This is a genomic window from Neobacillus sp. K501 (genome assembly GCF_053749995.1).
Genome location: NZ_JBSLYA010000012.1, coordinates 57,672 through 101,711 on the forward strand (window position 1 = coordinate 57,672; position 44,040 = coordinate 101,711).

The window sequence follows — 44,040 nt, forward strand, 5'->3', positions numbered from 1 at the left end:
TATATAAAATTTTATATTATTTTGATTATTTAGTTTTGTAATACTTTCCAGAAAACTAGGTAGTTACTACATGATTGGCGTCCGGTTATGTTGGATTTTAAATCTACTTATATCAGAATACATTGTAAGCGATAGGTCCTCTGTCCTTCACCAGACACCTTTTCACAAACTAATTTCCTAGTTATATTTGTCGAAATATTATGACTTTTATAAGAGATAGCTTTCGACATTTATTTTCAAGAACTTGTAATAAAATTTAATCCTACGACTCGAAATACTAGATTAATAAAGGGGAGGAACCAAAACAAAATGAAGAAAAAACTGGCTGTCCTATCTATTTGCTCTGCTCTATCATTTTCACTACTTATCGGGGCTCAACCAAACAAAACGAAAGCAGCACCCGAACTGGAACATTATGTAGTAGCCTATAAAGGAAAACTGCCATCCAATTTTTCTGAAAGAATCCAAAAATCAGGAGGAAAAGTAGAGAGAATCATAGAGGAAATCGGCATTGTTGAGGTAGCATCCTCTGATCCTGCTTTCCTTACAAATGTAAAGAAAGATACAAGCATACAAACTGCAGGTAAAGAACTGGAGGCATACCTAGAAACCGATCCAGATAATAAAGTCAATTTCACACCTGGAACTCCGAATGGAGAGAAAGTTACTTTGGATGCAAATGCAGCCAGTTATTGGGATAAACAATGGGACATGCAGCGTTTGACTAACGATGGAGAATCCTATGAATTAAATGAAGGAAATGAAGATACGGTTGTTGCCGTTATTGATACCGGTATTGACTTTAGCCATCCAGATTTGAAGGATAATGCGGATTTAAAAGGTTCCAAAACTTTCGTTCCTGGAACAACAGATGCTTGGGACCAAAACGGCCATGGTACACATGTTGCTGGTTCCATCGCTGCTAATGGTGTGGTTAAGGGTGTTGGGCCAGAATTAACGGTTAGAGCTTACCGTGTTTTTGGAGCAACCGGGGGAGCTCAGCAATCTTGGATTACCGATGCGATTGTAGCTGCAGCAAATGACGGCGTTGAGGTTATAAATATGTCCATTGGAGGCTGGCGCTGGATGGCTCATAACTTAGAAGAAAAAGGTGATTCCGCTTCTATGGTTGCCTATCACCGTGCTGTTCAATATGCGATTCAAAAAGGCGTTACTGTCGTTGTTTCTTCTGGTAACGACTCAAAAGACCTAAACAATTTACACGATATGCAAGCATACTGGAAGGATAATTATGGAATCGATATTAAAGGTCCTTCTCGTGTCGTTCCAGCACAAATTCCTGGAGTCATTACTGTTTCATCATCTAATGAATGGTCAACAGATGGGATCGCATTCTACTCAAACTACGGGAATGCGATTGATGTTGCTGGTCCTGGCGGTGATAATGGTCCATTATACGACAGCCTGTATCGTCAAGATCCGAAGGGCGACTATTTAAATAAACGAGATTTTACCTATCGTACATTATCTACTTATCCTTCCTACCCTGTTGGAGGCGGTAACAATGCAACAACTCAGTTCAGTGACGGAAAATGGCATGGCTATTCTTATTTACACGGAACTTCCATGGCTGCACCGAAAGTTGCCGGCGTAGCCGGGGTCATCAAGGCTGCACACCCTGAATACTCACCTTCCCAAGTAGCAGCTGCTATCAGACAAAGCGCTATCGATTTCGGCAAAGTTGGAGTCGACCCACTATACGGAGCTGGAGAAGCCAATATTTATAACTTCTTAGCAAAGGAAAACTCCAAATAGAAAGTTGAGGACCACTGAGTAAAATCTCAGTGGTCTTTTACAATATCTGTGTTATAATATTTCCCGGCATAAGTGGAACTGATCGTTATACTTGATGCGGGTGGGAGAGGGAGCAACGCGAAAGTGTGATCAAAATATGAGAGGAGTTTTCAAACTTAAGCAGCACAAAACAAATTTGAAAAAGGAGGTTATTGCAGGGTTCACATCGTTTTTTTCCATTGTCTATATTATTGCCGTCAATGCAAAAATACTTGAGGATGCAGGGATACCGCTAGAAGCAGGAATTATTGCAACCGTACTATCATCGCTCATTGGCTGTTTATTGGTTGCGTTTATCGCAAACGTCCCACTAATTATCGTTCCAGGAATGGGAATCAATGCCTTATTTACCTATACGATTGTAGGGACGCTTGGGCTGAATTATATGGAAGCCTTAGCAGCTGTAGTACTGTCAGGGATCATCTTTATTATTGTAGCCTTTACCAAGTTATCCGCTATTATCTCAAAAGCGATTCCAACATCGTTAAAGGAATCAATATCGGTTGGAATTGGTTTATTTATCGCCTTTATTGGCTTACAAAAGAGCGGAATTGTCGTTGGAAATCCATCGAATTTTGTGGGGCTCGGTGACTTATCAGCTCCGATGGTTCTGGCATCGATTATTAACCTCATTATCACGTTATTTTTGTTTTTAAAGAAAGTTCCAGGGAATTTTTTAATCAGTATTATTGTTGGAACACTGGTTTCTTATTTCTTCGGAATTGTTCATTTTTCGGCAATGGACACGAGTTTTATTTCCTTTACGGACTACAAAAATGTTTTTCTAAGTTCCGATTTTGGAAAATTAGCTGCCTTTCCGTTTTGGACAGCCGTCTTTTCATTGGTATTAGTCCTCGTTTTTGAAAATATCGGTCTCGTGCATTCCCAAGTGGATGGGATGCTACAAGCACCTGAAAAGAACAAAAAATCCTTAAAAGCCATCTCGATTTCTACCATGGTTTGTGGATTCTTAGGTACTAGTCCATCTGTTTCAACGGTTGAAACAGCGGCTGGGATTACGGCAGGCGGAAAAACGGGGTTAACCTCTGTAGTAACAGGCTTATTGATTTTGTCATCACTTTTCTTCATGCCTTTTATTAAACTCGTACCGGATGCAGCCATCGCACCTATCCTGATTATTATCGGTGGCTTGATGCTGTCCAATATTGTAAATATTGACTTTACGGATTTTACCGAGGCATTCCCGGCATTTCTTGTGATCATTATGATTCCATTAACCTACAGTATTGTCGATGGAATTGCCTTCGGATTTATCGCTTATCCGCTGGTTAAGCTTTTTACAAACAAACAGAAACAATTATCACTATCCATCTTTATTATATCTTTCTTGTTCTTAACCAACTTCCTGCTTCATTTTGTTGGGTAGAACGCAAAAAGGGGTAAAGCATCCTAGGTTATAACAATAGACGGACAAATTCCGCTTAATTTGTTATTTCGATATAAAAAACTTGAAATAGACGGAGTTTTTCCACCTATTTACTCAAAAAAACTGAAAATGGGAGATTTTTCTTTGCATAATCGGAAAATCTCCCCTTATTGCTCATTACTAGAATAACGGCGATACCTCATCTTTTTAATATTTTGTATCGGATGTTATTTATTCACTTTTAACTAGAAGAAAATCCTCTATTCGTTTCGCGGCTAATGCTAGTCTTTCAGCGGATTGGACGATCGCCATTCGTACATAGCCTTCCCCTTGCTTTCCGAAAGCATCTCCAGGGACGACAGCCACTCCTGCTTTTTCAATTAATTGCAAAGCAAATTGCCTTGAGGTCCACCCGGAGGGAATTTTAGCCCAGACAAACATCGTGGCTGGTGATTTTGCTACTTTCCATCCACTCTTTTCAAGCCCAGTAATGAATACATCCCTGCGATTCTCGTATTCTATGACTTGCTCTTGGAGCACACGGTAATCAGAAGTCAAAGCAGAGACGGCTGCCATTTGAATCGGGTAAAATACGCCATAATCAATATTAGACTTAAAGGTTGCTAATATCCTTAATGCCTCTTTGTTCCCAACAGCATAACCAATCCGGCAGCCAGCCATATTAAAGGTTTTGGAAAGTGAATTGAATTCAATCCCGACCTCTTTCGCCCCTTTAACGGCCATAAAACTAATCTGTGGGTTTTGGTCAAAAATAAGTTCCGAATAGGCAAAATCATGAACGACGAGAATATTATGTTTCTGTGCAAACCCAACAACTTCTTCAAAAAATTCTTTACTTGCTAAAGCTGTGACTGGATTTCCCGGATAACTAATAATCATCATTTTTGTTCTATGTAAAACATTTTCTGGAATTTCATTTAATTTTGGTAAATAATTATTTTCCTCTAATAATGGCACTGGATAAATCAGTCCGCCTGCAATCATAACACTTTGTTCATAGATTGGGTAACCAGGATCAGGGACAAGGACATACTCGCCTGGATCAATCATAGCTGTTGCCAGATGGGATAGACCATCTTGGGAACCCATTAGCTGCAATACCTCATTTTCAGAATTTAGATCAACATCATAGCGATGTTTATAAAAATATCCTACTGCTTCGTTAAACTCCGCTATCCCCTTCAACGTATAGCCATATTTCGTTGTATCTTTACTATATCTAATTAAAGCATCGACAACTTGGGACGGCGGTGGTAAATCTGGACTGCCTACACTTAAATCGATTACATCCATCCCCTTCTTTATAGCCGACCGTTTTTTCTCTGCCAACTCGGTAAAAATACTCGTTGCCATTTGTTGTGTTTTTTTTGAAGCAACAATCTTCATCTGCAATCCCCCACAATTTCTTGATTTAACTCCTTTAATATTATCACATTTTCAAAAATAAGAATTTTCTAACTGTTAATTCAAAAAAAGAAGGACCACTGAGTTTTTTCCATCTCAGTGGTCCTTCTCTAAATATATTAATTTCTATCCAACAAAGCTGCTCCCGCAATACCTGGATGGGTCATTTCATAAGGGTCTAAGATCAGATTCAGTTCCTCTTCTGTTAATACATCGTATTGCAAACAAAGATCGCGGACTGGTCGGCCGCTTAAAATCGCCTCTCTGGCAATACGCGCTGCAACTTCATAGCCAATATGAGGATTTACCGCGGTAATCAAACCAGCACTCTTTTCCACATATTCTTTTAGTCGCTCTTCATTCGCTTTTATTCCTTTTAAACAATGCTCAGTAAACGTACGGAAAGCATTATTCATAATGCTTATCGATTGAAGAAGATTAAAGACGAGAACCGGCTCCATGACATTCAATTCCAGTTGACCTGCTTCAGATGCAAGACAGATCGTATGGTCATTGCCAATGACCTGGAATGCTACTTGGTTAATCAGTTCCGGCAATACAGGGTTTACTTTCCCTGGCATAATCGATGAACCTGGCTGTCTTGCAGGTAAGGTGATTTCAGCCAAACCAGCTCTTGGGCCTGAAGCCATTAACCGTAAGTCATTCGCAATTTTTGACATATTCATCATACAAACCTTCAATGCTGCTGAAACTTCTGTATAGGCATCCGTGTTTTGTGTAGCATCAACAAGATGGTCTGCACCTGTCAACGGAAGTCCGCTGATGTCTTTAAGATGCTTTACCACATTTTCAATATAACGTGGATCCGCATGTAATCCCGTACCAACAGCCGTTGCTCCCATGTTCACTTCATATAAATGCTGGCGTGATTGTTTAATCCGCTTTATGTCACGTTCAATCGCCCGGCTGTACGCTTCAAATTCCTGTCCGAGGCGAATCGGTACAGCATCCTGAAGATGAGTCCGGCCCATTTTAATCACATGGTTAAACTCCTGCGACTTTTGCTTAAAAACAGAATGCATGTCATCCATGGTTACTAATAATTTTTCCAAGAGCTTTAACACAGAAATATGAATCGCCGTTGGAAAGGCATCATTCGTGGATTGTGACATATTGACATGGGTATTCGGACTGCATTGGAAATAGTCCCCTTTCTCTTTCCCCATCAATTCAATCGCACGATTGGCAATGACTTCGTTGATATTCATGTTAATTGAAGTACCTGCTCCACCTTGGATTGGGTCAACAATAATCTGATCATGCAACTTGCCTTCAATCAGTTCATCTGCTGCCTTAACAATGTATTCGCCGATACCCTCATAAAGATATTTCGTGTCCATATTCGCAAGCGCAGCTGCTTTTTTTACGACAGCCATCGCCTTAATTAATTCTTCATGAATTCGATACCCGGTGATCGGGAAGTTTTCAACCGCACGGAGTGTTTGCACTCCGTAATAAGCATCAGCAGGAACTTCCTTTGATCCAAGAAAATCTTTTTCTGTTCGCATTTTGATCGTCATCATAGTATTCGTCTCCCCTTTTAAAAACTAATCAGCTCTATCAATCTATTTCTACTGATTTTCGCGATAAATCCCCGGCTAATGGCGCTTCGATGATTGCCTTCACCTGATCTAGAGACTCAGTTTGTCCCAGCGCCCACATTAATTTAGCCACGATTGCTTCTGTGTTCATATCCCCTGATAAAATCACCTGATGCTCCGCTACCTTACGTCCAACTTCATATAACAGCAGGTCTTCGCCTTCTTCTAAACATTGCGTCGTGATTACGACCGCCACTCCATTTTCTGTAAGCTCTTTCACTTTTGGAAGCAAATTCCTTCCTTCAAAGGGTAATCCACCATTCCCAAAGCTTTCTATAATAATTCCCTTATATAAATCTTTTAAGCAATCAAAAATCTCCGGCTTCGTACCCGGATATAATTTCATCAGAAATACATCCGTACATAAATTCGTATTCAATGAAACTGGGCTTGTATGGGGTTCAGGTTTCCAATGGTATTTCACTTCATCTTTATTGACATGAGCGACATATGGATGGTTTATACTCTCAAAAGCATCATAGCTTTTTGTCCGCATTTTTACCGCTCTTGTTCCAAGAATCACCCGTCCATCAAAAACAACGAATACCCCGCCAATATCCTCACAGGCAAACCGAAGTGCATCCCCTACATTTTTCTTGGCGTCTGTCTTTTTGAAGCTGATTGGAACTTGTGATCCTGTCAACACCACTGGTTTTCCCAGACCTTGAAGCATATAGGAAAGCGCAGAGGATGTATACGCTAACGTATCGGTTCCATGTGTAATCACAAAGCCGTCGTAATCATGATAATGGGTATAGACGGAATCAGCAATGATTTTCCACTGTTCCGGCTGTAAATTCGTACTATCTATATTCATTAAGATTTTACCGTCAATTTTTAGATCAGAAGATGATTCTGGCAAGTAATCTAGCAATTCTTCCACCGATAATCCTGGAACAAGCCCTTCATCTTTCTCAACTGATGCAATCGTTCCACCTGTAGCAAGAAATAATATTTTCTTCATAAGCAACATCTCCATTGCAAGAAATCTTTCGCGAAACGCGTATTTATACTTGTAATTATAGACCTAAACAATAAATAATCAAGATATTGTTCTCGATTCGCGTACATTATTATATTCTAGTTTTTCTTACTATGTTATACTAGTTCCAATAAATGAAAATGGAGTTTGAGAGTATGCTGGAACATTTAACAGAACTACGGAAGAAGCGAAAGTGGTCTTTACAGGATACAGCCGATCAACTCGGAATCGCGAAAAGCACCTATGCTGGGTATGAGTCTGGGTACCGTGAACCCTCGCTTCAATCCTTAGCGCAAATAGCAGATTTATTTGAGACATCTGTAGATTACTTATTAGGTAGAACCAACGAGGTACAGGATTCCTTAGAATTAACAAATCTCGTAAAAAAAGATACTCACAAACTATCAATTGACGGAGAGCCCTTGTCATCCGATGAAATCGTCGACTTTGTCGCGTTTATGAAAATGAAAAGAGAATTGAAGAAGCAAAGTAACATAAAAAAGGCATGAGCCGGTATATGCCAAGTTCATGCCAGAAAGCTAGCTATTATAATATGAAGGGTTAAAGTTGTTTACTTTTCAACTTGATCTGAAGCATGCAGCAAATAGTAAATTAGCGCCGTTTGCTGTTTCTTAGTAAATCCGGTTGATTCATCAACCCAAAATTCGTGGCCTTGCCCAGAAATATGTGCACTTTTAACCTCTGGAGTGGACAAATTCGCTTTGACAACCTGCTTGCGTAAATCGGAATCAATTAAAGCCTGTAAGCTGTTTTGCGGATCAGCCTTTACTCCCTTATGTAAGGTATTGGTGACTCCTAACTCATGCTTGTTCCCAATCGCTACTCCCCCATCATGTAAATAAGGGGCACTTTGTGTTAGTCCATATAAACTGGGAACTTTATATCCTCCTGTCGAATCTCCATGCGCCCAAGCTAACTCTAACATCTTTTTCTGTTCTGAAGTCAGTTTAATCTTAACTATTTCCGGATTTTCGGGTATCGGCACGGTAGTCCCTTCTTTAAACATTTTGGGTTTTGAGAAAAATAACTCTGTTTTTTTAAATGCCCCTGCCCTCGAAGGTTCCGTTTTTATTTTATTCACATCAATGACTTGATTATTTGTCAGAAACTCTCCGGCATGACAGGAAATACAGCCGGCTCTTTCAAAAACCGATCTTCCTTCCTCCATCAATGACATATCTATTTTTCCATCAGATGATACAGGATTTAGTGAATTCATATAGGCGGACATAGCATTAATTTGCTCCCATACCTTGTAGCCTGAAGCACCCGGCAGCATTCCGACACTAGAAAGGAATGATATCTTTGGAAAAGTGGCTGACTTTACCAGCCTAATGATTCCTGGAGCACCTGGAGTTGGATCTACCTTTGCAAAAAACTTCGAAGGTTTTAAACTACTTTTGGAATCATATCGATATTTTTTGTTGGCTGCATTCTGCAAAATCGTCCCCAAATACAATTCCTTATTAATATCCAAAACAGGCTCGCTAATTTCCGTTTGAGAAATAGTATCCATATTTTGCGAATGGGCATTATTTATCGCTGCACTTAGTCCCTTAAAAGGACCAATCTGTCCTTGCCCGCTCCAGCCATAAGGAAAATCTCCCCGTGTGAAGGCATCGGGAATTTGGACAGGATTGTTTTTAAAATCAATCGTAGTATCATTACTGCCACGGGGCCATTTTACCACTTCCGAGTCAACAAATTCTTCAAGCCTTTGCTTATCTGGCAAGGAAATGTATTGATTGTTTTCCGTGCCTTTTTCGATATAATCTTTGATATTCTTTAGCTCCGTGTGTGTAAAATAGGCTGACGTATTGGAAGCCATCGCAAGTATCAAACCTATATTTAAATCTGAGTTCGGAACTCCTGCCATCACTACTCCCTGCTCATTAACAGAGGCATGGCAAGCCGCACAACTAATTCCAACATTTGTCCGTCCCTGATCATAAACAAATTTCATTCCAATTGGAAAATAAGAACCTTTTGCTACATCAAGTCCTGTATCAATAAGATCCCCTTTTTTTATCGTTACTTTACCTACTTGAAAAGATTCTGCGGCCTTAACCTGTAAATTGGAGGTTCCCTTCCCTCCCAATTTAACAAGAGCCTTTGTGAAATTCCCTAAAGTTAACGGTCCATTAAAAAGACCCATTATATCCGTAAAGAAAATTTCATTGCCAAAGGTTTCTTCAAAGAACATTTCTTTACCAAGCTTGATTTGTTTATCTGTCCCTGCTTCATCTGAAGATGCTGACAGTTTGATTTGACCTACTGTCAATGATCCATTTACTATTTTTTCATTCGGTGGTGTGTAAGCATATTCAAATGTCATAAACCAAACTAAACCGATACCTAATACGGTGATTAACACCGCAATAGCCCATTTCTTCACGATAACTTCTCCGATATGATTCAATAACGTTAGTTTGCTATTAAGGAGGAAGAATATGTAACACTTCTAGGACATCCCCATTGTATCTGATTGAAAAGAAAAATGAGGTATTCGAAAAAATCGCAGCTCCAAATTACTTAAGCTGGACCGCTTAATTTGACTATTGGGTACACGAATTAAAGACAGCGAAACGATTAGCTTATCGAATGTTTTCAAAAAAACTTTGAGAGGGTCTTTTTTTGAACCACTGATGGTTACAGAAACTGATTACATCGGCCAGGCATTTTGTAAAAAATCATTAAAGGTTTGGATATTCGGTTCTTCCGATCGAACCTTTAGATTGATAGCAGACGTTACGATAGGCTCTGAAACTTGCTGGAGGATGGTGACCGAACCATCATTTATTTCATTCCTAATCACATTTGCACCTAATATCGCATACCCATTTCCGTTTAACACCGCCCGCTTAATCATCTCATCACTTCCGCCAATTATAATCGTAGAATGCGGCTGCAGTCCGCTTTTCTTGAAAAATTGATCAATAATATTACTAAAACTGCAATTGTCATCGTATGAAATAAAGGCAGATTCGTTTAAAAGTTCCGCAAAACTTTTTCCCTTGCTGATGTCTGATGAAGCCACCAAAAAGGTTTGTTCTTCCTCTAAAAAGGTTTTTCTTATATCACTCTCATTGCAATCACCAGCAATGATGGCGATGTCTGCCACATAATCCCTTACACTTTGGGTTGCATGGACACTATTCAGTGGAAGTAGACTTACCCGAACGTTCGGGTACATTTCCATATATGTTTTTACGATCGGTGAAAGGTGCTGTTTACAATAATAGTCAGAGGCCGAAATCGTAAGTACCCCCGTTGGTCCACGTAATTCTTCCATATCTTTTTCGATTTCTTCAATCACGGAAAATAAATGGTCAACATGATCTCTTAGTTTTTTTCCGGCCATTGTTAACATCGTCTTTTTACCGACTCTCGTTAAAAGCGTATGGTTAAGTTCTTTTTCTAACGCCTGTATTTGTAACGTAATCGTCGGCTGCGAATATTGTAATCTTTTAGCTGCCTTCGTGATATTCAATTCCTCTGCCACCACTTGAAAGGTCTTTAAATTTCTTAGTTCCATCCCGTCACCGCTTTACTATGAAAATATTTTACGGTTTCTAATCCCTATTATTATTATAGCAATAATGAATTACCCACTTCCATTGTTCCTTTTTTTACCTCTAAAACTATAAAATTTTTTAATACATACACACTTAGGATTCAGTATCAAAGCTAGATAGAAAGTAACTTTTCCTATAGGTTATATTTCGCTAGAATGTAGTTTGGAAATAATATTACTCAATCTCCCCTTATTAACTATTAAATTTATTAATAGTTGCCATTTGACCGATCCTTTTAATTGTAGGAAAATTCACTCAATACTTAACATTTCAGAAATGGGGATTGGGTTATGATTGATTGGAAAACCATTAACGACGAAGGTTTATTAGCACCAACAATGGCCAAGGATTTTCCAAACCTGCCAGTCGTAAAAGCCGAAGGATGTTACTACATCGGCACCGAGGGCAGAAAGTATTTAGATTTCACTTCTGGGATCGCAACAGAAAATACTGGCCATCGCCATCCAAAGGTAATTGCCGCGATAAAAGATCAAGTCGACCACTTAGTTCATGGTCCTATCGGAATTATTAATTACGAGTCTATTAATTTGTTAGCAAAAAAATTGAAAGCGGTTTTACCAGCGCCATTAGATTGCTTTTTCTTTGGGAATAGCGGTGCCGAGGCGATTGAAGGAGCGGTTAAATTAGCAAGGCATGTGACGAAGCGCTCTTATGTTGTTTCTTTCCTTGGGGGATTCCATGGAAGAACGATGGGTGCCCTCAGTCTAACTACCTCAAAAAGTAAATACAGAAAAAATTTGCCGGTTGGAGCCAATATGACCTATCAATTGCCCTATGCGCAAATTACCGAAACGCCGGCAGGATTTAACCATGATGATTATTGGTCAGCTCAGGTTGAAAAAGACTTTGAAAGATTATTTAATCACCAAGTATCCCCGGATGAAGTAGCGGCGGTTATTCTCGAACCAATCCTTGGAGAAGGCGGTTATGTGATTCCACCAAAAGCATGGCTGCAAAAAATTCGCGAAATCTGTGACCGTCACGGAATCTTGCTAATCTTTGATGAAGTTCAAACCGGTTTTGGCCGTACAGGGGACTGGTTCGCAGCTAATCGATTTGGAGTGACGCCCGATATTATGGCGATTGCGAAGGGGATTGCCAGTGGATTACCGCTAAGTGCCACCGTTGCTTCACGAGAAATAATGGAACAATGGACCATCGGCAGCCATAGTACAACATTTGGCGGAAATCCTGTCGCCTGTGCCGCCGCCTGTGCAACCCTTGACGTTCTAAAAGACGAAGGAATGATCGAAAATGCTAGAAGCTTAGGAGACTATGCATTAAAAAAATTAATCGATCTTCAAGAAAAACACCCTGCGATTGGAAATGTTCGCGGAATCGGCTTGATGTTGGGAATTGAAATTGTCCATCCTGTAACAGGGGAACCGAATGGAGAAGGGTTAATGAAAATCCTCCACAAATGTCTGAATAAAGGAGTTATTTTCTATTTAAGTGGGAATAAAGGGGAAGTCATCCGCATGATGCCTCCGCTGAATATTGATAAGGAGAATTTGGATTACGGTATTTCCTTGCTCGAAGAAGCGGTTACTGAATACGAAAAGGAATCTAAACTGGGGGGTTTGTAGATGAATACACTTGATACGCTTGTCCTTTTGCTCTATTTTGGTGTATTGATGATCGTCGGGGTCATTGGAATCAAAAAAGCAAAGTCAGAGAAAGATTTTTTGCTTGCAGGAAGCAGATTAGGATATTTTAGCCATGTCGGTTGTTTAGCAGCGGTCATTATTGGCGGTGCGGCCACTATGGGTTCCACTACTTTAGGTTATGATGTAGGTATTTCCGGATTTTGGTTTGTATCGATGATGGGCTTTGGAATTGCCGCCCTTGGTTTATTCGTTGTTAATAAGATTGGCGGCTATGAGGTTTTTACGATTAGTCAGCTGCTGGGAAAACGCTTTGGTGAAGGAACACAGCTTATTAGTGCCATTGTTACATCCATTTATACCCTTATGATCGTGGTTACCCAAGTGATTGGGATGGGAAATGTGATTCACGTTTTACTAGGATGGTCCGTGATCCCTTCTATGTTTATTGGCGGTGGGATTGTCCTCTTTTATACGATTCTAGGCGGAATGTGGAGTATTACCTTAACGGATATTATTCAATTTGCCGTCATGACAATCGGTGTATTCTTTATTATGTTCCCTTATAGCATTGATAGTGTTGGTGGATTAACGGTTCTTTTTACTAGTATGCCAGAAACCCATATGAACCTGACAAACATTGGCTGGGACCGGATTTTTCAATACTTCTTACTCTACTTTTTTGGTTTAATTGTTTCTCAAGATATTTGGCAGCGGGTATTTACGGCAAAAAATCAAAAGGTCGCGAAAAGCAGTGCCGTTTCTGCTGGTATCTATAGTGTGTTTTATGCTTTGGCCCTAAGTATTGTTGGGATGTGTGCATTCATCCTGCTTCCAAACTTAGGAGACTCACAATCTGCTTTTACAAGTTTGGCATTGGAAATCTTGCCGCCAGGCTTGCTGGGCCTTGTGCTTGCAGCTGTTTGTTCAGCACTCATGTCCAATGCATCTGGTGCGATCTTTGCCTCGGCAACCTTAATCACTAACGATATAATCAAGGTACACTTTAAAAAAGGGATGAAGGATCAAGATGTCATCAAAACCTCTCGAATCGTCACTCTCGGATTAGGTGTGTTAGCGATCATTTTCTCGATTTGGATTAAAAACATTCTCGTTGCTCTAGATATGGCTTATGCAATTTTGTCAGGTGCCATTTTCGTCCCTCTCGTCATTGGTCTGTATTGGAAGCGGGTAAAGAGTCATGCTGCCTTCTATTCAATTATCGCCAGCACTCTCGTCATTTTTATCACGTTTATGATTTACGGAATTACCTCAACACTGCCAATCATCTATGGTTTAATTACAGGAGTCATTGTGATTGTAGCCTTAACTTTACTTACTCCTGCCCATAGTATTCAAATGAACGAGAACGACCTTAAGACGAGCAATCATAAATAAACTGTAAAAGAGGCAGCATAGCTGCCTCTTTTACAATTGACAAAATAGTATGACAAATAACAATCGACATAGTGTATAATTTTTGTTATAAAACATTCATCAAGTGATTATCTATGGGGAGATTGTACGTCATGTCTATAACAAAAAATGTTGCTCTCGTTAAAAATCAAAATTTCCTTATCGTTGCGATTGCGTTAGGTGTCATCTTAAACCCCTTAAATACTACGATGATTACGGTTGCCTTGCCAGAGATCAAAAATGAATTTTTACTTACCTCAAAAGAAATTTCTTGGTTAATCGCATCCTATTTTATCGTCAGTGCCATTTTCTTACCCCTGATTGGTAAACTAAGTGACCATTATGGAAGGAAAAAAATCTTTCTGTTCGGACTAGTATTGGTAGGTATTTCTTCCTTTACCGCTCCGTTATCACCGAATATGCCGTTTCTACTTGGGATGAGAGCGATCCAAGCAATCGGAACCTCCGCACTTTATCCTGCTGGTATTGGAATCGTTCGATCCTATTGCGAAAAAAATCAAAATCGTGTCATCGGCACCCTATCGGTATTCGCTACCACCTCGGCAGCATTTGGACCTACCATCAGTGGTCTATTAATTCAACAGGGCGGCTGGCATGTTATCTTTTATGTAAACTTTCCGATTATCATTATTTCTGCCATTTTAGCTGTCCTTTTTATTCCGACAGATGAGAAGAGTACAAGCAAAACCTTTCAATGGGATGGAATCGGAATTCTTTTGTTCAGTTTATTCATCTCTGTATGGATGTATTTTTTACAAACACTCGAAAGTGGTTTCAATGTATTGGCCTTAATCATTGCGTTAGCGTTCACTTTTTTCTTTTACTTCTTTGAAAAAAAGAAAAAAGAACCCTTTATCAATGTGATTTTTTTAAAGAAAAATCTCAACATTTCTTTCGTGTATATTCAATATATTTTAGCAACCGTGATCTTTTTTGCCCTACTTCTTTCAATGCCTAGTTATCTACAATCTGTGTTACAGCTTAGCTCCAAATTGACAGGTATCATGATGCTCTCGATTTCAATATTTGCAATTATCATTACACCACTTGCGACACGTTGGATTGAAAAATCAGGCTATCGGATCCCGTTACTAACAGGTGGAGTGATTGGAGTCGTCGGTGTTATCCTATTAATGGCGATCAATCATAACTCTCCACTTTACTGGATATTTTTTGTATTAGCTACCATCGGTTTGAGTAATGGGATTCTAAACATCGGTTTACAAACACTGCTTTATTCTTTTGTGTCTATGTCGGAAAGTGGGACAGCTTCAGGTCTCTTTATGACATCCCGATTCATGGGCAATATCCTTGCTTCGAGTATATTTGGTGTTATGTTTGCAACGGGAATCAACGATACCAATCACAATTGGCTGACTCTCATTTTAATTGTTGTAGCCGTCCTATTACTTCCAGGGATCCTGTTTATAACCAAAGGCAAACCCATGACTGACGCACCATAAAAGTCTTAACTCCCTTTCCAATAAGAAAGGGTTTCTATTTTTATGAAAAAGGGTAGTTTTTCTAAATACCTTATTTCTAGGATTACCTACCGTTTTATGGGAAAATCTATAAGAAGTAGAATTTTTTTGAAAGGTGTGAAGTGGATGGACTCACTATGGCTGGAGTATGCTTGGGCATTGTTAATTCTAATTGGCTTAGAAGGATTGTTATCAGCAGACAACGCCCTTGTCCTAGCAGTTATTGCCAAGCATTTACCCGAAGACCAGAAAAAAAGAGCGATTAATTACGGAATCATTATGGCGTTCGCGTTCCGATTTTTGGCACTGTTTGCTATTTCATTTATCGCTAACGTTTGGCAGATTCAGGCAATTGGTGCAGCTTACCTTCTTTACCTAGGTTTGAAGCACATCATTCAAGCACGATTTGGAAAAGACAATAAGAACATTCACAAGGACGATGAAAAGGAAGCCAAAGGGAAAGGTTTCTGGCCAACAGTAGGAAAAATTGCCTTAGCGGACCTCGCGTTTGCGATTGATTCCATTCTAGCTGCGGTTGCTCTTGCCCTCGGCCTTCCCGATTCACCGCTTGGGGATTTCGGCGGTATGGATGGAGGACAGTTTATTGTTGTTGTACTTGGAGGGATTGCGGGACTTATTTTGATTAAGTTTGCGGCTACCTGGTTTGTACAGCTTCTTTCAAAGCGCCCTGCATTGGAAACTACTGCTTATGCGATTGTGGCCTGGGTTGGTGTAAAACTGGCTGTTATTACCCTTGCCCATGAAGACATTGGTGTCTTAGATCACGATTTTCCACACGGAACAACTTGGACACTGATATTTTATGGGGTATTAGTCGCTATTGCCCTTATTGGTTGGTTTGCACCTAGAAATTTGCAAGAAGATACTAATAGGTAAAAAAGCAAAAAGGGGCATGAAAATCATCTTTCAACCAGCTTAAGATGTTTTATCGGTAATAAAAAGACTACATTCCAATAGCATGAAGGTAGTCTCTTTATACTAATTAGGATTTATGACACAGTTTAAAACGTTTATGCTCAAATATATTATTTTATGCTCGATTAATAAATTTTATGACCAGATTTTATAAAAATATGCCCCAATTAGTGTCATAAATGTGACAACCTCTTTATCACAGTATCACGTATCTATATAATCGTTACAGCTATACAAAAAAAAAAGAAAGGCATTCCGCCTTTCTTCAAATTTGATGTTTTCCATTCCAAGTCTTCACCAAACGCTTCGGTGCCGCACGTAAATAGGCTTCTTGAATGAGATCCTTCAATTCGTCCCAGTTCTCCTCAGCAGGATTTAGAATCGATACCCAGCCGTGCTGCCCAATATAAGGGGTTTTGTAAAAGTACTCCTTCTGCAGCAATAAAGCTTGTGTTTCGCGATCTGACTTGAACGACAAGCTGAATCCTTTCTCGCCTTCACCGGAAATCACAAATGATTTTCCATTTACTTTAAACGTATTGTGGCCGAAACCGTCGATAACTTCAACAGCCTCAGGCATTGCAAGACAAATCGTGCGCAACTTTTCAAGCATATCTGCTGTGCCTTGTAATTTCATATTTCTTTCACCTATCACGGAGCTTACTTCGCATTTTCATCAGGTTGATGAATCCCAAAAATATTGCCCTCAGTATCAATATAGTATCCTTGCCATGCCATACCAGGCAGAGCATACTTCGGCATGGCCACCTGGCCGCCAAACTCAAGTATTTTGGCTTCTGTGGAATCGTAATCTTCTACGCCCATTGTACAAGCAAATCCATTCAATGCCTGGTTTGGTTCTGGCGCAGCACCTTGCCGCTGCATTAAAGCACCATTGATTCCAAGTTCATTTTCATCACCGGTCACTGCTCCAAAATACGGCATACCCGCAAATTCACTCCAATCTTGAAATGACCATCCGAATACATCACCATAAAACTTCTTCGCTCGCTCCATATCACTTACATGAATTTCAAAATGAACTAATCTCCCCATAATAACCTCCTATAATAACAGAAAACTTTGTCATCTTTCCTCTCTATTATAGGATGATTATGGAAGCATATACAATTTTAGCAAAAAATTATATAACTATTACGATACGATGAAAATAAAAATAGCTCAATCCCATAATAGATTGAGCTATACTATAGATATGTTCAGAAATCCTTAATTTAAGATTCTAGCAGCACTAGAAAATCTAGAAGGATTGTAAGGTGCAATTTTTACCACATCACCGGTTTGCGGTGCATGGATATATTGTCCACCGCCAATGTAAATACCAACATGGTATGCAGGTGAACCATTGAATACTAAATCTCCAGGTTGAACTTGAGAAGGAGAGATTCTTGTACCAACATTTTGTTGAGATGATGATGTCCTTGGAAGGCTAATGCCAACAGAACGATAAACATAGGAAACAAATCCTGAACAATCAAATCCGCTAGGCGTTGAACCGCCCCAAACATAAGGTACACCTAAATATTGTTTTGCGTTGGCAATAACGGCAGCTGCAGTTGCTGAGTCAGTGATACTCGGCGCACTTGGTGCACTTGGTGCTGTGTTTGATGCTGACGGAGTGTTGCTAACAGCTACAGTTTGCTGCGCCCGTTGAGCTTCTTGCGCAGCAAACTGTTGGGCTAATTGTGCCTGACGTTCAGCCTCTTGTTGTGCTTGTAATTGATTTTCTTGACTTTGCAATGTATTTTGCGCATCAGCTAACGCAGTTTCAACTTGACTTTTATCTTCTTCAATTTGTTTTTGCTCAGCGGCTAATGCCACTTGGCTCGCTTTTAATTGGTTAACTTGGTTATGTAATTGTTCCTCAGCATTTTTTAATGCTTGTTCTTTTTCTTTTAAACCGTTTAGTAAGTCTGTGTCACTCTCAATAATTTTTGAGATGGCAGTAGCTCGGTTAAAGAATTCAGAAACGCTAGTAGAAGAAATAAGAAGCTCTGCATATGTAACTACCGATGTATTTCCCTTTAATTGAATACTTTTAAGACGCTCTGAATAGACCTCTTTATGATTAGCTAGGGAAATTTTAGCGTTTTCAATTTCAGCTTGAGTTTCGACAATTTTCCCTTGTTGCTGTGCAATTTCTTCGTTTAACTTTTGACTTTTCTCCATTGATACGCTAATTCGATTATCTAATTGTTGAATCTTACTTTCAAAGTCATTGATTTGTCCTTTTGTTGCATCTATTTGTCCTTGAGTCACTGGATCTGCAAATGCAGGTGTTACTTGAATCATTGTAGCTAGTACCGTAGCTGCTACTGTATATTTAATTAATTTTTTTATCATTCTATTATCTCCTCTAGTAATCTATCGTGGATTTTCAATTACTAATATATTCCTAGTTTATAATTCAAATGGACCAAAAACAATAAAATCGTCGGATTTGTAATGAAATTGTAATTTAATGTAGAAAAATATTTTAAAACATTCCATCCATTCCACTAGATGTAGAATTTTGACATACACTTCAAAACCGCTTTCCTAGACAGGACACACTAGCCTTTGTTACTATAAAATAGTTATCGATGGTAACTATTATTAAGGCGGTGTGTTTGTATCAAGACTTCTCAAAGATTTTTCCATCAACTTTTAATGCTGTACCGTCCATTTGAAAATAAGCTGGTTGTGCTACTTAGTGAGCACAATATTCAGCGAGCACAATGGACTATTATGTACTACCTGTTCAACTTTGGCACTGCCACCCTTGTTGAACTCTCCAATTATCAGAGCGTAGAAAAGCCGACCATCACCAGAACGATTAATCAATTAGAGGATTTTGGATTTGTCGAAAAAGTCCCAAGTAAAGACAAGCGTGAAAAAAGGATGCAGCTTACAGAACTGGGGAGAAAGGTCTATAACGAGGTTCGGGTAACCATCGATCAATATGAAGAGGGAATTTTAAAAGGGATACCCGAAACGGAGCAGCTTCAAGCAATCCAAATCATGTCTGAAATTCGCAATAATCTTATCAAATAAGGGGTAGACATCAATGAAACAAACAGCATCAAACAAATTATGGACGAAGGATTTTATCGTCGTTTCTTCCGTCAATTTTATCTTAACGCTCATTTTTTATTTATTAATGGTCACGATTGCGGTTTATGCAGTCGATGAATATCAGGCATCGACCAGCCAAGCTGGACTTGTAACAGGCATTTTCATTATTGGGACGCTTTTCGGACGTCTGTTCATTGGTCGGACCATCAACTCCATTGGCCGGAAACGAACATTGGTGATTGGGTTGATTCTTTTTACCTTGACGACCTCCTTATATTTTGTCCATTTAGGCATCGGTTTTCTTCTTCTTACCCGGTTTATCCATGGAGTTACCTTAGGAATGGCAAGTACGGCATCCGGAACCATTGTAGCTCAGATCATTCCGAAAGCAAGAAGAGGCGAAGGGATTGGCTACTTTAGCATGAGTTCTACACTATCAACAGCCATTGGACCATTCATCGGGCTATATATGAGTCAGCATACCACTTTCCAAATGATCTTTAGCTTTTGCCTCGTTTTAGGCATTATTTGTTTCATTACAGGATTATTTGTCTATGTTCCTAAATTGGAGTACACCGCCTCAATTGAGGATACAAAAAGCTTCAAGCTTTCGAGTTTTCTTGAGCCAAAGGCACTTCCGATTGCCTTGATTACTCTCGCTGTTGCTTTCTGTTATTCTAGCGTCCTATCCTTTATCAATTTCTATGCGATAGAAATCGATCTTGTTCAGGCAGCAAGCTTCTTCTTTATCGTTTATGCTGCAGCCGTTCTAGTTTCCCGTCCGTTTACTGGCCGCTTACTGGACATAAAAGGTGCCAATTTTATTATGTATCCTGCGTTTATCCTTTTCGCAGCTGGAATGCTGCTCTTGAGTCAAGCCAGCAATAGCTTCTCCTTTTTACTTGCTGGAGTCCTCATCGGTCTTGGCTTTGGGAATATGCAATCTGTCACACAGGCAATTGCAATCAAATTAACACCAGTGTCTCGCATGGGATTAGCCACCTCCACCTTCTTTATCTTTTTAGATGCAGGACTTGGCTTTGGTCCTTATCTGCTAGGATTTGTCATTCCACTCACCGGCTACCATACCTTGTACATCATTCTTGGGGTATTCGTTTTATTAACAACGGTCCTTTACTATTTCCTTCATGGAAAAAAAGAGAATGTGGCAAACACAAAAATCTCTGCCACTACTTCCATGTAAAAGTGGGATAACGTTCATAAACATATAAAAACACTTAGGAGCAATTAAGGAACTCCTAAGTGTTTACATTTATTGTTAATATCTTATTGAATAAAGCACTCGTTTCGTATTATGAAGGTTAAATTACCCGTTGTAGACGATTATTCTTTTCCACTAAACTCTAAAATATTTAAACTCTCGGATGCTTCTGGTGCTTCAAAAAATTTAGTAACATGAATAAACACCGCTTCCGTGTCAAAAGCTGCTCTTTCGGGTTGTTCGTTACGCCTTTGTGCAATTTGACGTAAGCATTGCTCGTTATTTAAATTAAGGAAAATTAGTTGATGGTTTGCATTGACCTCTGACGCCATATCCAAAAACCACTTTCGCAGTTTTTGAGTGTTAGCTGGAAAATCCATCACTACATCTGTACCGACACTTAAAATGTTTTGGACATGCTTTTTCACCAACGGCTTGAGCTGTGCTGAGAATTTTAGATAGTCCTCAAATGATGTGATCTGATTGGGATAAAGAGATGAAAGCCATTCATCCTCCGACAACAGTACCGCATGTTTATCTATAGCCAATTGTTTTGATTTAGTTGATTTTCCTGCTCCCATTTTCCCACAGAAAAAGTATAGCGTCCCCAATTGTTTCATATATTTTAACCCCCGGGCATATTTTTGTGGTTGTTGCCCCACCTTGTAAAACTATAATTTGTTTTTTTTATATTTTTTCACTAATGTACACTTATTTAATTTAATTTCTTGACTTAGTTAATACCTTAATTTTAATTGAATTAAAATGCCCTGCCGAATATGAAATAGACTGCATTTTTAGCAGACAGTTCTCTTAAGAATAAACCTCGCCAGTTGTATAAAAAAACTAGCGTAGTAAATACACTAGTTTTGGATTGCAGGAAGAATGGTTATGTTTACTATGTCTAATTAATTCATTTAATACTTTTAACAACCTATATATTTTACTCAGGTATTCCTTACACTTGAACTGTTCAGTAAACCTATATTTTTTTCCATTACAACTGTTTTTACTAAAAATCCATTAGGATTGGTCACAACTTCCTCTTTCCCAACAAAATAACCTAGGGACTCGTACAGACTAATATTTTTGGGCAGTTCAGCTCGAACACGACATTCCATTTTCCCTCTAAGATTGTCACAAGCATATTTTTCAAGCCACAATAACATCGCTGTTGCTATTCCTTTTCCTCTCGCTTCGGGTACCACAGATACTCTTGAAAAATATAAACTATCCTCTTTCATGGTAAATCTACATGAACCCAGTGGATCCCCATTTATCAAACATAATAGAGCCTTCTCAGAATTACTTTTAACAGCAGATTGCAATGCCTCTAACGATTCATTGATTGCACTTGTTGGAACATCAAGGAATCGATATTCTTCAAACGCCTCTAACATAAGCTTATAAACTATTGGCAAGTCTGCTTCTTCAGCTACCTTAATGTCCATTTTCATAACCTCTCCTAAAGTATATTAAGAAACTATGATATTTATAATTTGCATTATAACATGTGAATATTTTTCGAAATCAACTATGTTAGATAAATTAACAAGGATATTTAATAGGAATGTTTATTGCAATCCATTCGTTATAAACGAAAAAAGCATACCTTTTTTATATATTAGGTATGCTAATCTCTTAAGTTTATTTCTCCTCAGTAACGGAACTTCCTAAAAAAGTTCCATTTTATCATAAAATATCTTTTACCCGGAGCGTACCTGATATTTTTTCAACCTGATCATCCAGCCAACCGACCATTTCTTCTAAGAACTTTTCCTTCCCTGTTTCATCAAATGGACGGTGCTTCATGAAAGAATACTCATACATCTGTTTATCACTGGAAGCAACCTCGTTAAAAAACTGACTCAGCTTAGCTGGCGGTGTAATCTTATCATCCAAACCACATTGTAATAGAATTGGCAGTTTAATCGACTCTGCCTCTTTTAATACTCGTGAAATCGTATGAATCAAGCTGCGTCCTAATCCAGGTGTAATCGTATTATGTCTTAACCCATCCGCATAGAATTTCGCGTAATTGTTTGATTTTTTCCAGTTCATTTGTTTCTTATCAATACTGTAATCGGGCATAAGCTTCCCCATTAAGGTAATCCCTATCTTCTCAAACCTTGTTACCTCATAGGATATCGCTGGAGAAATCGCGATAATCCCCGAAAGTCCCTCATGATAATCCAACGAATAATCAAGGGTGATGAGACCGCCAATACTATGTCCGACAATATACAATGGCAGGTTAGGATGATTTTCCGACACCATTCTTCGTAATCGGTGCAAATCACCCCTGAATTCATCCCAGGTCTTAATATATCCCCTTTTTCCACTGCTATTTCCATGCCCACGCAGATCGAAGGCATAAACCATATATTCACTTTTTACCAAACTTTCGGTAATGTTCTTCATACCCCCACTGTGATCACCATGTCCGTGTATAACAATGACTACTGCTTTTGGTGCTCGTAAAGGCTTGATTATGCGAAAAAATAATTCTACTCCACCTACACCAGTAAAAATTCCTGTTGTCATTCTAGGCAGTCCTCCTGTTGCGTCCAATCTTATCTATATTAATGGGCTTATTGTTTAATTATTCACAAATGAAATCATACCATATTTCTATACGAAACCAAGCACATAGTTTATAAAGTACCTGTGAATTATTTCCTGAAACTATTAATCTACCTTTTCGTCATATATAATATAAAAATACTAGTGATGAAAGGGATAAAGAGTTTTGAGGCTGAAACGAAAACCACGTATATTTTTTCGACTTTTACTTCTATTTTTTATCATTCTATTTATTTATCGGTTTTATTCGGAATCGAAACCCACTCCTGAATTGAAGACAACTCAAGCTGTTTCACCCCCAACCGAGCTCCATCCGTTGGTGAAGGAACGAAGCGAACAATTAATCCAGCAAGCTGCAGATAAAGGGATCGTCGTTGTTATTACCGATGATTTTCGAAGTGTGGAGGATCAGAACCGTTTATATGAGCAAGGTCGGACAACGGATGGAAATATCGTTACCCACGCAAAAGGTGGAGAATCCTATCATAATTATGGACTTGCGATTGATTTTGCTCTTAGGACCTCATCTGAAGATGTCATTTGGGACATGCAATATGATGGAAATGGCAATGGAAAATCAGATTGGAAAGAAGTTGTCACGATTGCAAAAGAATTAGGATTTAAATGGGGCGGAGATTGGGCCAAATTTAAAGACTACCCCCATCTAGAAATGGATTTTGGCTTGAGCATTGCTGAATTGCAAGATGGCGAATTTCCGTCTTAACCAACCTGATATAAGGCGAACAGTGCCTGTCACTGTTCGCTATTTATTTATTAATTGGTCACGGTCATCTGCTTGTGGCGGCTCCTCCAACCATCCGTGCCGAATCATAATATTGGCCCCGTCTTCTGCATACAAGGCAATCTCTGGGATCAGTGACGCATACTTCACTCCTAAATCTCTTCTTGGGCTGGCAGCTAATGCGGTTCCAAAGTTTCCTATCCCAGCAGCAACCATTGCCGATACATGAAACATCATTAATTTATCTGAAAAGACACTTACGGTTGAATCTGAGACCGCTGAGTCCCAACTCATCGGTGCGGGTAAATCCTCCTTGATTAATAAATCACCAAATGTATCGATATATTTTTGCGAAAGCTTTTTCCCTCTTAATAAAAATTGTTTTACTTCTTCATTTTGTGCGACTTGGGCAAATCCTGTTATTAACGCTTTCCCAATCGCATTGGTTTGAACATTTAAAAATAAATGAGTAATTTCGATGGAAGTAAGGGCACGTTTTTTTCCTATGAATCCTGCTAAAAAATGCTGGTCCTCCACAAAGTCCACCTTGTCTGGGGTGGAAATATAAGGAGATTTTATGTAGGTCCCTTGTTTTAATGCAAGAGTACGAGTCTTGTCCTGTAACTCAACTGCTTTAGTCAATACTCGCTTATGAAACTCAACGATATCTTGCCGAGTGCCCAATCCTAATGCTGCAACGTTAGCAGCCATAGCCAATATGGACATTTGTTGTAAATAGGCTAAGGAAAAGCTATCTGAAAAAAGTTTTGGGGCTTGAGGATTCACGTCTTGTTCTGTAAATCCCATCGGTATCGGGAATTTATCCTTGTTAAACAACTCTTGCATAATAGAAATATTCTCTCTGGCGACATTCAAGGTCCATTCAATAATCTGCCGGATTTCTTCATCTTCTACTTTTTCTAAGAAATAACGGTTCATACAAACAGCTAGGGTATCATTAATATATTGCATCCATAATGTCGACATTTCCGCTGCCGTTAACGGTATCTTTGTTTTATCTTCCATTCCAACACCCTCCTCAAAAAACACATCCATCATACTATCCCCCAAAAAGGTAAATATATGAATGTTTAGAGCACAAAAAAGCACTGTTAACAACTTTCTTGTTAAACAGTGCTTTTAGCTTTTATCCTGTTGGGACTTTGATTTTATCCATTATCGTTGAGATATATTTTCTAACAGGCCCCATTGCGTTTTTTTGCTGATGAATTGAATCTTCCCCCAGCGCTTGTTCATCAGCAGTTTGGCCATCGTCATCCATCAGTTCCGTGGAATAAATCCGCTTACCCTCCATGATGCTACGAATCGAGCAGGCTAGTTCCTCACTGGGACTATCCTTCAACAAATACCCTCTTACATCCGCTTTTATTGCCCGCTTAAAGTAACCAGTCCTTGCAAATGTGGTTAAAATAATGACCTTACATCCAAACAATCGCAACTCTTCTGCCGCCTCAAGTCCGCTCATTTCAGGCATTTCTATATCCATGATACAAACATCCGGCTCTAATTGCTGCACATGCTGAATGGCCTCTTTGCCATTACACGCCAGCCCAACCACTTCCATATCGTCTTCCAAATTGAGAAGGGAGCCAATAGCCCCTAGCAGCAATTCCTGATCCTCAGCAATGACAATTCGAATCATTTTGTTTTCTCCTTATCTGGCTGCGCTATAAAAGCAGAGACTCCCGTTCATGATCGGGAGTCTGCCATTCATGATCAATTTATAATTCTGGTTTGACTTGAACAGAAATTCGTTTTTTTGCAGATTTCACTTCTTTAAAGCTGACAAAATTCTTCTTATCCTCATCCCAAAGGCGGAAGCGAAGTGATTTCAAGCTTGTCGCAAGCGTAATCGTTGGAACATTTTTTAAAGGATCTGTCTGATTGTGAGCTTCTTCAAGCTTATAGTTTGGAACTCTTGGGCTTAAATGGTGCACATGATGGAAACCGATGTTTCCTGTGAGCCACTGCATTACTTTTGGAAGCTTATAAAAAGAACTGCCCTCCACCGCTGCTTTCACATATTCCCACTCTTTGTCTTCTTCAAAGTAGGAATCTTCAAACGTATGCTGCACATAAAACAACCAAATTCCTGCTGCACCTGAAATCATGAAAATCGTACCTTGAACAAGTAAAAATGACTGCCAACCCACGGCCAAGCACATTAGTGCTACTAAGGCCACAATTAGAATATTGGTTAAATATGTGTTATTACGTTCTTTTTGTCTTGCACCTTTTCGGTTAAATCTATTTTTCAAAAGGAAAACATAAATCGGTCCTAATCCAAACATTACAATTGGATTTCTATAAAAACGATAAGCTAAACGTAGCTTAAGCGGTGCTGCTAAGTATTCATCGACCGTAAGTGTCCAAATATCTCCCGTTCCCCGCTTATCCAAGTTACCACTTGTTGCGTGATGCACCGAATGCTCATGGCCCCATTGATCAAAGGGAAATAAGGTGAATATCCCCATAACCGTCCCGACAATTCGATTCACACGGCGGTTTTTAAAAAAGGAGTGATGGGTACAATCATGAAAAATAATAAACATACGAACTAAAAATCCTGCTGCGAGGATCATCGGAACTAAGGCTAACCAATAGGAAACGGAAAGGCTTACATAGGCAAGGTACCATAACCCGATAAACGGCACGAGTGTGTTAATGATCTGCCAGATACTTTCCTTTGTTGTGGCTTGTTCAAAAGGAGCGACTTGTTTGCGTAAATTTTTCGTGTTTTGTTGTAATGACATTAAATTTGATTTCCCTTCAATTTGTGTCGTTAAACCAAGTATAGGGGTAATCAAAAATTCCCGTAAGTAGCAGGTGTCATGTGTGGGACATGATAAATGTCATGTATGTCGGCCTTTATTTTTCAAAAAAACCCTTTGCCGGCTGCAATCGAGTATAATGGACAGTATTCCGCTTTTGCATATGATATTTCTTTAAGAGAAATCCTATAGTAAATTGGATAATACAAAAATCGAGGTAAATACATGAGTAAACAAAGTTTTGATGACTTTCCATTAAGTGAGGAAATAAAGAAATCACTGGCTGTGTTAAAATACGATACTCCCACAGAAGTGCAAAGAGCCGTCATTCCAATGGCTGTGGAGAATCAAGATCTTGTCGTGAAATCGCAAACCGGCAGCGGCAAAACAGCAGCATTCGCAATCCCCATTTGTGAAATGATCCATTGGGAGGAAAAAAAGCCACAGGCATTAATTCTAACTCCCACGAGAGAGCTTGCTGTTCAAGTTCGTGAGGATGTGACCAATATCGGCCGCTTCAAAAGGATCAAAGCGATGGCCGTATATGGAAAAGAACCTTTTTCTAAACAAAAAGAAGAATTGAAACAAAAAACACATGTCGTTGTTGGGACTCCTGGACGCGTTAAAGACCATATTGAAAGAGGAACCCTTGATTTAGAGCAAATAAAGTACCTCATTATTGACGAAGCGGATGAAATGCTGAACATGGGATTTGTTGATGAAGTCGAAGCGATCATAAACGAACTTCCCCTCAATCGAGTTACGATGGTATTTTCAGCTACCTTGCCGAAAGATGTTGAAAATCTCTGTCATAGATATATGAACAATCCGATTAATATTGAGATTGAATCGACCAGTGTCATGACGGATACAATTGACCATCGTTTAATCGAAGTGAACGAAGAAAACAAACTTTCACTGCTTAATGACGTGACTGTCGTTGAAAACCCAGACAGCTGCCTTATTTTTTGCAATACAAAAGAAAGGGTTGAGACGGTATATGCAGAATTGGAAGGATTGAATTATTCCTGTGAAAGGCTCCATGGAGGATTAGAACAACAAGACCGATTTGCTGTTATGGATGGTTTCAAGATGGGAAATTTCCGCTATCTCGTGGCAACGGATGTCGCTGCGCGAGGAATTGATATTGATAATGTCACTCTTGTGATCAACTACGATGTTCCAATGGAAAAGGAGAGCTATGTCCATCGTACAGGAAGAACGGGACGAGCCGGTAATCAAGGAAAAGCAATTACGTTTGCAACAACTTATGAGGGGAAATTCCTTAAAGCGATCGAAAGGTACATCGGCTTTGAGATCGAACGAATGGATGCTCCTAGCCAGTTAGAAGTAGCGGGCAGCAAAGCCGATTTCGACGAAAAAATCGGTGGTCGTAGAGTGGTTAGAAATAATAAAACAGCCAGAATCAACCAGGGAATCACGAAACTCCATTTCAGCGGGGGTAAAAAGAAAAAGTTACGCGCGGTTGATTTTGTTGGAACGATCGCGAAAATTCCAGGAGTTACGGCAGATGATATTGGCATCATAACCATCTTAGATCATTTATCTTATGTTGATATTCTAAATGGAAAAGGCTCTTTAGTCTTACAAGCGATGGAGAATGCCACGATTAAAGGTAAAAGATTAAAAGTAAGCAAGGCGGTAAAATAAGTTATCTTCGTAAAACTTGAATACTTAGTGAAGGAAATCCCCCTAAAGTCTAATTGATTGCACGGGTCGGGCACTGGAGCGTCTGGAGTTACCGCATTTTGTAATTATGTCGTCGTTCGGGCACTGCAGAACGTCTAAACCGGAGTAAATGCATTAAAGCCCAAGCAATTTATTAATTGTCTTGGGCTTTATATTTATCAAGATTTTTTGAATGATTTTTCATGATTCAGGAGCCATTCCTTCCTCCATAAACCTCCTGCATAACCTGTGAGTGTCCCATTTGAACCGATAATTCGGTGGCAAGGAATGACGATACTTATCTTGTTCTTCCCGTTTGCACTGCCCACCGCCCTGATCGCCTTTTCGTTCCCAATCGAAACAGCAATATCTTTATAGGAACCTGTTAAACCATAGGGAATCGTTGTTAACGCGTTCCAAACGCTTTTTTGAAAATCAGTTCCTTCCACCACATATGGGAAGGAAAACTCGTGTCGCTTCCCTTTGAAATATTCATCCAGCTGCTCATAGCAATCCGCCAAAATCTTTGGTGTATCATCGTTCTTAAAATTTAGCGGTGTGTCCTGTTCAGAAAACAAAATTGAACAGATTGCACTATCCGTCCCAATGATTTCGATTACTCCAATCGGGGAATCGTAATCTAATTTATGTAGTTCACTCATATAAAGACCTCCATAGATAAAACGTTGCATATGCCTCCCAGCCTTGCCACTTCTCTGCTATTTGACTAATTTCCTCAACTGTCGGTTTCCGCGCTAATCCCAATTGTTGCTTTAGCGCATTATGAAGGCCAACATCCGCAATTGGAAATGCGCAAGAAAAGCCCATGCATTTCATCATCACATAATCTGCTGTCCATGCCCCTATTCCTCTTATAGCCATTAAAGTCTTCTTTACTTGCTGATAATCTTGTTGTAGTAAAGTATCTTTATTTAAATTACCATTAGCCATTTCTTTTGCCACGCCAATAATATATTCTGCCTTCCTCGCTGTAAATTGTAGTTCCCTTAACTCTTCCACATCGATTGTGGCGATTTTTTCAAAGGTAGGGAATAACCAGTAGGTTTCACCCTCAAACGTGACACCTTCACCAAACTTTTCAATAAAGCGTTTTTTTAAGGTGTAAGCAAATGTTAAATTGATTTGCTGGCCCATAATCGCCCAGGAAAGAGCTTCAAATAAATCGGGCATACACAGGATTCTTAATCCATTATATTTATCGACTAAAGGACGCAATATTTTATCTTGCCGTGCCATTTCATAAAAACCACGTAAATCTTGGTTTAGGTCGAAATATTCATCGATATAGGTAGCCACATCTTCACGGCATTCTTTAGAAGGGGGATTAATGGGGAAGTTCACACGAATCGAATCCCGTCCCCACCCTATTTTACATAGTACTAATTCTTGCTTCGTTTTTATTAATTTATATAAATGGTTATCACTTATTCGATGCAGTACTTCCTGGTCGGATCTGCCCAAAAAACGTAAACATTCTTCAAAATTGAATTCTACTGACGGGAGAATTTCCAGATATGTTTCGTAATCAATCCAATTCATTACCAAAAATCCTCCTATATTCACTTGGGGAAGAATTTGTCACACGCCGAAACACTTTATAAAAATTAGATGGACTCTGGAACCCAACTTCAAAGCAAATCTCAAGGTTCGTCAGATTTGTGCTTTTAAGGAGATGGGCCGCTTTATCGACTCTTATTTTTTCCAAATAAGAACGTGGAGTTTCCAATGTTTCCTGTTTAAAAATCCGTTCAAGGTGAAACGGGCTCAATCCAACACCATTAGCGATGTCCTGTAATGTCAGCCTGTGTTTATAAGATTTCAGTATATACGTTGTGACATTTCTTACAAGTCCGGTGTGCGGGGAATGCTCCACTTCCGGCTGGCATCTCTTGCAAGCACGATAACCGGCTTTTTCAACTTCATGGATATCAAAATAGAAATCAACATTCATTTTCTTCGGTTTTCTAGATCTACAGGAAGGACGGCAGTATATTTTAGTTGTTTTCACGGCCGTGTAAAATAAACCATCATATGTTTTGTCACAGGCCATGATTTTTTCCCACATCTCTTCAAACGAAAATTTAATATTTTCCACGTTAACTCCCCCTTCCACTTTACTTAAGTTTATAACTAGTTGTAAATCCAGGTACAGCTTATTTTATCCTGAAAAGTTAAAGCATTCGTCCTCAATCTTGCTCTTATGGTCTAGGAAACGATTTTCGGGTTCATTTATTGTAAAATAAAATGCAAAGGATACAAGGGGGAATGAGGAGTGAAATCAGTAACGGTTTATCATTATGATGCCTTTAGCCAACAACCAAATAAAGGCAATCCGGCTGGGGTTGTTTTTAACGGAGATGAACTTTCTGAAAAGGAAATGCAAGAAATAGCCTTTAAAGCAGGCTTTAATGAAACAGCTTTTCTAGTAAAATCGGATGTTGCTGACCTTCGAATCCGTTATTTTACACCAGGACACGAAATGAACTTGTGCGGCCACGGTACAATGGCTGCCATTTATGCCTTAAAAGCAAAGGGATTACTAGAGGACAAGCAGACATTATCGATTGAAACACTCGCTGGAATCTTACCAATAAAACTATCAGAAAATCAAATTACAATGAAACAGGCATCCCCAAAGTTTGCTGAATTTAACGGATCCATAGAAGACTTAACTTCCTCCATTGGATTAACTTCTGAAGATATTGATGAACGGTTTCCGATTCTTTATGGAAGCACCGGGATCTGGACATTACTGCTGCCTATTAAAACTCTTGCTGCCTTTGAAAAAATGAAGCCTCGTAATCGGAGCTTTCCTGCCATTGTAAAAGAAATGCCGAAAGCTTCGATACATCCCTTCTGCCTAGAAACCTATGATCTCGAAGCGCATATGCATGGTCGCCACTTTTCCTCGCCTTATTCTGGTACCATCGAGGATCCAGTAACGGGAACCGCCTCCGGAGTAATGGGCGCCTATTACGCTAAATACATCAACAGTGATTTTGAAAAAACTCTTGAGCTTATGGTCGAGCAAGGTCAGGAAATAGGCAAAGACGGCCGGGTTCTAGTAGGTATAACAAAAAATAAAGCTGATTATGATATAGAAGTATCCGGAAATGCTATATTTGTTAAAAATTTTGAAGTAAGTTTAAACAAATAGGACCTAGAAAGGGTAGATTTAGTATGGAAATAACGACGAAATTTAAAATACTTAAACCCGCAAATGAGGTGTTCGAAGCCATTGCGGACCCTGATAAGATGGCGAACTATTGGTTTTCATCAGGAACCGGACGGATCGAACAAAGGAAAAAAATTACTTGGAGATATGCTGAGTACAATGCAGAGGTATTAATAACTGTATTGGAAGTCGAAGAAAATAAGAAAATCGTGTTCTCCTGGGGGGAAGAAGGGGAAGAAACGACTGTTACCATTACTTTGAGTACGCTGGAAGAAGCGGGTACCGAGATTGGAATCATCGAATCAGGATTTAACGAAGACGATCCTGATTTAGTGGACAAGCTAGTGGGGCAAAAAGGCGGCTGGGTCTATATGCTAACCTGCCTAAAAGGATATTTGGAAAATGGTATTAATACTTTGAGGGCCTCTTTGATACATTAAAAAGAGCAAGATTGAAGGTCCTTTTACTATGGCGGCGGTTCTCATGCCTCCTTTTTTATGAAACGGAGTGAAATTCAAGTGTTCAACAAAATAAACTCTTTAGACAGCTTTATTTCAGTCATTCCAGTATTGAAGGCGGCAATACCCGCGGATCTATCAATTGGGATATGTGACATAGAAAAGTTCATTGCTTATTTTCCCGGAAAAAGCATTAATCTCAACATTGAAAAGGGTCAATCTTTAAATCCTGAAGAGCCGCTTTCGGTTGCGCTGAAGGAAAATAAATTGCTCCGTGCCGAGGTTCCCGCAGATTTCTATGGTGTGGAGTTTACAGGAACAGCAGCTCCATTACATGATCAAAATGGAAAGGTCATCGGTGGGATCGCTGTCCAGTTGCCGAGACAAACGGAACTTAGATTGATTGCCGATCAGATTTTAGAATCTCTTTCTCAGGCATCAGAAAAAATAAGCAGTATTGAAAGTGGATCAAATTCTTTAGCGGACTTTGCCCAAATGCTATTAGCCCAATCCCAACAAGCTGGAGAGAATGTCAACAAGTCAACTGAAGTTCTTTCGATTATTGAACACGTTGCGAACCAGACAAATTTACTTGGTCTAAATGCTGCAATTGAAGCAGCAAGAGCAGGGGAAAAAGGCCGGGGATTTGATGTAGTCGCTAAAGAAATCCGGAAGCTATCAAATGATACAATGGAATCAACGAAAACCATCACTCAGACAATGGAACAAATCAAAAATGCAACAGAATCAATCAATTCCTCATTAAGTAAAATCGCCACAATTGGACTGGAACAGGCAGATTCCGTGAAAATCGTCTCTACCTTTATAGAGGAAATTCAAGAAATGGCAAAGAAACTAAACCAATTTACTCAAAAATTATAACGTATAGGGAAAAATCAGGAATATAACTCGTAAAGGAGCACAGCTAGGCATTAAAGCTAGCTGTACTTCTTTTGTTTGATGTGAATTTTCAATTATAAAATCCACCCCATCAGGCACCTCAGCTATTTAAAAATTGCCCAATCATCCTCTTGATTAATGGACTCGTATTGACAGGCAGTTCCCGTACATCAAAGAATCCCGCGTCAATCGTTTCTACTCCATCAATTTTAATCTCGCAGCTTTTAATATCCCTCGAAAGATAGGCAATTGTAACGGGATAGAACTCATCTCCATTTGCCAGCTTTCGAAAGTACTGCTTACCCGAAAACACCTCTACTAACTGAAGCTCGCCAATCTCAACACCAGTTTCCTCCCATACTTCCCTTCTTCCTGCGTCTTCGGCAGACTCGCCTAATTCTAGCAGTCCGCCTGGAAGTCCCCAGACACCCTCAGGTCTTTTTTGTAAAAGGATCTTCCCCGCTTCATCGATAACTACCACAACAGAACCAACTAAAATCACAGGCCTGGTTCCGATTAATTCTCGCAAATCTTCCACATAACCCAATGAAATCTCCTCCAAAAAGTTTCATACTCTCTAAATCTATTCGCGTTCACAGCCTCATTCCCCTTCTCTCATTCGGTTAATCATTTACAGTAAATTTCCATCTAATTGTTTCATTCGTATTGTATAAAACTATTTTTCTATTTATGATAGGGGAAAAGCTTATAAAGGGGTAAAGTGATGATAGAGCAAAAAATTTTACCAGCATCGGCGAATATGAAGGAATTTGAGCGGTTTTTAAAAAGCTCCTATGAAACGGGGGTATTCTTGGACATGCATATTGCCCAGCTCAAACATATTAATGAAATGGCGAAGCAGCATGGCAAGAAAATGATTTATCATGTCGATTTAATCCATGGAATCAAAAATGATGAATTTGCAACAGAATATATTTGCCAGGAATTTAAGCCATTTGGATTGATCTCGACAAAGAGCAGCGTGATCCAAAAGGCAAAGCAAAAAGGAGTAATCGCGGTCCAAAGAATGTTCCTCATTGATAGTCATGCGATCGAAAAAAGCTTTAAGCTCATTCAAAAAACTCAACCCGATTACCTCGAGGTCCTTCCTGGTGCGATGCCAAAAATGATTGCCGAGATTAAAGAGAGAGTGCATATTCCTATTTTTGCAGGAGGTTTAATTCGGACGGAAGAAGACGTCCATGCTGCGTTGGAAGCAGGTGCAACGGCAATCACGACATCCAAACGAGAGCTTTGGAATCGATTCGAAAAAAACTATTAATAAGATAATAAAAATAAATACTATAAAAATCTGAAAAATCCATTGACACCGTTTTCATAACTTACTATACTCAATTTAACAAGTTAATATTTTGTGACGGAGATAAGGAGATTCACACAGATACCCAACTATGGGCTATTCTGCTGTGGATCTCTTTTTTTTCGGCAAATGTTTCAAACAGCAACAAAAATATTTTTAAAAAAGGGGAGAAAAAAATGACACCATTTGTTGGAGAATTGATTGGAACGATGATTCTAATCGTGTTTGGTGCAGGGATTGGAGCAGGATCTTCACTGAAGAATTCTTACTCTAATAATGCTGGATGGATTGTAATCACGCTTGCTTGGGGTCTTGCCGTTACAATGGCTGTTTTTGCAGTAGGTTCGGTAAGTGGGGCTCACTTGAATCCGGCTGTAACGGTGGCTTTAGCAATAAATGGAGACTTTGCTTGGTCTGAGGTGCCTGGTTATATTACGGCTCAGATGATTGGCGCTATTATTGGTGCAGCTTTAGTCTACCTGCATTATCTACCACATTGGAAAGAGACCGATGATCCAGGAACAAAGCTTGGGGTATTCGCGACAAGCCCGGCAATTCCTCATACTTTTTCAAATGTTATTAGTGAGTTATTTGGTACTTTCATTCTTGTCCTTGGTCTATTATTTATCGGTGCTAATAAGTTTACAGATGGATTAAATCCTGTTGTCGTTGGTTTACTTATCGTCGTGATTGGGATGTCATTAGGCGGTACAACCGGCTACGCGATTAATCCAGCTCGTGACCTCGGTCCGCGGATTGCTCATTTCCTACTCCCGATTCACGGGAAAGGCGGCTCCAACTGGAGTTATGCATGGATCCCTGTCGTTGGACCATTAATGGGAGGCAGCCTTGGTGCTGTATTCTATAAAGCTGTTTTTCAAGGAGAAGTTACACAATCCCTATGGATCGTTTTAGGAATCAATGCCATTATTCTATTACTTGCACTAGCCGTAACTAAAAAGCAATCTAGTTCTTTAAATAATGCCAGTCAAGCCGCATAATAATAAATAATCTATCAATTTGGGGGAGTCAAAATGGAGAAATATATTTTATCACTGGATCAAGGGACAACAAGTTCACGAGCAATTCTTTTTAATAAAGCTGGCGAAATCGTCCATACCGCACAGAAAGAATTTACGCAGCATTTCCCGAAACCAGGCTGGGTCGAGCATGATGCGAATGAGATTTGGGGATCTATCCTTTCAGTTATTGCGAGTGTTCTTTCTGAGTCCAATATTAAACCGGATCAAATTGCCGGGGTTGGTATCACCAATCAGCGCGAAACTGCTGTGGTATGGGATAAGGAAACAGGTCTTCCTGTATACCATGCTATCGTTTGGCAATCAAGACAAACAAGTGCAATATGTGATGAATTAAAGGAAAAAGGCTATAATGATCTATTCCGTAATAAAACAGGATTATTAATCGATGCTTATTTTTCCGGAACAAAAGTGAAATGGATATTGGATCATGTCGAAGGTGCGCGTGAAAAAGCGGAGCAGGGTAAATTATTGTTTGGGACGATTGATACTTGGCTCATTTGGAAGCTTTCTGGAGGAAGAGCCCATGTGACCGATTATTCCAACGCTTCTAGGACTCTTATGTTCAATATTTACGACCTAAAGTGGGACGAAGAATTATTAGAAATCTTGGGCGTACCGGCGTCCATGCTACCAGACGTACGTCCTTCTTCCGAAGTATATGCGCACACGGTGGATTACCACTTCTTCGGAAAAGAAATTCCCATCGCTGGGGTTGCCGGCGATCAGCAGGCTGCCTTGTTTGGTCAGGCATGTTTTAATGAGGGAATGGCGAAAAATACGTATGGTACAGGTTGCTTTATGCTGATGAATACAGGCGAAAAGGCTGTACAATCCGACCATGGTCTATTAACAACAATCGCATGGGGAATCGATGATAAAGTGGAATATGCACTGGAAGGAAGTATTTTTGTTGCAGGTTCAGCCATCCAATGGCTACGTGACGGATTAAGGATGCTAAAAGATGCCAAGGACAGTGAGGATTATGCGACAAAGGTTGCCTCTACAGATGGAGTTTATGTTGTTCCAGCCTTTGTCGGATTAGGCACACCTTATTGGGATAGCGATGTGCGCGGTGCTGTATTTGGATTAACACGTGGAACTTCAAAAGAACATTTTGTTCGGGCAACACTGGAATCACTTGCCTATCAAACAAAAGATGTTCTATCCGCAATGGAAGCCGATTCTGGAATCGAATTAAAGCAGCTACGTGTCGATGGCGGCGCTGTGAAAAATAATTTCTTAATGGAATTCCAAAGCGACTTATTAAATGTACCGGTTGAAAGACCAATTGTGAATGAAACAACGGCTCTCGGAGCTGCTTATTTAGCGGGACTTGCGGTTGGTTTCTGGGAAAGCCAAGAGGAAATTTCCAAGCAATGGGCCGTGGATCGCGAATTTAAACCACAAATCACAGAAGAGAACCGTGATGCCCTGTACTCTGGTTGGAAAAAGGCTGTAAAAGCAGCGATGGCTTTTAAATAAACTTTGTATTCAAAAGATGTTGATTATGATATAATAAAATTAAGTTAATAATTGGCAGGAGAAATCGGAGAGACCACAAAAACATTATCGTTCGTCGGTAATGTCTTTTGTGGTCTCTTTTTTGTTCCCCTCATAATCTATACAAGAGACTTAACAAACGGAGGCCACAATCATGAAATTTTCTACCTTACACCGAAAAGAAATTGTTCGAAAATTGAAAAATGAACCGTTTGATGTATTGATCATCGGCGGTGGAATCACGGGTGCGGGAATTGCTCTTGATGCTCAAGCACGCGGCATGAAAACAGCACTTGTAGAGATGCAGGATTTTGCCGCCGGAACTTCTAGCAGATCCACGAAATTAGTCCATGGCGGATTACGATATTTAAAACAATTTGAAGTCAAAATGGTGGCGGAAGTTGGGAAAGAACGGGCAGTGGTTTATGAAAATGGCCCTCATGTTACAACACCAGAATGGATGTTACTTCCCATGCATCAAGGCGGGACATTCGGAAAGTTCTCCACATCGATTGGATTAAAAGTATATGATTTCTTAGCCGGTGTTAAAAGATCTGAACGGCGCTCCATGCTCTCTGTGGAGGAAACATTAGCGAAGGAGCCTTTAGTTAAAAAAACTGGATTAAAAGGCGGCGGCTATTATGTTGAATATCGGACAGATGACGCCAGGCTTACGATTGAAGTAATGAAGTCAGCTTTCGAAAAAGGAACGGCTGCTTGTAACTATACAAAAGTCGTGAAGCTTGTTTACGATAAGGCGAAAGTCGTTGGGGCGATGGTCCAGGACATGATAAGCGGCGAAAAGTATTTGATTCGTGCGAAAAAAATCGTGAACGCTGCCGGTCCTTGGGTAGACTCGGTCCGTGAAATGGATCATTCTAAAAAGGGAAAAACATTACAGCTTTCCAAAGGTGTCCATCTTGTCATTGATCAATCTCGTTTCCCCTTAAAGCAAGCGATCTATTTTGATACCCCAGATGGCCGAATGGTCTTTGCGATCCCGCGTGATGGGAAGGCTTATGTTGGGACAACAGATACTTTCTATAATGAGGATATGGTCAATCCGAACATGACGGTGGCTGACAGAACCTACATTATTAATGCGATCAACTATATGTTTCCTGATGTAAAAATTAATGAGAAAGATATTGAATCAAGCTGGGCTGGGGTTCGTCCGCTCATTTATGAAGAAGGAAAGGATCCTTCTGAAATTTCACGGAAAGATGAGATTTGGGAGTCTGCTTCCGGATTAATTACGATTGCAGGCGGCAAATTGACGGGGTACCGAAAGATGGCTGAAATGGTTGTCGATCTGTTAGCGACTAAATTTCAATCCGAAGAATCACGAAATTTCCCTTCATGCCAAACAAAAGAAATGCCGATTTCTGGGGGGGATGTTGGCGGCTCTATTCAATTTTCATCCTATGTTTCATGGCAAATCGATAAGGGTCTTGCAGCAGGTTTATCTAGAGAGGAATCAGAGCAATTAGCAAGAATGTATGGTTCAAATGTTGGCACTGTGTACAATCTTTTCTCCCAAAATAAAGAAGATGCACAGAAATATCAACTTCCATCCGATTTATTTGCTAAACTTGTCTATGCCATCGAGGAGGAAATGGCCGCAACACCGATTGATTTCTTTCATCGCCGAACTAGTGCCATCTTGTTTAATATTCAGTTAGTAGAAAACACACGTAAACAGGTCATTGAATACATGGCAGATAAGCTAAATTGGAACGATCAGGAAAAGAAAATATATTCACTCGCTTTAGAGGAAGCCTTGATCTCATCCGTAACCCCTGTTGATGAAGAGAATCCACTTCCACGAGCGGTCAATAATCCATAATGTAATTAAGGCGCTAATGAAATAGCGCCTTATCTCTTTATTTGGAATAATCTTTGAAGCATATTAGCTGCAAGAAATTTTCTTAATCAAAAGGCAGGGGAATACCTGCATTGATTTTATTTATGCTTTTTAGTGGATCTATATCAACATTGATATTCTTTTTATCTAAATGAGGGAACTCCCCACTTTTTTGAAGCTTCTTCCAATCATCGTGCATAAAACGGTATAGATAATCCTCAAATTGATAGATATCCCCACCAATCTTTTGGCTTTTTTCATAAGCTGCATATACATCGTTTCTTATTTTTTCTTTAATCTGCCTCTTTAGTTCTGGGGAGAGAATTGGATTGCTTGATTCTCTGACAACAGCAGAAATTTTTATATCTAATCCAATTTGGATCCCATTTTGATCATTATTTATCCTTCTCTTGACCTTTGGGTTTAATAATTCTACTTGAACAAATTTCCCCTTCCCTTGACTAACAGTGACAGGGGATCGAACTGCTTTGTTGTTCACTCGAATAAATCCCTTTAGATCCTTTTCGTTTAAATACCCCTTCATGGTTGCCTCTTTCATGACATAGGCACCATGAAGAATTGTCACAGGCAGGGGATCCTGATCCTCCTTTATGATTTCATCATTCGTGGAAACCCTTGGGACAAGGATGGTTTTAGCTTTTTCATTTAATAGATAAATCAGTTCCTGCAGCGAAATAGTAGGGATTAAGGAATCATGCTGCTGCATAAATTCCGGCTGAACAATCCTAGCATTTGAGTAGGCATAATTAAAAGGAAGCTTCGTCGTGAATATCTTTTCCACTGGTTCCTCTGTCCCATATACCCAGCCAGTTTGTCGTATATTAAAATTCGTATCTAATGCATCTACGGTTTTAACCAAATTTTTTTCTAATACTGCTTTTCCAAAAACAAACAAACTGATCTGGTCATAATTAACGGGAATTTGAATCCCGTGATATATTTGTATAATGGCTTCTTCCATAGTTTTTCCTTTTCCCTTACCAATCCAGACCGGGCTCGCATGATCACTTTTACCTTGATCGGTTTTCGCAACATTTGAAAAGTCTAAGAACTGAAGCACCACGTGATACTCTTCATTCCGATAGTCAACGCCAAGTCCGACTGCATAGGCTTGGTATTGTATCTCTTGGATTTTTGCACATCCTGTTAAAACAAATAGGATCGAAAATATATATATTAGTTTCTTCATCTATTCACCTGATCTTGTTCCATCTTTTATACGCAATGAGGCATTTCTTTTTTTCATAAAAGAAAACGGGATACGGAAAAAGGTAAAGAGAATATCTTTTCCATCAGGGGAAGATATTCCCGCCAATAGAGGAACTCCAAATGATTTCAATCTAGTTAAGTATAAAAAAACGAACATCAGACTGATGAAAAATCCATATATCCCCATAAAATAGCCAAAGAGAAGGACGAATACTCTTATGAGAAAAATGTTTCCTGATAAAGATTGATTCACTAAAGTGAAGCTAGAAATAGCAGTAATTCCGATAACAACAAGCATTGTTGGTGAGGTAATTCCCCCTCGAATGGCCGCGTCACCAATAATGAGACCTCCAAGTACCGCAACGGTTTGTCCGATTCCCTTCGGCAAACGTGCCCCGCCCTCTTTAAATAACTCAAACATGATCAGCATGAGTAACATTTCAATTAATGGCGAAAATGGTAATCCTAATCTCGAAACGGTAATGGTTGCAATGAGCGGAAGAGGTAATTGCCCTACATTATGAGTGATGAGAGCGACAAAAAAACCTGGTAGAAACGTCGTTATACAGAGTCCGATAATTCGCAAGGTTCTTTCCAATGAAGCAAAATAAAAACTGGTGTTATCATCTTCAGGAGTTTTAAATAGAAAAGAAAGATCGACTGGAGCAATCAGTGCTGTTGGTGCCCCATCGACGATAATGGTAAACCTCCCTTGATTGAGTGCTGCTGTTACGAAATCAGCTCTTCCTGAATAATTAATCGATGGTACGAGCGTATACTTATTGTCCATCAAATATTCCATCAGCATCGAGGTACTTGTTAGTATGTCAACATCTAACGCACGAAGACGTTCCTGCACATTTCTTAGTATTTGTTCATTCATAATATCCTTTATATAAAGAAGGGAAACCCGTGTATTCGTTCTTTTTCCAATCGTGTAATCCTGCACTACCAATGATTTCGTCCTTAACCTTTTACGGATTAATCCAAGATTGGTCATAATATCCTCGACAAAACCATCCTTTGGACCACGAATCGAAACTTCCGCGACAGATTCATCAGGCTGTCGCGAAGGAGATTTGCTGATATTATAAAAATAAACGTGATCCCCAGCAGGTACCACCATGAGTTTCCCCGAAAAAATAGCTTTCTCTATTTTTTCAGTATTGAATTCCTTTTTGCTAATCTCCTCCATCTGGATAGACTGATAAATCGGATTAGATGCTACAACTGAAGAAATCATGGAAGCATCTGTTAGGGGCTTACAAAACACAAAGATGGACGAATGATCCACTTTTATTTCGATATCAGATGAAAAGTTGAATAGCTGCTGCAAGTACTCTACAGTAAAAAGATGTTCATTCATGGTTCAACCTTCCCTCCTGACCACTTCTGTTTATTCTTCACTACGTATATTGTTAAAAGTATCATTTGGATTATTATTAAAAAGAACGACAGCGGTCTGATGTAACCATAAATAAATGCAGTTAATGGGCTTTGGTCAAATGGATAGATACATGCGAAAAAGAGGATGGCATATGTGCCCCTTACTATTTTTGCATTCGCCATCCCTTTCGTTAGAATTCTGCAAGCAATGAATACAAATAAACTAATTCGTATCACTCCACCTGAAAGCCACTGATAAATAGCAAAAAAATCCGCATGAGAAAAATATCGTCCAATGGAAATTAAGCGCCACTCCTCATAGGCAGGATAGCGATACTTTGAAGCCTGTTCTGGTCCAAATTCGACAATCGCACCAATCGTAGGTCCGAGCATAAGTCCAATAATGACTAAACCTACAACAAATAATTGCTTTCTTGATATATTCTTCTGTAATACCGGAGTTAAAAAAATGATGATAAATAACTCTAAGATAGGTAAAGAAGTATAGAGAATACCCTTTGTCATTGGTAAATAGCCATCTGCAAACAATGGAAATAAAAGTTCATAATGCTTTTTCTTCATATTGGCGGTCGAAATAAAAAAGCCTAAGAATAAAACAAGGGGGCAAAGAATACTGCTTAGTAGTCCAATCGAAAATAACCCAGACTCGGTACATAACAAACACAATAGCAACAGAACAAGTGCCAGAGTAAAACTGTTAAACCCTTGCATATAGCTTAGTTGTGACCAATATATAATATCCTTTGATGTCACAAAGGCACTAATAAGCATATAGAAGGCCAGTGGTAAAAGCAGAAGGTAATAATGAACCTTACCCCCATGATCCTTTATCATTTGAATGATCGAACGCTTATTTAGGATAGTAACAATCTTGTATAGCAGATAGATCCATAAAGGTAAAATGATAACCGTTAAAATGATGCTTATCCAAGAATCCCGTTTTGCTGTTGATAGTAAGAATGGAATAATTTCAACATGGGCAAACAGGCCAACAGAAAGTAATAGGATATATACGATGGATATAAATCTTAACTTATTCTGCATTTTTCCATATCCCTTTTTCCATATTATTCTTCTGGATTCCATAACCTATTCAAAGTTATTTCTGACTCTGATCGAATCTTTTTTTAGCGAAGTTGAAATATTATTTTCTTTTATTGAATAGACATATTTATAACCAAATTTTCACTGGAAAGGGGAATCTTTTTATGGATGTCTGTATTTCTTGTGGAATGGAACTGTCAAAACCGGAGAGGAATCGAAGTGAATGCTGGGAATGCCTTGATAAAACTACCGAGGCTTATACTGAAGAGGAATAGTTTCATTATGTAATGTTGAACAAAGAGACACTATGCTGGTGTCTCTTTTTTGTGGATGTTCTGTTAGATGCTGCTTTAACCCTCTTTTATTCTACTCATCACTTCATCCCCCTGAAAAGTTTTACTTTCTGTAAAGCTCCTTTTTGGTATGCTTTGATTCGAGTTTCTAATAATAAAGGAAAGGAATAATTGTAATTTCAAAGGAGCTATTTGATGGTATTCTTATTAGATTTCCTGCTAAATCTGTTTATTTTCTATTTTTTTCTTAAAGTTAAAAAGAGCGATTGCTTTATGTGCAATCGCTCTTTTTAATATTTTTCCATAGTAGTGGGCCTAAATGGACTCGAACCATCGACCTCACGCTTATCAGGCGTGCGCTCTAACCAGCTGAGCTATAGGCCCTTAATTGGAGCGGGTGATGAGAATCGAACTCACAACATCAGCTTGGAAGGCTGAGGTTTTACCACTAAACTACACCCGCATATCAAAATGTTGAATAAAGTTGGAGGCGGCAACCGGATTTGAACCGGTGAATAAAGGTTTTGCAGACCTTGGCCTTACCACTTGGCTATGCCGCCAATAAAAGTGGCTGGGCTAGCTGGATTCGAACCAACGCATGTCGCAGTCAAAGTGCGATGCCTTACCGCTTGGCTATAGCCCATTGATGAAACATCAAAAAAATTATTAAATGGGGCGACTGATGGGAATCGAACCCACGAATGTCGGAACCACAATCCGATGCGTTAACCACTTCGCCACAATCGCCATGATGGTGGAGGATGACGGGATCGAACCGCCGACCCTCTGCTTGTAAGGCAGATGCTCTCCCAGCTGAGCTAATCCTCCATTATGGTGACCCCTACGGGATTCGAACCCGTGTTACCGCCGTGAAAGGGCGGTGTCTTAACCGCTTGACCAAGGGGCCAATCTATATAATTCACAAAATAAAAACCCCATTGGGGTTTAGCCTGGCAACGTCCTACTCTCACAGGGGTAAAACCCCAACTACCATCGGCGCTGAGAAGCTTAACTTCCGTGTTCGGTATGGGAACGGGTGTGACCTTCTCGCCATTGTTACCAGACTATTTGTTTGAGGTTTTATTCCCTCAAAACTAGATAATGCAGAAGAAGTAATTTAAGAACGAGTAATGCCATAAGACTGTGGTTAAGTCCTCGAACGATTAGTATCAGTCAACTCCACATGTTACCACGCTTCCATCTCTGACCTATCAACCTGATCATCTTTCAGGGTTCTTACTAGCTTGACGCTATGGGAAATCTCATCTTGAGGGGGGCTTCATGCTTAGATGCTTTCAGCACTTATCCCGTCCGCACATAGCTACCCAGCGATGCCTTTGGCAAGACAACTGGTACACCAGCGGTGCGTCCATCC

At 39.5% G+C, this 44,040-nt stretch carries 39 protein-coding genes, 7 tRNA genes and 2 rRNA genes; 18 read left to right on the forward strand and 30 right to left on the reverse strand.

Annotated features, from left to right (window positions below):
* Positions 1–309: 309 nt before the first annotated feature.
* On the forward strand, positions 310–1,776 hold the full coding sequence (locus ACWM35_RS21885) for a S8 family peptidase (RefSeq protein WP_454821022.1): 1,467 nt from the start codon (positions 310–312) through the stop codon (positions 1,774–1,776).
* 136 nt (positions 1,777–1,912) lie between these two features.
* Positions 1,913–3,202, forward strand: coding sequence for an NCS2 family permease (locus ACWM35_RS21890; RefSeq protein WP_454821023.1), 1,290 nt, complete (start codon positions 1,913–1,915; stop codon positions 3,200–3,202).
* 231 nt (positions 3,203–3,433) lie between these two features.
* Here the strand turns inward: ACWM35_RS21890 and ACWM35_RS21895 are convergent, their stop codons facing one another.
* The 3 genes from ACWM35_RS21895 to ACWM35_RS21905 all read right to left on the reverse strand — a co-directional run bounded on the left by ACWM35_RS21895 (position 3,434) and on the right by ACWM35_RS21905 (position 7,213).
* Positions 3,434–4,609: an aminotransferase class I/II-fold pyridoxal phosphate-dependent enzyme gene (locus ACWM35_RS21895; RefSeq protein WP_454821024.1), complete on the reverse strand. Its 1,176-nt coding sequence runs from the start codon at positions 4,607–4,609 to the stop codon at positions 3,434–3,436.
* Positions 4,610–4,746: 137 nt separating this feature from the next.
* The gene (gene aspA / locus ACWM35_RS21900) at positions 4,747–6,171 is read right to left on the reverse strand and encodes an aspartate ammonia-lyase (RefSeq protein ID WP_454821025.1); all 1,425 of its coding nucleotides are present in this window, start codon (positions 6,169–6,171) and stop codon (positions 4,747–4,749) included.
* 37 nt (positions 6,172–6,208) lie between these two features.
* A complete protein-coding gene (locus ACWM35_RS21905) occupies positions 6,209–7,213 on the reverse strand; it encodes an asparaginase (protein ID WP_454821026.1) in 1,005 nt (334 codons plus the stop codon).
* A 173-nt stretch (positions 7,214–7,386) separates the two neighbouring features.
* On the opposite strand from ACWM35_RS21905, the gene ACWM35_RS21910 reads away from it, so the two are divergent.
* Positions 7,387–7,740 (forward strand): helix-turn-helix domain-containing protein, encoded by a 354-nt coding sequence (locus tag ACWM35_RS21910; RefSeq protein WP_454821027.1) that lies wholly within the window; start codon positions 7,387–7,389, stop codon positions 7,738–7,740.
* A gap of 62 nt (positions 7,741–7,802) precedes the next feature.
* On the opposite strand, the gene ACWM35_RS21915 is transcribed toward ACWM35_RS21910, so the two are convergent.
* Both ACWM35_RS21915 and ACWM35_RS21920 read right to left on the reverse strand, forming a co-directional pair.
* Positions 7,803–9,647, reverse strand: a complete 1,845-nt coding sequence (locus tag ACWM35_RS21915; protein ID WP_454821028.1) for an electron transport protein — start codon at positions 9,645–9,647, stop codon at positions 7,803–7,805.
* 267 nt (positions 9,648–9,914) lie between these two features.
* Positions 9,915–10,787, reverse strand: a complete 873-nt coding sequence (locus ACWM35_RS21920; protein ID WP_454821029.1) for a LysR family transcriptional regulator — start codon at positions 10,785–10,787, stop codon at positions 9,915–9,917.
* Positions 10,788–11,117: 330 nt separating this feature from the next.
* On the opposite strand from ACWM35_RS21920, the gene ACWM35_RS21925 reads away from it, so the two are divergent.
* The 4 genes from ACWM35_RS21925 to ACWM35_RS21940 all read left to right on the forward strand — a co-directional run bounded on the left by ACWM35_RS21925 (position 11,118) and on the right by ACWM35_RS21940 (position 16,267).
* Positions 11,118–12,434, forward strand: a complete 1,317-nt coding sequence (locus ACWM35_RS21925) for an aspartate aminotransferase family protein (RefSeq protein WP_454821030.1) — start codon at positions 11,118–11,120, stop codon at positions 12,432–12,434.
* A complete protein-coding gene (locus tag ACWM35_RS21930) occupies positions 12,435–13,850 on the forward strand; it encodes a sodium:solute symporter (protein WP_454821031.1) in 1,416 nt (471 codons plus the stop codon). It begins immediately after the preceding gene.
* A 131-nt stretch (positions 13,851–13,981) separates the two neighbouring features.
* The gene (locus ACWM35_RS21935; protein ID WP_454821032.1) at positions 13,982–15,352 is read left to right on the forward strand and encodes an MFS transporter; all 1,371 of its coding nucleotides are present in this window, start codon (positions 13,982–13,984) and stop codon (positions 15,350–15,352) included.
* Between the two features lie 144 nt (positions 15,353–15,496).
* Positions 15,497–16,267: a TerC family protein gene (locus ACWM35_RS21940; RefSeq protein ID WP_454821033.1), complete on the forward strand. Its 771-nt coding sequence runs from the start codon at positions 15,497–15,499 to the stop codon at positions 16,265–16,267.
* Between the two features lie 304 nt (positions 16,268–16,571).
* Here ACWM35_RS21940 and ACWM35_RS21945 read toward each other — a convergent pair whose 3' ends face one another.
* The 3 genes from ACWM35_RS21945 to ACWM35_RS21955 form a co-directional block, all read right to left on the reverse strand.
* Positions 16,572–16,943, reverse strand: coding sequence for an MmcQ/YjbR family DNA-binding protein (locus ACWM35_RS21945; RefSeq protein WP_454821034.1), 372 nt, complete (start codon positions 16,941–16,943; stop codon positions 16,572–16,574).
* 23 nt (positions 16,944–16,966) lie between these two features.
* Complete coding sequence (locus ACWM35_RS21950) at positions 16,967–17,362, reverse strand: VOC family protein (RefSeq protein WP_454821035.1); 396 nt, start codon at positions 17,360–17,362, stop codon at positions 16,967–16,969.
* Between the two features lie 174 nt (positions 17,363–17,536).
* Entirely contained in the window at positions 17,537–18,670 is a 1,134-nt protein-coding gene (locus ACWM35_RS21955; protein ID WP_454821036.1) for a C40 family peptidase, read from the reverse strand.
* Between the two features lie 384 nt (positions 18,671–19,054).
* Between ACWM35_RS21955 and ACWM35_RS21960 the strand changes: the two genes are divergently transcribed.
* Together ACWM35_RS21960 and ACWM35_RS21965 are read left to right on the forward strand one after the other, a co-directional pair.
* Positions 19,055–19,360 (forward strand): MarR family winged helix-turn-helix transcriptional regulator, encoded by a 306-nt coding sequence (locus tag ACWM35_RS21960; RefSeq protein ID WP_454821037.1) that lies wholly within the window; start codon positions 19,055–19,057, stop codon positions 19,358–19,360.
* Positions 19,361–19,373: 13 nt separating this feature from the next.
* Positions 19,374–20,585: an MFS transporter gene (locus ACWM35_RS21965; protein ID WP_454821038.1), complete on the forward strand. Its 1,212-nt coding sequence runs from the start codon at positions 19,374–19,376 to the stop codon at positions 20,583–20,585.
* A gap of 140 nt (positions 20,586–20,725) precedes the next feature.
* On the opposite strand, the gene ACWM35_RS21970 is transcribed toward ACWM35_RS21965, so the two are convergent.
* The 3 genes from ACWM35_RS21970 to ACWM35_RS21980 all read right to left on the reverse strand — a co-directional run bounded on the left by ACWM35_RS21970 (position 20,726) and on the right by ACWM35_RS21980 (position 23,147).
* Entirely contained in the window at positions 20,726–21,223 is a 498-nt protein-coding gene (locus ACWM35_RS21970) for an AAA family ATPase (RefSeq protein WP_454821039.1), read from the reverse strand.
* Positions 21,224–21,550: 327 nt separating this feature from the next.
* Positions 21,551–22,054, reverse strand: coding sequence for an N-acetyltransferase family protein (locus ACWM35_RS21975; protein ID WP_454821040.1), 504 nt, complete (start codon positions 22,052–22,054; stop codon positions 21,551–21,553).
* A 241-nt stretch (positions 22,055–22,295) separates the two neighbouring features.
* A complete protein-coding gene (locus ACWM35_RS21980) occupies positions 22,296–23,147 on the reverse strand; it encodes an alpha/beta hydrolase (RefSeq protein ID WP_454821041.1) in 852 nt (283 codons plus the stop codon).
* Between the two features lie 205 nt (positions 23,148–23,352).
* Here ACWM35_RS21980 and ACWM35_RS21985 point away from each other — a divergent pair, with 205 nt between their 5' ends.
* On the forward strand, positions 23,353–23,910 hold the full coding sequence (locus ACWM35_RS21985; RefSeq protein ID WP_454821042.1) for a M15 family metallopeptidase: 558 nt from the start codon (positions 23,353–23,355) through the stop codon (positions 23,908–23,910).
* Positions 23,911–23,949: 39 nt separating this feature from the next.
* Here the strand turns inward: ACWM35_RS21985 and ACWM35_RS21990 are convergent, their stop codons facing one another.
* The 3 genes from ACWM35_RS21990 to ACWM35_RS22000 all read right to left on the reverse strand — a co-directional run bounded on the left by ACWM35_RS21990 (position 23,950) and on the right by ACWM35_RS22000 (position 26,702).
* Positions 23,950–24,954, reverse strand: coding sequence for a DUF3231 family protein (locus ACWM35_RS21990; RefSeq protein WP_454821043.1), 1,005 nt, complete (start codon positions 24,952–24,954; stop codon positions 23,950–23,952).
* A gap of 121 nt (positions 24,955–25,075) precedes the next feature.
* Positions 25,076–25,591, reverse strand: a complete 516-nt coding sequence (locus tag ACWM35_RS21995) for a response regulator (RefSeq protein ID WP_454821044.1) — start codon at positions 25,589–25,591, stop codon at positions 25,076–25,078.
* A gap of 79 nt (positions 25,592–25,670) precedes the next feature.
* Positions 25,671–26,702 carry a fatty acid desaturase gene (locus tag ACWM35_RS22000; protein ID WP_454821045.1) on the reverse strand — a complete coding sequence of 344 codons (1,032 nt, stop codon included), beginning with the start codon at positions 26,700–26,702 and terminating at the stop codon, positions 25,671–25,673.
* A 243-nt stretch (positions 26,703–26,945) separates the two neighbouring features.
* Between ACWM35_RS22000 and ACWM35_RS22005 the strand changes: the two genes are divergently transcribed.
* Positions 26,946–28,391, forward strand: coding sequence for a DEAD/DEAH box helicase (locus tag ACWM35_RS22005; protein WP_454821046.1), 1,446 nt, complete (start codon positions 26,946–26,948; stop codon positions 28,389–28,391).
* A gap of 197 nt (positions 28,392–28,588) precedes the next feature.
* On the opposite strand, the gene ACWM35_RS22010 is transcribed toward ACWM35_RS22005, so the two are convergent.
* From ACWM35_RS22010 to ACWM35_RS22020, 3 genes are read right to left on the reverse strand one after another with little or no spacing between them, the layout of a single operon-like run.
* Complete coding sequence (locus tag ACWM35_RS22010; RefSeq protein WP_454821047.1) at positions 28,589–29,071, reverse strand: methylated-DNA--[protein]-cysteine S-methyltransferase; 483 nt, start codon at positions 29,069–29,071, stop codon at positions 28,589–28,591.
* Positions 29,064–29,969, reverse strand: a complete 906-nt coding sequence (locus ACWM35_RS22015) for a DNA-3-methyladenine glycosylase family protein (protein WP_454821048.1) — start codon at positions 29,967–29,969, stop codon at positions 29,064–29,066. The genes ACWM35_RS22010 and ACWM35_RS22015 overlap by 8 nt, the downstream gene beginning before the upstream one ends.
* On the reverse strand, positions 29,956–30,495 hold the full coding sequence (locus ACWM35_RS22020) for a bifunctional transcriptional activator/DNA repair enzyme AdaA (protein WP_454821067.1): 540 nt from the start codon (positions 30,493–30,495) through the stop codon (positions 29,956–29,958). The genes ACWM35_RS22015 and ACWM35_RS22020 overlap by 14 nt, the downstream gene beginning before the upstream one ends.
* 207 nt (positions 30,496–30,702) lie before the next feature.
* Between ACWM35_RS22020 and ACWM35_RS22025 the strand changes: the two genes are divergently transcribed.
* The 3 genes from ACWM35_RS22025 to ACWM35_RS22035 all read left to right on the forward strand — a co-directional run bounded on the left by ACWM35_RS22025 (position 30,703) and on the right by ACWM35_RS22035 (position 32,945).
* Positions 30,703–31,587 (forward strand): PhzF family phenazine biosynthesis isomerase, encoded by an 885-nt coding sequence (locus tag ACWM35_RS22025; RefSeq protein ID WP_454821049.1) that lies wholly within the window; start codon positions 30,703–30,705, stop codon positions 31,585–31,587.
* Between the two features lie 23 nt (positions 31,588–31,610).
* Positions 31,611–32,045 carry an SRPBCC family protein gene (locus tag ACWM35_RS22030; protein WP_454821050.1) on the forward strand — a complete coding sequence of 145 codons (435 nt, stop codon included), beginning with the start codon at positions 31,611–31,613 and terminating at the stop codon, positions 32,043–32,045.
* Between the two features lie 78 nt (positions 32,046–32,123).
* Positions 32,124–32,945, forward strand: a complete 822-nt coding sequence (locus ACWM35_RS22035) for a methyl-accepting chemotaxis protein (RefSeq protein WP_454821051.1) — start codon at positions 32,124–32,126, stop codon at positions 32,943–32,945.
* Between the two features lie 118 nt (positions 32,946–33,063).
* Here ACWM35_RS22035 and ACWM35_RS22040 read toward each other — a convergent pair whose 3' ends face one another.
* Positions 33,064–33,510 carry an NUDIX domain-containing protein gene (locus ACWM35_RS22040; RefSeq protein WP_454821052.1) on the reverse strand — a complete coding sequence of 149 codons (447 nt, stop codon included), beginning with the start codon at positions 33,508–33,510 and terminating at the stop codon, positions 33,064–33,066.
* 177 nt (positions 33,511–33,687) lie between these two features.
* On the opposite strand from ACWM35_RS22040, the gene ACWM35_RS22045 reads away from it, so the two are divergent.
* The 4 genes from ACWM35_RS22045 (at position 33,688) to ACWM35_RS22060 (ending at position 38,673) form a co-directional block, all read left to right on the forward strand.
* The gene (locus tag ACWM35_RS22045) at positions 33,688–34,245 is read left to right on the forward strand and encodes a glycerol-3-phosphate responsive antiterminator (protein ID WP_454821053.1); all 558 of its coding nucleotides are present in this window, start codon (positions 33,688–33,690) and stop codon (positions 34,243–34,245) included.
* 215 nt (positions 34,246–34,460) lie between these two features.
* Entirely contained in the window at positions 34,461–35,285 is an 825-nt protein-coding gene (locus ACWM35_RS22050; RefSeq protein WP_454821054.1) for an MIP/aquaporin family protein, read from the forward strand.
* 33 nt (positions 35,286–35,318) lie between these two features.
* The gene (glpK, locus tag ACWM35_RS22055; RefSeq protein WP_454821055.1) at positions 35,319–36,809 is read left to right on the forward strand and encodes a glycerol kinase GlpK; all 1,491 of its coding nucleotides are present in this window, start codon (positions 35,319–35,321) and stop codon (positions 36,807–36,809) included.
* Between the two features lie 172 nt (positions 36,810–36,981).
* Positions 36,982–38,673, forward strand: a complete 1,692-nt coding sequence (locus ACWM35_RS22060; protein ID WP_454821056.1) for a glycerol-3-phosphate dehydrogenase/oxidase — start codon at positions 36,982–36,984, stop codon at positions 38,671–38,673.
* 82 nt (positions 38,674–38,755) lie between these two features.
* Here the strand turns inward: ACWM35_RS22060 and ACWM35_RS22065 are convergent, their stop codons facing one another.
* The 12 genes from ACWM35_RS22065 to ACWM35_RS22120 form a co-directional block, all read right to left on the reverse strand.
* Entirely contained in the window at positions 38,756–39,901 is a 1,146-nt protein-coding gene (locus tag ACWM35_RS22065; protein WP_454821057.1) for a Ger(x)C family spore germination protein, read from the reverse strand.
* A complete protein-coding gene (locus ACWM35_RS22070) occupies positions 39,902–41,287 on the reverse strand; it encodes a spore germination protein (RefSeq protein WP_454821058.1) in 1,386 nt (461 codons plus the stop codon).
* Positions 41,284–42,372: an endospore germination permease gene (locus tag ACWM35_RS22075; protein WP_454821059.1), complete on the reverse strand. Its 1,089-nt coding sequence runs from the start codon at positions 42,370–42,372 to the stop codon at positions 41,284–41,286. Before ACWM35_RS22075 ends, ACWM35_RS22070 begins: the two co-directional genes overlap by 4 nt.
* Before the next feature lie 603 nt (positions 42,373–42,975).
* Positions 42,976–43,049: transfer RNA gene (locus ACWM35_RS22080), tRNA-Ile, on the reverse strand.
* Positions 43,050–43,054: 5 nt separating this feature from the next.
* A tRNA-Gly gene (locus tag ACWM35_RS22085) sits at positions 43,055–43,128 on the reverse strand.
* 22 nt (positions 43,129–43,150) lie between these two features.
* Positions 43,151–43,225: transfer RNA gene (locus ACWM35_RS22090), tRNA-Cys, on the reverse strand.
* A gap of 8 nt (positions 43,226–43,233) precedes the next feature.
* Positions 43,234–43,308 (reverse strand) — tRNA-Gln (locus tag ACWM35_RS22095).
* 28 nt (positions 43,309–43,336) lie between these two features.
* Positions 43,337–43,412, reverse strand: a tRNA-His gene (locus ACWM35_RS22100).
* Positions 43,413–43,417: 5 nt separating this feature from the next.
* A tRNA-Val gene (locus ACWM35_RS22105) sits at positions 43,418–43,493 on the reverse strand.
* Between the two features lie 4 nt (positions 43,494–43,497).
* A tRNA-Glu gene (locus tag ACWM35_RS22110) sits at positions 43,498–43,572 on the reverse strand.
* 41 nt (positions 43,573–43,613) lie between these two features.
* Positions 43,614–43,729: ribosomal RNA gene (gene rrf, locus ACWM35_RS22115) — 5S ribosomal RNA — on the reverse strand.
* Between the two features lie 79 nt (positions 43,730–43,808).
* Positions 43,809–44,040: ribosomal RNA gene (locus tag ACWM35_RS22120) — 23S ribosomal RNA — on the reverse strand; the annotation flags it as partial.

Bases quoted from the DNA above. Each gene is read 5' to 3' on its own strand.
- ACWM35_RS21950 (WP_454821035.1), bottom strand. From the start codon at position 17,362: ATGGGGAGATTAGTTCATTTTGAAATTCATGTAAGTGATATGGAGCGA.
- ACWM35_RS22005 (WP_454821046.1), top strand. From the start codon at position 26,946: ATGAGTAAACAAAGTTTTGATGACTTTCCATTAAGTGAGGAAATAAAG.
- ACWM35_RS22020 (WP_454821067.1), bottom strand. From the start codon at position 30,495: ATGTGGGAAAAAATCATGGCCTGTGACAAAACATATGATGGTTTATTT.
- ACWM35_RS21990 (WP_454821043.1), bottom strand. From the start codon at position 24,954: ATGGAAGATAAAACAAAGATACCGTTAACGGCAGCGGAAATGTCGACA.
- ACWM35_RS21925 (WP_454821030.1), top strand. From the start codon at position 11,118: ATGATTGATTGGAAAACCATTAACGACGAAGGTTTATTAGCACCAACA.
- ACWM35_RS22075 (WP_454821059.1), bottom strand. From the start codon at position 42,372: ATGCAGAATAAGTTAAGATTTATATCCATCGTATATATCCTATTACTT.
- ACWM35_RS21970 (WP_454821039.1), bottom strand. From the start codon at position 21,223: ATGAAACAATTGGGGACGCTATACTTTTTCTGTGGGAAAATGGGAGCA.
- ACWM35_RS21920 (WP_454821029.1), bottom strand. From the start codon at position 10,787: ATGGAACTAAGAAATTTAAAGACCTTTCAAGTGGTGGCAGAGGAATTG.
- ACWM35_RS21910 (WP_454821027.1), top strand. From the start codon at position 7,387: ATGCTGGAACATTTAACAGAACTACGGAAGAAGCGAAAGTGGTCTTTA.
- ACWM35_RS21945 (WP_454821034.1), bottom strand. From the start codon at position 16,943: ATGAAATTACAAGGCACAGCAGATATGCTTGAAAAGTTGCGCACGATT.
- ACWM35_RS21905 (WP_454821026.1), bottom strand. From the start codon at position 7,213: ATGAAGAAAATATTATTTCTTGCTACAGGTGGAACGATTGCATCAGTT.
- ACWM35_RS21890 (WP_454821023.1), top strand. From the start codon at position 1,913: ATGAGAGGAGTTTTCAAACTTAAGCAGCACAAAACAAATTTGAAAAAG.
- ACWM35_RS21995 (WP_454821044.1), bottom strand. From the start codon at position 25,591: ATGATTCGAATTGTCATTGCTGAGGATCAGGAATTGCTGCTAGGGGCT.
- ACWM35_RS21930 (WP_454821031.1), top strand. From the start codon at position 12,435: ATGAATACACTTGATACGCTTGTCCTTTTGCTCTATTTTGGTGTATTG.
- ACWM35_RS21940 (WP_454821033.1), top strand. From the start codon at position 15,497: ATGGACTCACTATGGCTGGAGTATGCTTGGGCATTGTTAATTCTAATT.
- ACWM35_RS21895 (WP_454821024.1), bottom strand. From the start codon at position 4,609: ATGAAGATTGTTGCTTCAAAAAAAACACAACAAATGGCAACGAGTATT.
- ACWM35_RS21980 (WP_454821041.1), bottom strand. From the start codon at position 23,147: ATGACAACAGGAATTTTTACTGGTGTAGGTGGAGTAGAATTATTTTTT.
- aspA (WP_454821025.1), bottom strand. From the start codon at position 6,171: ATGATGACGATCAAAATGCGAACAGAAAAAGATTTTCTTGGATCAAAG.
- ACWM35_RS21965 (WP_454821038.1), top strand. From the start codon at position 19,374: ATGAAACAAACAGCATCAAACAAATTATGGACGAAGGATTTTATCGTC.
- ACWM35_RS22030 (WP_454821050.1), top strand. From the start codon at position 31,611: ATGGAAATAACGACGAAATTTAAAATACTTAAACCCGCAAATGAGGTG.
- ACWM35_RS21935 (WP_454821032.1), top strand. From the start codon at position 13,982: ATGTCTATAACAAAAAATGTTGCTCTCGTTAAAAATCAAAATTTCCTT.
- ACWM35_RS21885 (WP_454821022.1), top strand. From the start codon at position 310: ATGAAGAAAAAACTGGCTGTCCTATCTATTTGCTCTGCTCTATCATTT.
- ACWM35_RS21975 (WP_454821040.1), bottom strand. From the start codon at position 22,054: ATGGACATTAAGGTAGCTGAAGAAGCAGACTTGCCAATAGTTTATAAG.
- ACWM35_RS22045 (WP_454821053.1), top strand. From the start codon at position 33,688: ATGATAGAGCAAAAAATTTTACCAGCATCGGCGAATATGAAGGAATTT.
- ACWM35_RS22010 (WP_454821047.1), bottom strand. From the start codon at position 29,071: ATGAGTGAACTACATAAATTAGATTACGATTCCCCGATTGGAGTAATC.
- ACWM35_RS22060 (WP_454821056.1), top strand. From the start codon at position 36,982: ATGAAATTTTCTACCTTACACCGAAAAGAAATTGTTCGAAAATTGAAA.
- ACWM35_RS22065 (WP_454821057.1), bottom strand. From the start codon at position 39,901: ATGAAGAAACTAATATATATATTTTCGATCCTATTTGTTTTAACAGGA.
- ACWM35_RS22050 (WP_454821054.1), top strand. From the start codon at position 34,461: ATGACACCATTTGTTGGAGAATTGATTGGAACGATGATTCTAATCGTG.
- ACWM35_RS22000 (WP_454821045.1), bottom strand. From the start codon at position 26,702: ATGTCATTACAACAAAACACGAAAAATTTACGCAAACAAGTCGCTCCT.
- ACWM35_RS21960 (WP_454821037.1), top strand. From the start codon at position 19,055: ATGTACTACCTGTTCAACTTTGGCACTGCCACCCTTGTTGAACTCTCC.
- ACWM35_RS21955 (WP_454821036.1), bottom strand. From the start codon at position 18,670: ATGATAAAAAAATTAATTAAATATACAGTAGCAGCTACGGTACTAGCT.
- glpK (WP_454821055.1), top strand. From the start codon at position 35,319: ATGGAGAAATATATTTTATCACTGGATCAAGGGACAACAAGTTCACGA.
- ACWM35_RS22015 (WP_454821048.1), bottom strand. From the start codon at position 29,969: ATGAATTGGATTGATTACGAAACATATCTGGAAATTCTCCCGTCAGTA.
- ACWM35_RS22070 (WP_454821058.1), bottom strand. From the start codon at position 41,287: ATGAATGAACATCTTTTTACTGTAGAGTACTTGCAGCAGCTATTCAAC.